Origin of the sequence: Paenibacillus sp. FSL R5-0490, assembly GCF_001956215.1 — a bacterium.
Classification (GTDB): domain Bacteria; phylum Bacillota; class Bacilli; order Bacillales; family Cytobacillaceae; genus Cytobacillus.
Genome location: NZ_MRTQ01000005.1, coordinates 115,343 through 173,013 on the forward strand (window position 1 = coordinate 115,343; position 57,671 = coordinate 173,013).

Below are 57,671 nucleotides of genomic sequence, written 5' to 3' on the forward strand. Positions count from 1 at the left end.
AGAAAAAGGGCGCCATCAGTTTAATAAAATGTGATCCGCTTGAGGAGCCATACATCACTTCCATTAATTGATCGGAAAGGACGTAGAGAACCACCACTGCAAGGCCCCCGGTAATAAATGCAAATCGAAGTGCCTGCTGAAGCCGGTATTCGATCAGACGCATATTATTTTGGGAATTTGCCTCGCTTATAGCTGGAACAAGAGAAGTTGACAAAGAATAAGTAATAAACGATGGCAGCATCAGAAGAGGCATGGCAAAGCCCGTAAGAGCCCCGTACTGCTTTGTAGCCGCCGCTGCCGCCACACCTGCAAGTGCCAGACTCTGCGCTACCACAATCGGTTCAAAAAACCACGCGACAGAACCGATCATTCTGCTTCCTGTCGTTGGAAGGGCAACGGTCATCAATTCATTAAATGTACTTTTCCCGGAAGACACATATTTAAAAAATTGCTTCCTGACTCTGAATTTCTTTTTAAGCTTAAATGTGGTCATTAAATAAAGCAGTGATGCAAGCTCCCCGATGACTGCAGCAAGCATGGCTCCCGCCGCCGCATACTCAATGCCATATGGAAGGAAAGCCTTAGTCATTAAAGCGATCAGACTGATTCGGACTACCTGCTCAATCATCTGGGAATAGGCAGCAGGCTTCATGTTCTGTCTGCCTTGGAAATAACCCCGAATGACAGAGGAAACGGCAATGATCGGCACAATTGGAGCGATTGCCATCAAAGGCAAATGGGTCCGGTTATCAGTAAAGAGTGTCTCTGATAATAATGGAGCGAGCAAAATTAAAGCGGGAGTGAAAACAATGGAAAGCGAGATGGTAGTTGCCAAGGACACAATTAATATTTTTTTAATTTTTGCTGTATCTCCTCTTGCCTCTGCCTCGGCCACATTTTTAGAAATAGCAACCGGCAGTCCAATCTGTGTGATGGTGACGACAAGAATCATGGTGGGAAAGGCCATCATATAAAGGCCAACACCTTCTTCTCCAATATATCGGGCAATGACAATTCTGTTAATAAAGCCAAGGACCCTGGTCACCAGGCCTGCAGCGAGCAGGATCATGGTACCTTTCAGAAATTTGGACATTCAACTCCCTGCCTTCTCAAAATGGGTAATATCATATACAATTATCTATATGCAAGATAGAGGACAAAGCATGACAAGCTATCATAATTTCCATGTTATTAATGGCGGGGAGGCGGCTGAATATGAAAATCGGCCATGAATATGATTATTTTCGCACTACGGTAAAGCCTGCATTGGAAAGCAAACTGGATGAATTTCAGCTTCTGGGATATAAAAAGGTGTCTGAACAGGAGCTCTGGGGATATCTCACAAAGAAAAAGTGGAAAAAACCAAAAGAAAATGTCAGGCTATTTGAAATTGTGGAAGAAATAATGGAAGTAAAGGTGAGTGAATACATTCATTATGCTACCATCGGGGCTTTTAAAGAAGCTGAATTTGATTTAGATAACGAAGAAGAAAGAAAAAAACTATTAAAATAGCCAGGTGTTTCCAATTTTTTCATGGTTTAACATGATATAAGAGAAATTGACAGGTTTTACAATCTGTTTCATAATGAAAAGCGGAGTAATCGGCCTTTTTCATGTAATAGGTTATACATAGAATGAAAGTTAAGGACGAGTAGTAACAGTTTCAAACAGTAGTCTTAATTAACGGGAAGGCTTATTAGATAGTAATGCAGCCTTCACGTGCAGGAATGTATGGTAAATAATGCATCACGCCGCTGATGCAGTGCCTGTTATATCAAGTAGCGGGCGATAGTTAAGGAGGATTTATTCAGAATGGTAAAGCGCAGCCGTATCGTTGCTTTTTTCCTGATTGTTTTATTATTGGGAAGTTTGGCTGGGGCAACGACAAACAACATCTTAAAAAATATTAAGCTTGGCCTTGATTTGCAGGGCGGATTCGAAGTGCTCTATGATGTGACACCAAAAGATGGGCAGAAGGTGACTAAAGAAGTCCTAGCAAGTACTGCCGAAGCACTGGACAGGCGAATCAATGTTCTTGGTGTAAGCGAGCCGAATATCCAAATTGAGGGTGATAAGCGGATCCGTGTTCAGCTTGCAGGTGTAACTGATCAGAATAAAGCAAGGGAAATTCTGTCTACCGAAGCAGATCTTTCATTCAGAGATGTTAATGATCAAATAATGATGGATGGTTCAGACCTTGCAGAAAATGGGGCGAAGCAGACATTTGATGAAAATGGAAAGCCAAGCGTTTCATTGAAACTGAAAAGTGCCGGAAAATTCAAAGATGTAACTGAAAAAATTGTCAACATGGGAGCGCCAAATAACCTGCTTGTCATCTGGCTTGATTTTGAAGAAGGCAAGGATTCTTTCAAGACTGAATCGGCTAAAGAAGATCCCAAATATCTATCTGCTCCTCAGGTAAGCCAGATCTTTAATCAGGATACTGTGTCTATTGTTGGGAACTTTACGGTTGAAGAAGCACAGACACTGTCAGATTTATTGAATGCAGGATCCCTTCCTGTACAGCTCGATGAAGCTTATTCAACATCAGTAGGTGCTAAATTTGGTGAGCAGGCAATGGAAACGACCATTCTTGCCGGAATAATAGGAGTATTGATTATCTTTATCTACATGATTGCGGTATATCGTTTCCCAGGATTTATTGCAACTCTTACTTTATCGTTTTATATTTATCTGATTTTACTTGTTTTTGACTGGATGAATGGCGTATTGACGCTGCCTGGTATTGCTGCGCTCATTCTGGGGGTTGGTATGGCGGTTGATGCGAATATCATTACCTATGAGAGAATCCGTGAAGAAATGAAAGTGGGCAGAACAATCAAATCAGCTTTCCAGGCTGGAGAGAAAAACTCACTTTCTACAATCTTTGATGCGAATATCACAACTATTCTGGCAGCAGCCGTTTTATTCATGTATGGGACAAGTTCTGTAAAGGGATTTGCTACCATGCTTATCATAAGCATTCTGGCCAGCTTTATTACTGCTGTATACGGTACAAGGCTGCTTATGTGGCTTTGGGTCCATAGTAAAGCACTTGATAAAAAACCAGGCTGGTTTGGAGTTAAGAAAAGTGAGATCAAAAATATTGCTGAAAACTATGATACCCTTGATTTGCCGACCAAATTTGACAAATTTGATTTTGTAGGGAACCGCAAGAAGTTTTTCATCCTTTCTGCTGTTTTAATTACTGCAGGAATAATTGTTCTTTCTATATTCCGTTTAAATCTTGGAATCGATTTTGTCAGCGGTACCCGGATCGAGCAGCAGGCAAGTGAATCCTTAACAAAAGAAAAATTCCAAGCTGAATTATCAGCTCTTGGAATCGAGACAGATGATATTGTCATCTCAGGTGATAATAAGGAAATTGGTGTTGCTAGATTTAAAGATGTTTTAACAAAAGACGAAATAGCAGAAGTTAAAACTCAATTTCATGAAAAATTCGGTCAAGATCCGAATGTCAGCACAGTTTCACCAACTGTAGGAAAAGAACTTGCTAAAAATGCACTGAAAGCTCTTGCGATAGCCTCTGTAGGCATTATCATCTATGTATCTATTCGCTTTGAGATAAAGATGGCCATCCCGGCAGTTCTTGCGCTCCTGCATGATGCCTTCTTTATAATCGCTGTATTTAGCTTTACGCGTGTTGAAGTGGATATTACCTTCATTGCCGCAGTCCTCACGGTAGTCGGTTATTCGATCAATGATACAATCGTAACTTTTGACCGGATGCGTGAGAATATGCAGAAAAAGAAAAAACTCAAGTCATTTGAAGATATTGCGGATGTTGTAAACAAGAGTCTTCGTCAAACGCTGGGCCGCTCTGTAAATACTGTTTTAACGGTTGTGTTTACAGTCGTTGCGCTGCTCGTGTTTGGAAGTGAATCAATCAGAAGCTTCTCGTTTGCACTTCTGATCGGTTTGATTGCAGGTACTTATTCTTCCATTTTCCTTGCTGCACAGATATGGGCAGTATGGAAAGGCAAGGAGCTGAAAGAAAAAGGCGTTATTCATACTGTTAAAGAAAAACGTAAAGCCAGTGACGAACCACAAGTGTAATAATTACAAAAAACTCAGGCGAGTGCCTGAGTTTTTTTATTAAATCAGGATGCTGTCTATTTTACAAATTTGGTTAATGATTCCGGGAAATAGGATAAACTAATAGCAAGATCAGGGAGGAAGGAAGTATCGCTTTGGAAAATAACGATCGTTTTAAGAAAGCTGAGTTTGCAGCTATAATTGGCATCGTGGGCAATATTATTCTTGCCGCCCTTAAATGGGGAATTGGCGTTTATTCAGGAAGTAAAGCGCTGGTGGCGGATGCGGTCCATTCAGCTTCAGATGTTGCCGGATCCTTTGCTGTTTATTTGGGTCTGAGGGCTGCGAAACAGCCGCCGGATGAAGATCATCCATACGGTCATGGCAAAGCTGAATTAATAGCGGCCATAATTGTTGCCGTCCTGCTGTTCCTGGTGGGAATTGAAATCGGCAAATCATCATTTGAATCATTCTTTTCACCAATTGAACCTCCAAAAGCCATTGCAATAGCTGCAGTAGTGGTTTCCATCATTGTGAAAGAAGCTATGTTTCGGTACAAGTATAATTTGGGAAAGAAACTAAACAGTAATGCATTAATTGTAAATGCTTATGAACACCGTTCAGATGTTTATTCATCAATTGCAGCTTTAATAGGTATTGGCTGTGCGATTATTGGCGGAAGAATGGGGATCGAATGGCTTGAGTATGCAGATCCTGTTGCTGGCCTCATTGTGTCCCTCATGATTCTCCAAATGGCTTGGCGGCTTGGGAAAGAATCCATTCACAGCACACTTGATCATGTGCTTCATGAAGAAGATACTCTTGAAATGCGTAAAACGGCTGAATCTGTCGATCATGTTAAAAGGATCGATGAATTGCATGCCAGGGAACACGGACACTATGTAATTGTTGATATTAAAGTGTCGGTGGATCCGAATATGACTGTTGAGGATGGCCACCGGGTCGGCAAAGAAGTAAAACGCAAGCTGCTCCAATTGGAAAATGTGCAAAATGTCTTTGTGCACATTAATCCTTACAGCAAAGAACATATAAATTAGAGAATATATCAGGGAGAGGATAGCATGAAATTTCAATGGACTTTATTATTTGGTTTTTTATTTGCGCTGATCGTGGCTGTATTTGCAGTGATCAATGTCGATAATGTAACGGTTAACTATGTGTTTGGGGAAAGTCAGTGGCCGCTGATTCTAGTGATTTTAGGATCTGTTCTTATGGGTGGGCTAATTGTAGGTTCTGTCGGCATTGTCCGCATTTACTCACTTCAAAGGCAAGTGAAATTACTAAAAAGGGAAAATGAAAAGCTTCAAGCAGGAAATTCTGTAAAAGATAATGCTGATAAGGAAGAACTTGAAAAAGAGCTGGATAGGGATATACATTGAATGAACAGGCTTGAGCTTTTGCTCAAGTTTTTTCTTTTGGTCTCAAGAAGTGACCTGCAGCATCTGCTTTTCTTTCCAGAATTGTATGGATTAACCCGATTTTAACTTATTGAAACGCACCTTCCCCTCTTGTATAATTAATAAGCTGAGGGGTGAACGTATGTTACATTCAAGAACGCGATGGATTGTTCGGCAAACAGAGGAGGATAAAGTACAGCGGCTTTCAAAGGAACTGAATATTTCTCCTCTTGCAGCATCGCTGTTAATTAATCGCGGAATGGATACCGTTGATTCAGCACGGTATTTTCTGATGGATAATGAGCAGGAATTTCATGATCCTTTTTTAATGACAGATATGGCAATTGCTGTTTCCAGAATAAAAGAAGCTATTGAAAAACAGGAACCTATTTTAATTTTTGGTGATTATGATGCGGATGGTGTGACCAGCACTTCTGTCATGATGATGGCGCTTAGAGATCTCGGTGCTGATGTCCAATTCTACATACCGAATCGTTTTACGGAAGGCTATGGGCCAAATATTCCGGCATTTGAACATGCAGCCGAAATTGGCATCCGTTTAATTATTACTGTAGATACTGGAATCTCTGCTGTAAATGAAGCAAAAGCTGCAAAAGAGCTTGGATTAGATTTGATCATTACAGATCACCATGAGCCCGGCCCTGAGCTTCCTGAAGCATTGGCCATTGTGCATCCTAAGCATCCGGAGAGCAGATACCCATTCCGGGAACTTGCCGGTGTTGGAGTAGCATTTAAGCTTGCACATGCGCTTTATGGTGAAATGCCTGAACACCTTTTGGAAATAGCTGCAATCGGAACAATTGCTGATCTTGTTTCTTTAACAGGAGAAAACAGACTTATTGCCAAGCGCGGGATTCAAAAGCTGAAATCAACTAAAAATACAGGCTTGAATGCTTTGTTTAAAGCCTCACGAATCGAGCTTCCATCCATTAGTGAGGAAACGATCGGCTTTACAATCGGCCCTCGCCTCAATGCAGCAGGCAGGCTTGAAAGCGCGGATCCTGCTGTGGATTTGCTTCTGACAAATGATCCTTATGAAGCACAAGCCATTGCCGAAGAAATTGAAATGCTGAATAAAGAGAGGCAATCTATTGTCAATGACATTGCAGAGCAAGCGGTTCAAGAGGTTGAAACAAATTTCCCAATCAGTGAGAATTCAGTTATTGTTGTCGGGAAAGAAGGCTGGAACGCCGGGGTAATCGGAATAGTAGCTTCGAAGCTTGTCGAAAAGTTTTACCGCCCGGCCATTGTCCTTAGTTATGACAGTGAAAAAGGGCTCGCGAAGGGCTCAGCAAGAAGTATAGAAGGTTTTGATCTGTTCAAGAATCTTTCTGAATGCCGGGATATCCTGCCTCACTTTGGAGGGCACCCCATGGCAGCGGGTATGACTTTATCCATTGATTCGGTTGATGATCTGAGAAGCAGACTGAATACTCTTGTAAATGAACAGCTGAGTGAGGAAGATTTTATTCCTGTAACCTCTATTGATGGGGTTTTCCATTTAAAAGATATCAATCTTTCTTCTATTGCAGAGATGCAGCTGCTTGCTCCATTCGGGATGGGGAATGCGAAACCGAAAGTAATGATAAAAGATGCTAATATTGCAGCTATGAGAAAGATCGGATCTGAACAGAACCATATTAAAGTCACAATCGAGAGTGATGGATCTTCACTTGATGGCATCGGTTTTGGGCTTGGGCATTTGCATGAGCATATTTCACCATACTCCAAGCTGTCCGTTATTGGTGAATTATCCATTAATGAATGGAATAATATTAAAAAACCGCAAATTTTCCTGCAGGATATGGCAGTAAACTCCTGGCAGCTCTTTGATATCCGGAGTTTAAAACGGCTTGAAAGGCTCCAAAGTGTCATTCCTGAGGCAAACACAACCTGGTTATTTTTTAATGAGGAACATATTTCAAAATATAAAACATTTGCAGGGGAAAACATGGTGAAAATAACATCTGCAGAAGACGCAGAAGCCATAAAAATAGAAGGCTCAAATGTTGTTCTGGCTGATTTGCCGCCTTCAAAGGAAATTCTTGCACATGTTTTCTCAGGGAAAAAACCTGCCAGAATATATGCTCATTTCTATAAAGAAGACAGTGACTTTTTCAGCACATTACCAACAAGAGACCATTTTAAATGGTACTTTGCCCTGATTGCTAAAAAAGGTTCTATTGATATCAGGCGTCACGGGAATGATATAGCGAAGCATAAAGGGTGGAGCAGAGAGACAGTAGATTTTATGTCTCAAGTGTTTTTTGAATTGGAATTTGTTAAAATAATAAATGGTGTCATTTCGTTAAACAATACATCCACTAAACGTGATTTAGCTGATTCACGAACTTATCAGCTTAAACAGGCACAATACACTCTTGAGAGCGATTTGCTCTATTCATCCTTTCAGCAGCTCAAAGACTGGTTTGATGAAGTTATGCAAGGGGCTGTAAAACTTGAGGAGGCAAAGGAAAAATAATGGACTTAAAACAGTATATAACAATTGTAGAAGATTGGCCGAAGCCAGGCATTAAATTTAAAGATATTACAACTCTTATGGACAATGGTGAAGCATATAAATATGCTACTGACCAAATTGTTGAATATGCCCGCGAAAAGAAGATTGACCTGGTTGTCGGCCCTGAAGCCCGCGGATTCATCATCGGCTGCCCTGTGGCTTATTCTTTAGGTGTAGGCTTTGCCCCAGTCCGAAAGGAAGGTAAACTTCCACGTGAAACAGTCAAGGTTAATTATGGCCTTGAATATGGCAAAGATGTTTTAACCATTCATAGGGATGCCATCAAACCGGGGCAAAGAGTCCTGATTACTGATGACCTCCTTGCAACAGGCGGAACAATCGATGCAACTATCCAGCTGGTTGAAGAACTTGGCGGAGTGGTGGCTGGAATTGCATTCCTTATCGAGTTAACATACCTTGACGGGCGTAAAAAGCTCGACGATTACGACATTCTGACATTAATGCAATATTAATTTCCTTATACAAAGAGAGCGCCAGTCGAAATGGTGCTCTTTTTAATTGATTTAAAAATAGTATTTAAAGGGTTTCCAAATCCATTTATGGAAAAACAATAAAGGAATTAGGACAAAAAACGACAAAATTTTTGTTATTCCCATAAAAATAACAGTCTATCCCTTTACATCTTCACTTTTTTTTTCGATAATAGTAGCAATATTAATTTTTTTAATAACTTGTTATTAATGATCAATTTAAAAATTATTCATTATGCAACTGCATAAAATTCAGGGAGATAAAGGTGATTCCATGGCGAACGATCAAGTTCTGACCGCCGAGCAAGTCATCAACAGGGCAAAGGAATATTTAAACGATGAGCATGCAGAGCTTGTTAAAAAGGCATACGAGTTTGCCAAGCATGCCCACCGTGAACAATATAGAAAATCCGGTGAACCATACATCATCCATCCGATCCAGGTAGCAGGCATCCTTGCTGATCTGGAGATGGATCCATCTACGGTTGCAGCCGGCTTTCTTCACGATGTGGTTGAAGACACCGAAGTCTCATTGGAGAATATCGAAGAAGCCTTCAATTCAGAAGTGGCCATGCTTGTCGATGGTGTAACGAAGCTGGGGAAAATTAAATATAAATCTCAGGAAGAGCAACAGGCTGAAAACCACCGGAAAATGTTTGTGGCTATGGCCCAGGACATCCGTGTAATCTTGATAAAGCTTGCTGACCGCCTTCATAATATGCGGACACTTAAGCATCTGCCGGCTGAAAAGCAGCGCCGCATTTCAAATGAAACACTTGAAATTTTTGCTCCTCTTGCCCATAGGCTTGGAATCTCCAAGATTAAGTGGGAGCTTGAAGATACAGCCTTGAGGTACCTAAATCCGCAGCAGTATTACCGGATTGTAAACCTGATGAAGAAAAAAAGGGCGGAGCGGGAAGAGTATTTAGATGATGTAATCAATGTTATGAGGAGCAGAATGTCAGAGGTCTCAATTAAATCAGAAATCTCGGGACGCCCTAAGCATATTTACAGCATCTACCGTAAAATGGCCCTTCAAAATAAGCAATTCAATGAGATATATGATTTGCTGGCTGTACGCATTGTTGTGAACAGCATTAAGGATTGCTATGCGGTTCTCGGGATTATTCATACTTGCTGGAAGCCAATGCCCGGCCGTTTCAAAGATTATATTGCCATGCCTAAACAAAATATGTACCAGTCGCTTCATACTACGGTTATCGGACCAAAGGGCGACCCTTTGGAAGTCCAGATCCGGACTATGGATATGCACAGAATTGCCGAGTTTGGTATTGCTGCACATTGGGCTTATAAAGAAGGAAAAAGAGTGAATGAAGGCTCTTCTTTCGAGGAGAAGCTGACATGGTTCCGTGAAATCCTGGAATTCCAGGATGATGCAGCCAATGCTGAAGAATTCATGGAATCATTGAAAATTGATTTGTTTTCCGATATGGTGTTTGTTTTTACTCCTAAAGGGGACGTCATCGAGCTTCCTTCCGGATCAGTCCCAATTGATTTTGCTTACCGGATACATTCTGAAATAGGAAACAAGACAATCGGCGCCAAAGTGAATGGAAAAATGGTAACCCTGGATTATAAGCTGAAAACCGGAGATATCATTGAAATTCTGACATCCAAGCATTCCTATGGGCCAAGTAAGGACTGGCTGAAGCTGGCTCAGACTTCACAGGCAAAAAATAGAATTCGGACGTTCTTCAAAAAGCAAAGAAAAGAAGAAAATGTGGAAAAAGGGAAAGATCTTGTTGAGCGGGAAATCCGCAATATGGATTTCGAGCTGAAGGAAATCCTGACACCTGATAATGTCAAAAGGATTGCAGAGAAATTCAACTTTGCTACTGAGGAAGATATGTATGCTGCTGTTGGCTATAATGGTGTAACAGCCCTTCAGGTTGCCAACAGGCTTACAGAAAAATGGCGCAAGAAGCGCGACCTTGAACAAACCTCCGATATTACAAATGCTGTTTCGGAACTAAAGACATTTACTTCAGCTAAAAAGCGCGAATCCGGTGTCCGGGTTTCCGGCATTGATAACCTGCTCATTCGCCTTTCCCGCTGCTGTAATCCTGTCCCTGGAGATGAAATCGTCGGGTTTATTACAAAGGGCAGAGGTGTCTCTGTACACCGTGATGATTGCCCTAATATCGAAACGGATGATGCAAAACAAAGACTCATCCCGGTAGAGTGGGAAACAGCATTAAATGACCGGAAAGAATATAATGTTGAAATAGAAATTACCGGTTATGACCGCAGAGGTTTATTGAACGAGGTTCTTCAGGCTGTTAATGAAACGAAAACCAACATTTCAGCCGTATCAGGCCGTTCAGACCGAAACAAATCAGCAACGATCAATATGTCCATTGCTATACACAATGTAAGCCACCTGCAAAGGGTTGTAGAGCGGATAAAGCAAATCCCTGATATTTACGCGGTAAGAAGGATTATGAACTAAAGGGAGCAGATAGAATGCGTGTTGTAGTGCAGCGAAGCAAAGAAGCCAGCGTAACGGTGGACGGAGAAACCGTTGGAAGCATCAAAAAGGGGTTTGTTTTGCTCGTTGGAGTCACCCACGAAGATAAAGAAGAGGACGCAGCTTTTCTGGCTGATAAGATTGCCAATCTTCGCGTCTTTGAAGATGATGCCGGCAAAATGAATCTATCACTGCTCGATCAGAAAGGTGAAATTCTTTCGGTTTCACAATTTACACTGTATGGAGATTGCCGAAAGGGCAGACGGCCCAATTTCATGGATGCGGCCAAGCCTGCGCATGCCGTGAAAATCTATGATGCTTTCAACCGGTTTCTGGAAGCTAAAGGCCTGAAAGTCGAAACAGGTGAATTCGGCGCCATGATGGATGTTCAGTTAACCAACGATGGACCTGTTACCTTAATCTTAGAAAGCAAATAAAAAACGCAAAAAGCCCTGGCATCTTAATTTGAGTGCCGGGGCTTTTTTGCTAATTCTTAAAATAACGGGCAAGTCCCTGATAAATTCCTGCTGCTGCTGATTGCTGATACTGTGCAGAAGCAATCAGGGCTTCTTCTGCCGGATTGCTTAGATATCCAAGTTCAATCAGAACGGCATTGCGCTTGTTCTCCCTGATTACATGATAATCTCCGACTCTATATCCCCGATCTCTCAGGTTTGTCATCGCTGTTACATTGGAGTGGATATTGGCAGCGATTTCCTTTTGGAAAGGATGATAGTAATAGGTAGTCGCTCCTCGAGCAGTCCGGTCCGGCGTGCTGTCATAATGAATGCTGATAAAAGCATCTGCATTATGATGATGTGAAATGCCTACTCTCGAAGGCAGCGGCAAATAGGTATCCCCGCTCCTGGTCAGAATGACATTAGCACCTGCAGCCCTTAATTTTTCGGCAAGCACTTGAGCAGTCCTGATAGTAATGTCCTTTTCACGTGTCCCTCGTGCTCCTGTTGTACCATTATCACGGCCTCCATGACCGGGATCGATGACAATAGTTTTATTATTCAGGTGCTTTTCTGCTCCCGGCTTTGTTACTGCAGGTGCAGATCCTTCAACTGAAACGATCCAGCCTGCTACAAAACCCTTTCCGCCGTTTGGCAGGCGAATTTCATACCAATCATTATTCAGGCTCCTTATTTCAAATCTGTCTCCTTTATTTGCCCTGTGGACGACAGCTGACTGGGTACTCGCTTTTTTTCTAATATTTGATCCGTTATGTAAGATAATTGCAGTACTTCCGCTTACATTTTGCTGAGATGAGCCGGAATTCTTTTCGGCTGTTATGTCTATGAACCAGCTTGCCGCCCATCCATAAGAACCAGACTGAAATTCAATCTTTACCCAATTATCAGCTTCTTCAAGAATGGTAAAAGCTTGGCCTTTGGCAACTGAACCAATTGGTTTTCCATTTAACGATGCTTTGTTTCTTACAGTTAAAGAGGTTGCTGTTACAGTGCCGGTTTTTCCGGATGGCGCCTGTTTTGGTTTGCTTTCTGATTGTGAGGATGGAACCGTAATATATTGGCTGCTGATCCATCCTGTATTTCCGGAGAAAGAGATTTCTGTCCAGCTGTTATTTTGAGAAAGAACCGCAACTGTCTCACCCGAATTAAGTTTGCCGATGATGTCACTTTGAAGAGAAGCCTTGTTTCTCACATTTAGAGAGTTTGCCGTGATTGTCCCGGTTTGGCTGCTGCCGGATGAACTTTTCTTTCGTGTGCTGCTGAATTTGACAAATTCACTTGCCACCCATCCATCTCCATATGGAGTTTGAATCTTAACCCAGCTTCCTTCTGTGCTCTTGATCTTATAGGCTGTTCCTTTTTGGATAGTCCCCAGAACGCCGTAACTTGTACCAGGACCTTTTCTCACCCTAAGGCCATCTGTTGTGATAACTGCCTGGGAATTTTCACCTGCTGTTTTTTCTCCTGTCTGATTTGAAGTCAAATTGGAAACAAGCCAGCTTGCGATATAGCCATTTTTTCCCTGGAAATTAATTTTAATCCATTCTCCTTCACGGGAAAGGATGTTAAATTGATCTCCATTTTGGGCTTGTCCCAGAATAGGGTAACTTAAACCTGGCCCTTGACGGACATTAAGATTGCTGGTGGTGATTGTTACAGAACTGTTTTCAGCTTTAACCTGTGTTTCCGTCTGTGTTATGCCGGCAAAAAGCATAAGGCATATCACGAGAATAAGTGGCTTTCTTTTCTTCAACAGGCCGCCTCCTTTCATAATTAAAATCCTTATTAAAAGAAAAACAGACAAGGTGCCGGCAGTCAAGAGAACTTTGGTCCTAAAATACTTCTCCATCTTGTGCAATTTCCCTTTTAATATCGGAATATAAGCCATCGTTTTTAGCTGGGAAATTAATTTGTCCCTTATGAAACATTTCAACTGAAAATGGCAAGAATAGAACAGACTACATAAAAAAGGGTGAGCACAATGAGATTTGGAGAAAAAGGAATGTCTGCACAATCTGGTGAAAATCAGCTGTTTGGGGTGGATTTTCATGATTTTATACAAAAAGAACAGAACTCGAACATGATTGAACTCGCGTCAGAGTTTGGACTATCTCTCAGGGATGTAAGAAAACTGAAAAAAAGGCTGGAAAGATCATAGCATGTTTTTAGTCTTGACATTGAAGGAAATGCTCCGTATTATAATATAAATAAAATGACAAAACAATTAAATGTCTAGCTGCAGCGCCGGACCAAGGCGTTACTGCTTTTCGATAATAAACCATTGATGGAGAAGAGTAGTTAAACCCCACATGAAAAGAGAGAGAATGCCGCCCGGCTGAAAGCATTCTCACATGATGATTTAACGAAAGAACACTTCGTAGGTTTCTCTCTGAAAAGGATTCATCTTTAGTAGGAGCTGAACGTTAACAGGCGTTAACTGTAAAAGAGGAAGTCTATTTATAGGCTTCAACTAGGGTGGCACCACGGGAAAAACCAGACTCTCGTCCCTTGTATTTAATATACAAGGAGGCGGGGGTTTTTTTATTTTTGCGATTGCAAATCTAAAATTTTTTACATACTTATCATTTTGCATTAGGGGGTAATTTTCATGTCAATTCGAATACCGAGGGGAACACAGGACATCCTGCCGGGCGAAGTTGAGAAATGGCAATTGATTGAAGAAAAGGCAAGGGAACTTTGTGAGAAGTTTCAATATCGTGAAATTAGAACACCAATATTCGAACATACAGAATTATTTCTTCGCAGTGTTGGAGATACAACGGATATTGTTCAAAAAGAGATGTACACATTTGAAGACCGCGGCGGCCGCAGTCTGACCCTTCGTCCTGAAGGAACAGCTTCAACTGTAAGATCATTTGTTGAGCATAAAATGCATGGCGATGCAAGCCAGCCTGTAAAGCTTTATTATATGGGGCCTATGTTCCGTTATGAACGGCCACAGGCAGGACGTTTCCGCCAGTTTGTCCAATTCGGCGTCGAAGCGATCGGCAGTGCTGATCCGGCAATTGATGCAGAAGTAATTGCACTGGCAATGTCACTTTATAAAAGCATGGGTCTGCAAAAGCTTAAGTTGATTGTGAACAGCCTTGGAGACAAAGAAAGCCGAACTGCACACAGAGAAGCCCTGGTCAACCACTTTAAGCCGCGGATCGGTGAGTTTTGTCAGGATTGCCAGAACCGTCTTGAGAAAAATCCAATGCGCATCCTGGACTGTAAACAAGACCGTGAACATGAACTTATGAAATCTGCTCCATCCATTTTAGATTATTTAAACGATTATTCAAAAGCCTATTTCGAGAAGGTTCAAAAGTACTTAAAGAACCTGGATATTGACTTTACAGTCGATCCAAATCTTGTTCGCGGCCTGGATTACTACAATCATACAGCCTTTGAAATTATGAGTGATTCCGAAGGTTTCGGAGCTATTACTACTCTTTGCGGCGGTGGACGATACAATGGCCTCACTGAGGAAATTGGCGGTCCTGAAGCGCCGGGAATTGGGTTTGCTTTAAGTATTGAGCGATTCATTGCTGCTCTTGAAGCGGAAAAGGTCGATCTGCCTCTTGCTAAGAGCATTGATTGCTACCTTGTATCCCTTGGAGAGGAAGCAAAGGATTATACAGTCGGCCTTCTTCAAAAACTCCGGATGGCAGGATATTCTGCTGAAAGAGATTATCTTGACAGAAAAATAAAAGCGCAGTTCAAAGCGGCAGACCGGTCAAATGCGAAATTTGTTGCTGTCCTGGGCGAAGATGAACTTAAAGCGAATAAAATTAATGTGAAATCGATGGAATCAGGGGAGCAGACAGAGGTTGAACTTGATTCGTTTATAGAGAAATTCACAGCACTTTATCAATCATAAACTTGTGTTTACAGGAGGAATTAGTATGTTTGGGCGAACGTATTTTTGCGGGGAAGTAACGGAAAAAGCTATAGGAGAAAAAGTAAGCTTAAAGGGCTGGGTGCAAAAGCGCCGGGATCTGGGCGGCCTGATCTTTGTGGATCTTCGTGACCGCACTGGCATTGTCCAGGTTGTATTTAATCCGGAAGTTTCGCCGGAAGCTCTTGCAGCGGCTGAAAAAATCCGCAATGAATTTGTACTTGATATAGAGGGAGAAGTAATTGCGCGCGAAGAAGGCACCATCAATGAGAACTTGAAAACGGGGCGGATTGAGATTAAAGCAGAGAAAGTGACGATTATCAATGAAGCAAAAACACCTCCTTTTGTCATTGATGATAAAACGGATGTTTCCGAAGATGTCCGCTTAAAATACCGTTATCTGGATTTGAGACGCCCAGTTATGTTTGATACCTTTAAAATGCGTCATCAAGTAACAAAAGCAATGAGAGATTTTCTTAACAGCGAAGGGTTTCTTGATGTAGAAACACCGATCTTAACGAAGAGCACCCCGGAAGGAGCCCGTGATTATTTAGTTCCAAGCCGTGTGCATCCGGGTGAATTCTATGCTCTTCCGCAATCGCCTCAAATCTTTAAGCAGTTATTAATGGTAGGCGGATTTGAACGCTATTACCAAATTGCACGCTGCTTCCGTGATGAAGACCTCCGGGCAGACCGCCAGCCTGAATTTACTCAGGTCGACATCGAAATGAGTTTTATGAGCCAGGAAGAAATCATCGGCCTGATGGAAAACATGATGGAAAAGATCATGAAAGAAGTAAAAGGCCTGGATGTCCAGCTTCCATTCCCGCGCATGACCTATCAGGAGGCAATGGACCGTTTTGGTTCTGATAAGCCGGATACACGCTTTGCGATGGAATTAACGGATCTGTCGGAAATAGTGAAAGAGTCAAGCTTCAAGGTGTTTGCCGGAGCAGTAGCTTCCGGGGGCCAGGTTAAGGCCATTAATGTGAAAAATGGCGCAGGAAAGTATTCTCGAAAAGATATTGATGCTCTAACAGAGTTTGCAGCTGTATATGGTGCAAAAGGGCTTGCGTGGTTAAAAGCTGAAGAGGACGGATTAAAAGGCCCGATTGCCAAGTTTGTGACTGAGGAAGAGCAAAAATCATTCTATTCCGCTTTATCGGTAGAATCAGGAGACTTGCTCCTGTTTGTTGCTGATAAGAAGAATGTTGTAGCTGATGCACTTGGCGCTCTGCGATTAAAGCTTGGAAAAGAGCTTGAGCTGATTGATCAAAGCAAATTTAATTTCCTTTGGGTTACAGACTGGCCGCTTCTGGAGTACGATGAAGAAGAAGGACGCTATTATGCAGCCCATCATCCATTTACAATGCCTGCCAGAGAAGATTTAGATCTTCTTGAAAAGGATCCTGCTGGGGTCCGTGCACAAGCATATGACCTTGTGTTAAATGGCTACGAGCTTGGCGGCGGTTCATTGCGTATTTTCGAAAGAGATGTTCAGGAGAAAATGTTCAGTGTGCTCGGATTCTCAAAAGAGGAAGCTGTAGAACAGTTTGGATTCCTGCTTGAAGCATTTGAATACGGCACTCCTCCGCATGGCGGTATTGCCCTGGGATTGGACAGACTCGTAATGCTATTGGCCGGCAGAACAAACCTGAGGGATACAATTGCATTCCCTAAAACAGCAAGTGCGAGCTGTGTGCTTACAGAAGCTCCCGGGGAAGTCAGCAAATCACAGCTTAATGATTTGCATTTAGCACTTAATTTGAAAAAAAGTGAGTAATTTCCTATTTAATGGTTAATTAGCTGAAAAAAATCATTTTTCAGAAAGTTAAACCGGGAAGTTACTCCCGACTTTTAGGGGAACTTTCTTATCTAAAGGAATAAAATGGATATATTTGTCCATATCACCTCCATTTCAGCAGCTTGAAAAAGACGAAATCGTATGATATGATCATATCAATAAATAAAGAGTCCTGATGTGTTCGTTGTAAAACCTGAAATTTTGACCAACATTATTCCTTCGGGAGTCCGGAGTTTTTCAGCAGCGTAAATGCCTCTGGATGAGGACTTACAAACGCAGGAAACAGGACACCCACCTGCTGAGTGCGGGTTCAAAACGAGGGCATCAACAGCGACGGCACGATTGGGACTCTTTAGTACATACGGATATTAAAATCCATGCCAGCTGGCATGGGTTTTTTTGTTTGTCCTCTTCAATATAGTCGCTGATAATAAGGTAGGGTTTAAATAAGATAACGCAGTGAACACTATCGAAGAGAAGTTTTGATTTAAGCTTAAATGTTAATATCATTAATCCCATAGAACTACTTGCTTTAATATTCAAGTATGATATATTCATTATCGGGTATAAGATAAAACATGCTTATTAAATAACATCTGATGGAGTTGATATATATGCTTCACCAATTTTCCAGAAATGAATTGGCTATTGGCAAAGAAGGCCTCGAAAAAATGAAAAATAGTACCGTTGCAGTACTGGGCATCGGAGGAGTTGGTTCCTTTGCAGCGGAAGCATTGGCGCGTTCCGGTGTTGGCCGGCTTGTACTGGTTGATAAAGACGATGTTGATATTACAAATGTGAACAGACAGGTCATCGCTTTATTATCCACTGTCGGGAAACCAAAGGTGGATTTAATGAAAGACAGAATCAAGGATATCAATCCTGACTGTGAAGTTATTGCTTTGAAAATGTTTTATACGGAAGAAACTTATGAGCAATTCTTTGATTATGGTCTGGACTTTGTAGTTGATGCTTCCGATACAATTGCCTATAAAATTCATCTAATAAAAGAATGCTTGAATAGAGGAATTCCAATGATCTCAAGCATGGGTGCTGCAAATAAGATGGATCCAACCAGGTTCCAGATTGCTGATATCTTTAAAACTCATACTGACCCGATTGCTAAGGTTATCCGCACGCGCCTGAGAAAAGAAGGAATCAGAAAAGGCGTTCCGGTAGTATTTTCCGATGAAAGTCCGATCGTTATCCGTGAAGATGTCCGAAAAACAGTTGGAAAAGATGATGCTGAAATCAGAAAGGCCAAAATGCCGCCATCTTCTAACGCATTTGTTCCTTCTGTTGCAGGTTTAATCATGGCCAGCTATGTAACTAGAGAACTTTTAAGCGATATAAAAATTGCACGTGTAAATGACTGAATAGAGACCGGCCTTCTGCAGGCCGGTCTTTGCGTATTTAAATGTTCTGAAATTCCTGCAGTTAATGAACTGCTCTTTTCTCTTCTATGCTGTCATGCTTCATCAGCTGGTCTGCTTCTTTCAGGATGCTTGCCATTTCCTCATATTGTAAAAGGTAATTTTTATAATCCGCTTCTTTTTTCTTCAGCTTTTTAATTAACTGCTCATTTTGAAGCTTTAAGTGAACTTGTTCTTCGTGCAGACGTTTATTTTCTTTCATTTGCTCTGGGTTAGGCTGTGTCTTTGCGTAGTTTTTTAAGAAGTGTATGACTTGAGACAAATTGGCTGGCGGAACAGCACCATAAGTTTCATGGGTTTGGGTGCCGGCAGAATTCCTTGTGTCTTCTTCGGATCCATGATCTTCCCTTTTGGTTATCACCATGTTCCAGCGATATTGGCAGGCTGAAACTGTACGTCCGAGCTTCGTACTTGCCTTCTTAAAGGCTGATGCTTTTGAATCGCCATTTGATGTATATTCAAGGACTGTCTCTTCGAGTAATTGATCCTCTTCCGGCTTCCATAAGTCTTTCCGTTCCTTCATTTCTTTGATCACCTCGAAAATACGATTGTTAGGTTTATCGTCACCTTAATAGATGAAAATATTCCATTCTCAGCTGGCGAAAGGTAAAATAACAAGGAGCAAATCTAATTTTGATCCCGGCCTTAAAAGATGTCTGCAAAACGGACAAAACATTATTAGCTGGGAGGAGGATGAAAACATGGATGTTCTTGTAGAAATACAGGAAGTGACAAAAGTGATAAAAGGAAAAACAATAATTGATTCTGTCAGCTTTGACGTGAAAAAAGGAGAGGTATTCGGTTTCCTTGGCCCAAACGGTGCTGGTAAAACCACCACTATTCGAATGCTGGTGGGTTTGATCGGCATTACTTCCGGTGACATAAAAATTCTTGGCAGCAGCATTAAAGCAGATTTTGAAAAGGCAGTTTCCCATATTGGAGCCATTGTAGAAAATCCTGAAATGTATAAGTTTTTATCAGGTTATCAAAATCTAATCCATTATGCACGAATGTCAAAAGGAGTGACGAAGGAGAAGATTGATGAGACTGTCGAGCTGGTAGGCCTGACTGATCGTATTCATGATAAAGTGAGGACATACTCGCTTGGAATGAGGCAGAGACTTGGTCTGGCGCAGTGTCTTTTGCATGATCCCAAAATCCTCGTTCTGGATGAGCCTACGAATGGGCTTGATCCGGCAGGCATCAGGGAGATTCGGGATCATCTGAGGATGCTTGCGAGAGACAAAGAAATGGCTGTTATTGTTTCCAGCCATTTATTATCGGAAATGGAAATGATGTGCGACAGAATCGGCATTATTCAAAACGGGAAATTGATTGATGTTCAGCACATCAGTGATTTTGTACAGGGTAAAGAAAAAGTTTATGAAGTGGAAGTGGATGACCCTGACAAAGCGCAAAGAATGTTAATGGATATATACCCTGAATTGCCTATACAGGTCACTGAAAACAGCGTGCTCCTTCCGCTCGTCCGTGAAGGCATACCTGAGATGGTAAAGGAGTTTGTCCGGGCAGATATTAAAATATTCTCTGTCCGAGAAGTAACCAAAACATTGGAAGATCGCTTCCTGGAAGTTACTGAGTACAAGGGAGGTACCGAACATGCTCGGGCTGATTCAAAATGAATGGATGAAGATTTTTAGGCGTCCGGGGACTTATGTCATGATTGGACTGCTTTTAATCATGACGACTGTTGCAGGTGCCTTTATAAAATATCAGGAAAGCGGGGGAACGGTGCCGGATAATACGGAATGGAAAAGGGGTTTGCAGACTCAAAACGAAAGCTATCAAAAACAGCTTGAAGAGATGGGAGAAACGGTTCCCAGAGATATGAAGGAACAGTATCAGAGGGAGATTGCCCTTAATGAATACCGAATTCAGCATGATATTTCACCGAATGAGGAATACTCTGTCTGGGGATTTGTATCCGATACCTCACAGCTGATTGAATTTGCCGGCCTGTTTACCATCATCATTGCCGGAGGGATTGTGGCAAGTGAGTTTAGCTGGGGAACCATCAAACTTCTTTTGATTAGGCCTATCAAAAGAGTGAAAATCCTCGGAGCAAAGTATATTACCGTGATTTTGTTCGGTCTGATGCTGCTGGCCGTCCTATTCGGATATTCAGCACTTCTGGGCGGTCTACTCTTTGGATTCCCTGAAAAAGCAATTCCTTATTTATATTATTACAATGGTACTGTGGAAGAGCAAAGCATGGGACTTCATCTGATAGCTTATTATGGCCTTAAATCCATTAACATGCTTATGCTTGCAACCATGGCTTTTATGATTTCCGCAGTTTTCAGGAATAGCTCTCTGGCAATCGGACTTTCGCTGTTTCTGATGTTTATGGGAGGCCAAGTCACAAGGCTGATTGCCATGAAGTATGATTGGGCAAAGTACAGCCTTTTTGCCAATACAGATCTTCTTCAATATTTCGAAGGAGTGCCAATGGTTCAGGGAATGACACTTGGATTTTCGATCATGATTATTCTTATCTACTTCCTGCTTTTCCAGGTGCTTGCATTTTATGTATTTAATAAAAGAGATGTTTCTGCTTAGAAGTAAATAAGAAAAGGTCTGGCATCGCTGCCAGACCTTTTGCTATTTAAGGAGTTTTTCATAAATCGATGCTAATGCCTGTTCAAATTTGCCTGTTTTCTTAGGCTGATAGTATACCTTGTTTTTTATTCTGTCCGGCAAGTACTGCTGTTTGACCCAGCCTGTTTCATAATCGTGAGGGTACAGATAGCCGATGCCTCTGCCAAGCTCTTTTGCTCCTTTGTAGTGGGCGTCCTTCAAATGATCGGGGACTTCACCGCTTTTGCCTGCACGAATGTCTGCAATTGCAGAATCCAAAGCTTTGTATGCAGAATTGGATTTTGGAGATAAGCAAAGCTCTATGACCGCATTTGCAAGCGGTATCCTTGCTTCAGGAAATCCAATTCTCTCGGCTGTTTCGACGGCTGCGAGAGTCCTGGCTCCGGCTTGGGGTGATGCCAGGCCGATATCTTCATAGGCAATAACCAGCAGTCTTCTGCTTATACTCTGCAGATCGCCTGCTTCAATTAATCTGCCCAAATAGTGAAGTGCAGCATTTACGTCGCTTCCGCGGATAGACTTTTGAAAACCTGATAATACATCGTAATGGGCGTCCCCGTCTTTATCGTGTGTAAAGCTTTTGCGCTGAATGCATTCCTCGGCAATGGACAAGTCAATCTTAATGATGCCTTCTTCATCCTCTTTTGTTGAAAGCACAGCCAGTTCCAAGGCATTAAGCGAGCTTCTGACATCGCCATTTGAAGCCGTGGCCAGATGAGTTAGAGCTTCATCGGTAACAGCGGTTTGTTTATTGCCGAGGCCCCGTTCCTTATCCTGCAAGGCTCTTGCCAGTGCTTTTTTAATTTCATCTGCAGACAGCGGCTTCAGTTCAAAAATTTGACACCGGCTTCTGATCGCAGGGTTTATTGCATGATATGGGTTGCTGGTTGTGGCGCCAATTAAAGTGATGCTGCCATTTTCCAGATAGGGGAGCAGAAAATCCTGTTTGCCTTTATCAAGCCTATGGACTTCATCCAGCAGCAGAATGACCTTACCCGACATTTTTGCCTCTGCCGCTACCACTTCCATATCTTTTTTATTATTAGTCACTGCATTTAAAGTGCGGAAAGCATATTGGGTGCTTCCAGCAATGGCACTTGCAATCGACGTCTTGCCTATACCTGGAGGCCCATACAGAATCATCGATGAGAGCTGCTTAGCCTGCACCATGCGATAAATAATTTTTCCTTCTGAAACAAGATGTTCCTGGCCGATGATTTCATCTATCGTTCTCGGCCTCATCCGGAATGCAAGAGGTTTAATGTTCAAAGTTATCACTCCAGCCTTTTGCCGGCAGTTTGCAGTCTGCCTATCAATTTTCAGCAAAGCTTCCGCTTTCTATTTAAGATACCATAACATTTCCTGCTGTGAAATCAATTAAACCGCCATTGCCAGCGTCCGGGAGTCAATCCCTCGCGCCCCTTTTCTCCCTAAAATATGCTATAATGTCAAAAGTCTATAATCTTACTAAGGATTAAAACTTAATATATTTTTGCAGGTCATGTGGGGAGCGTTGGGGACATGTTACTGAAAAATAAAGGGCAAATCGGTCCCAGGTTTTTGGTGTATCTAACAGGACTGCTTGTCATGAGCCTGGGTATTGTTTTGTTAATAGTAGCTGATATTGGGGCAACTCCCTGGGATGTTCTGCATGTTGGGCTGTACTACCAGCTTGGACTGACAATAGGCAGCTGGTCCATCATTGTCGGGATTTTCATATTAGCTGCTGCAGCACTGATTTCAAAGGAATTTCCACAGGCCGGTGCATTCTTGAATATGATACTGATTGGTCTGTTTATTGACGCATATTTGCTTTTGCCGTTTATGCAGACACCAAATGGGCTTGCGGGGAAAATAGCCATGTTTGGTTCTGGCATAGTTGTTTATTGCTATGGGATGGGGCTATATATTTCGGCTCAGCTCGGAGCCGGGCCGAGGGATAGCCTGATGATTGCATTGACAGCAAAAACCGGCTGGAAGATTAGAAATGTCAGAGCCTTAATGGAAATTGCTGTGCTGACAGTTGGATGGCAGCTGGGAGGACCTGTTTTTTGGGGAACCATTGTGCTCAGTTTGGCAGTCGGTCCAATTGTCGGAGCAGCTTTGCCGCAGTGCCAGGCTTTAACTGACCGATTTTTGGCAAAGCTTAAAGAAAAGGATATTTATGCGAATCAAATGCTTAAAGAAAAGGATAGAGGTGCAAGCTGATGAAAATATCTACTAAAGGCCGTTATGGTTTAACTATAATGATTGAATTAGCTAAAAAGCATGGAGAAGGTCCCACTTCGTTAAAATCGATTGCCCAGACGAATGATCTGTCCGAGCACTATCTGGAGCAGCTTATTGCTCCACTTCGAAACGCCGGTCTTGTTAAAAGCATCCGCGGTGCATACGGCGGATATATCTTAGGCAAAGAGCCGACAAAAATTACCGCTGGGGATATCATCAGAGTTCTGGAAGGACCGATTAGTCCAGTGGAAGGAATTGAAGACGAGGAGCCTGCAAAGAGAGAACTGTGGATGCGAATTCGTGATGCTGTGAAAGATGTGCTTGATAACACAACGCTTGAAGATCTTGCCAGCCATACAGATAACGGAGAATCGGATGCTTATATGTTTTATATTTAGGCCTTAATCAGAGAATAATTTTTGTGGAAAATACAAGCAGCAGGACGAAATAAAGTAGGTGAACTAATTTGGAAAGAATATACCTTGATCATGCAGCGACTTCACCAATGCATCCGGTAGTGATTGATCGGATGACTGAAGTCATGAAATCTGAATATGGAAATCCCTCAAGCATCCATTATTTCGGGAGGAGTGCACGTCATATTGTCGATGAAGCAAGATCTGCTTTAGCAAACAGTATTGGTGCAAAAGCCAATGATATTATTTTTACAGGCGGAGGAACAGAAGCTGATAATCATGCGATTTTTGGAACGGCTGAATCCTGCCGCCATAGGGGCAAACACATTATCACAACTCAAATTGAACATCATGCGGTTTTGCATGCATGTGAGGAGCTTGAAAGACAGGGTTTTGAGGTAACGTATTTGCCTGTTGATCCAAATGGGCGTGTTTCTGTAAAGGACGTAGAAGATGCTTTGCGGGAGGATACCATACTTGTAACGATCATGTACGGAAATAATGAAATAGGGACTCTTCAGCCGATTAAGGAAATAGGCGGGTTATTGGCAGAGCATCCTGCGAAATTCCATACCGATGCTGTTCAGGCTTATGGACTTGAAAAAATTGATGTGCAGGAATTGAGAGTGGATTTGCTATCCGTCTCCGCCCATAAAATCAATGGCCCAAAAGGGATCGGCTTTTTATATGCCCATCCTGATGTGAAGCTTTCTTCACGGCTATTTGGCGGTGAACAAGAAAGGAAGCGCCGGGCAGGAACGGAAAATGTTCCATCTATTGCAGGCTTCCAGGAGGCTGTCCGGATCACTCAGAAGGAGATGGAAGCTAAGCGGGAAGAACTGCATTCTTTTAAGATGCTGTTCATGGATAAACTGAAGCAGGAAGATGCTGTTTTTGAACTGAACGGATTGCTTGATTATTCCCTTCCTCATGTTTTAAACTTAAGCTTTCCCGGGACGAATGTTGAAGCCATGCTGGTTAATCTTGATTTGGCTGGTATAGCAGCATCAAGCGGGTCGGCCTGTACTGCAGGCTCCATCGATCCATCCCATGTACTTGTCAGCATGTTTGGAAAAGGATCAGAAAAACTGCAAAATTCCATCCGTTTCAGCTTCGGCCTTTTTAATACAAAAGAACAAGTCGAACAAGCAGCAGAACAAACAGCTAAAATCGTGAAACGGCTGGGTAAATAGATTAAGATATTGGAAACATGCAAGTCTAAGCGTGGTTTCTGAAGATTTGAGGTGAAATAGATGAATAAAGATCCAAAGGATACCCGGGTAGTGGTTGGTATGTCCGGAGGCGTTGATTCTTCTGTGGCGGCCCTGCTTTTGAAAGAACAGGGTTACGATGTAATCGGCATCTTCATGAAAAACTGGGATGATACAGACGAAAATGGTGTTTGTACCGCTACAGAGGACTACAATGATGTCATCCGAGTATGCAACCAAATCGGCATCCCATATTACGCAGTCAACTTCGAAAAGCAATATTGGGATAAAGTATTTACCTACTTTCTTGAAGAATACAAGGCAGGGCGGACGCCTAATCCTGATGTTATGTGCAATAAAGAAATTAAATTTAAGGCATTCCTTGAACATGCTATGAACCTTGGCGCCGACTATCTGGCGACAGGACACTATGCACGTGTGGAATTCAGAGATGGCGAATATAAAATGCTGAGAGGTCTTGATGATAATAAGGACCAAACCTATTTCCTGAACCAGTTGACACAGGATCAGCTTGAGAAAGTGATGTTCCCGATTGGCGATATTGAAAAATCAAAAGTTCGTGAACTGGCAAAGGAAGCCGGTCTGGCAACTGCAGCAAAGAAAGACAGTACAGGCATCTGCTTTATTGGTGAACGCAACTTCAAGGAGTTCCTTGGGAATTACCTTCCGGCGCAGCCCGGAAACATGGAAACCATGGACGGAAAAGTTGTCGGCAAGCACGATGGCCTCATGTATTATACCATTGGACAGAGGCATGGACTTGGCATTGGCGGAGCAGGTGAACCATGGTTTGCAATCGGCAAAGACCTGAAGAGGAATGTCTTGTATGTTGGACAAGGCTTCCACAATGAATTGCTCTATTCAGACTCCATCATTGCGGTCAATACCAGCTGGGTTACAAATTCAGAACAGCCGCAGGAATTTGAATGTACGGCTAAGTTTCGATATCGTCAGGCTGACAGCAGGGTAAAGGTTCAAATACTTGAAGATGGCAAGGTCAAAGTTGTTTTTGAGGAGCCAATTCGGGCTGTTACCCCTGGTCAGGCGGTTGTCTTTTATAATGGAGACGAGTGCCTTGGCGGAGGAACAATTGATGAAATATTCAAGGATGGCAAACAGCTGGATTATGTCGGTTAAGAAAAGACGGACCCCGATTCTTATCAAAGAATCGGGGTTTTATTACGGGAATAGAAGACAGCGGAAAAGGTGAATTCAATTATGCTATACTTTGATTTGAATGGAGTGATGAATTATGAATAAAAACCAAATGGGTATTCAATATATGCAAGAAGGAAAATGGGAAGAAGCAGCGAAGGTCTTTATGGAAGCAATTGAAGAGAATCCTTCAGATCCTGTTTCATATATTAACTTTGGAAATGTGCTATCTGCAGTTGGAGAAAATGAAAAAGCGCTGAAGTTATATGAGAAAGCAATAGGTCTTGATGAAAATGCCGGTGCTGCTTACTACAGTGCGGGAAATTTATATTATGAATTACAGCAGTTTGATGAGGCTAAAAAGATGTTTGAAACAGCATTGCAAAAAGGCCTGGATACCGCAGATAATTTCTTCATGCTTGGCATGTCCCTAATAGCCCTTGACCAGGGCAGACTGGCTTTGCCTTATTTGCAGCGAAGCGCGGAGTTAAATGAAAATGACGCCGAAGCACATTTCCAATATGGATTATGTCTGGCACAGCTGGATTACATTGATGAAGCGATCGGGCAAATGAAAAAGTGCATTGAAATTGAGCCGGAGCATGCAGATGCTTATTACAATCTTGGAGTAGCATATGGATTTAAGGAAGACGAAAATAAAGCACTTGCTTACTTTAATAAAGCACTGGAAATTCAGCCGGACCATATGCTTGCGGGCTATGGAAAAAAGCTGATTGAAAAGGGCGGCAGCGAATTGAATTAAGTTGTTTTTAGGGGAGGGAATAGAAATGGAAAAACAGGATTCCATGGATCTTTTTGCCGAACAGGGGAAGTTCATAAAGGGCAGACATCTGGTCACAATCTTTCATAATGAGCAAAACTTATATACGGTTGTGCGCATTAGGGTTGATGAAACGAATGACTCTTATGATGAAAAAGAAGCGGTCATTACTGGCTATCTGCCAAAGATGCATGAGCATGAAACCTATATTTTTTATGGTGAATTCAAAGACCATCCTAAGTTCGGCATCCAATTCCATGCCAGCCATTACAGGAAAGATCTTCCCCAGACGAAACAAGGAGTAGCCAATTATTTATCAAGTGAATTATTTAAAGGGATTGGCAAGAAAACAGCCGAGCAAATCGTGGAGACACTTGGAGAAGATGCGATTACTCGTATTCTAAATCAGCCGTCCCTGCTCGATAGTGTTCCCAAACTATCACCTGAAAAAGCTAAATTGCTTTACGATACGCTGATGGAACACCAGGGCCTTGAGCAAGCCATGATTGCTCTTAATCAATATGGTTTTGGCCCGCAGCTTTCCATGAGAATTTATCAGGTGTATAAAGAAATGACAATTGAAGTCGTTCAAAATAACCCTTATAAGCTTGTTGAGGATATAGAAGGGGTCGGATTTGGCCGTGCTGACGAGCTGGGGTATCAAATTGGCATATCAGGCAATCATCCTGACCGTATAAAAGCTGCCTGCCTCTACATATTGGAAACGGAGAGTATGCAGGCAGGACATGTTTATATTGAAGCAAAGCCTCTTTTGCAAAGTGTGAAGAAGCTGCTGGAAGAAAATAAGCGTGATTTGATTGAATACAAGGATATATCCAATGAACTAATTAAGCTTGAAGAGGAAGGGAAGATCATGGCTGAAGGCCAGAAAATTTTCCTTCCATCTCTTTATTTTTCCGAAAAGGGACTAGTTACCAATATTAAGCGGATCCTAAAGCAAACCCAGTATGATGAACAGTTTCCGGAGTCAGAATTTCTTTTGGCCCTTGGAAATTTGGAGGAGCGCCTGGGTGTCCAATATGCCCCAACTCAAAAGGAAGCCATTCAAACAGCTCTTATGTCGCCTATGCTGATATTGACCGGCGGGCCGGGGACAGGAAAAACAACCGTTATTAAGGGGATTGTTGAGTTATATGCAGAGCTGCATGGCTGCTCCCTGGAACCGAAAGATTATAAAAAGGAAGAGCCCTTTCCCTTCCTGCTGGCAGCCCCTACAGGAAGGGCTGCAAAACGGATGGCAGAATCAACAGGGCTGCCCGCTGTAACGATTCACCGTCTTCTTGGCTGGAATGGGTCTGAAGGATTTGACCGGCACGAGGAGAGTCCGTTAGAAGGCAGGATTTTAATTGTAGATGAGACATCAATGGTTGATGTTTGGCTTGCAAATCAGCTTTTCAAGGCTCTTCCTGAAAATATGCAAGTGATACTGGTTGGTGATGAAGACCAGCTGCCTTCAGTGGGTCCCGGCCAGGTTTTGAAGGATCTTTTGCGCTCAGAACGCATTCCAACTGTCCGTTTAATAGATATATACAGGCAGGCTGAAGGGTCTTCAATTATTGAACTGGCACATGAAATGAAAAAAGGCAAGCTTCCTGCGAACATCACTGCGCAGCAATCGGACCGTTCATTTATCAAATGCCAGCCGGGCCAAATTGCTGATGTTGTTGAAAAGGTTGTCCTTAATGCCAAAAAGAAAGGTTATTCATCAAAAGATATTCAGGTGCTTGCCCCAATGTACCGCGGACCTGCAGGCATCGACAGACTAAACGAAATACTGCAGGAAATACTGAATCCAAATCCCGATGGATCGAGGAAAGAGCTGTCCTTTGGTGATGTGAAATACAGAATTGGCGATAAGGTCCTTCAACTTGTCAACCAGCCTGAGAACAATGTTTTTAACGGTGATATGGGTGAAATTGTATCTATTTTTTACGCAAAGGAAAATACGGAAAAACAGGATATGATTGTCGTATCCTTCGATGGTGCGGAAGCTACATATACAAGACAGGATTTGAACCAGATCACTCATGCCTACTGCTGCTCTGTCCATAAATCGCAGGGAAGTGAATTTCCGATTGTCATTATGCCTGTTGTTAAAAGCTATTACAGGATGCTGAGAAGAAATCTCCTTTATACCGCCATTACCCGCAGCAGACAATTTTTGATATTGTGCGGCGAAGAAGATGCATTAAAAATAGGTGTGGAACGTGCGGATGAACAGGCCCGCCTGACCACTCTTTCTGAAAAGCTGAGAGATGCAATCCTATTTAATGATGAAACAGGGCTTGAGGATACAGCTGAGTCTTCACTTACGGAAACACTTTCTCTCGAAGAAAGGCTTCTCCAAGCCGATCCAATGATTGGAATGGGAAATATAACACCGTATGATTTTTTGGAAAAGGAATATAGCTAAGAAGAGCAGTCTACAATAAAAGACTGTTCTTTTTGTATATCTAAACAGTAGACATGCAATTTGGCGGTTTAATCTAAATATATAAAGGAGAGATAAGTGTGGAAAAGAAAAGCAGAACTTCTCTTCTCAATCTCCATGGAGTAAAACGCCGCAAACAGCCGCGGCAGGACTATGAGTTTTCAGAGGAACTGTCAGACGGCGGGGAGCGCAGCGAGCGTTTTAATAAGCCAAGGTACAGCAGAAAGTAGGCTTATGCAGGCTTTCTAATCCGTTCTTAACAATACTTTTTGGCTCCCATGGCAATGGTTTTCCGTTATGTTTTTTTCGGGACAGTGAAAACTATAAATGTTCGGGAAGGCGGGATTCTCTTTGCGGACATTTTCTTTATTAAAAGGCCTGCCGGTGTTTGAGTTGAAAACCGGCAATAAAGCAGGCGATATCTGTGATTTATCCATTTCAGGAACCGGAAAAGTTCAGGGATTACTGCTGCGAAAGGGCGCATTTCTGAAAAAAAACTATATCATCAATATTGAAGACGTGGCATCTTTCGGGTGGGATGGAGTGATGATTGAAGATACCTCTGTTCTGCAGGCAATTCCTAAACATGAGGATTATACATGTGAGACCCATAATCGGTTAACCGGCAAAATGATTATGAGCCGGGAAGGAGAACGGCTGGGTTTGCTTGAGGATGTATACTTTAAGGAAGAATTGGGCACGATTGTAGGGTACGAACTGTCGGATGGCTTCTTTTCAGATGTGCTGGAAGGAAAACGTGTCATAAAAACCGATGACCCGCCTGCAATTGGAAAAGACGCCATAATTGTAAATGTAAAATAGTGAGGTGTCTTTTTCGTGCTGAAATGTCCAAATTGCCAGAGCAAAGATATTGGTAAAATCGGGATTAACCAATATTATTGCTGGAATTGCTTTATTGAACTTTCCTTGTCCAAAGGGATCATTAACACCCATCAAGTAGAGGAAGATGGTACGCTCAGTTCCCTTGATGATTTATTTGAAGAAGAAGAGCGCCGGTTTCTTTCGTAAGAATTAACGGAAGAGGTGAGCCAGTTTTGAACAAAATATTAACCTCTGCAATGATGCTTGGGGCAGGCATGGCTGCTTATAATTATGCCCAAAAGAATAATATGATATCAGGCCGAAAAATGAAACGCATCCAGAAAAGAATAACCAAATCTTTATTTTAAATGATCAAGGCTGGTTCTTAAAAAAGGGCCAGCTTTTTTTCGCACCTCCATGCTATTCATAATGAGTAAGATGCATAATTCCCATGGAAGCTATCACAATAAATACAAGGAGGGGGCCATATTGAATATTCATATGAAATGGTACTACCGGCTTGGATTTCTGCTTCTCTTGTTTATTGTGATTTTAGTTTTCCTAAAGCTCCAGGCATTATGGATGCCCGTTCTGGAAATTGTATTTGTCGTATTCATTCCTTTTGTCATTGGGGCATTTATTACTTATCTTCTTCACCCGATCGTGGAAAAATTGCATGAAACGGGCCTTCACAGGGGGCTTGCCGTTTTTATTATATATTTTTTGTTCTTCGGGGGAATTGGCCTTATCTTTTATAAAGGGATTCCGGCTTTTATTCATCAATTGCGTGATCTGGCGGAAAATGCACCTCATTTTGCAAATCAGTACCGCGGGTGGATCGATACGATTCAGAGTAAAACATCAACATGGCCAGATGGCCTGCAGACCAGGATTGATGAGGTTATTGCAGCTATAGAGCAGCGGTTAAATAATCTTTTATCAAAAGTAATCACATTTTTTCTGAATGTACTGAACTATGCTTTGATTATCGCAGTTATTCCCTTCATCTCTTTTTATCTTCTTAAAGATTTTTCGATTATGAAAAGAGCTGCCTGGTACTTGACTCCAAGAAAATGGAGGAAGGAAGGCGTGTTATTCTTAAGAGATGTAGACAAGTCACTCGGAAGCTATATCAGGGGGCAGCTTCTGGTATGTGCAGCCATTGGGGCCATTTCTTCTCTGCTATTTTGGGTTTTTGATATGCGTTATCCTCTTTTGCTGGGTACTATAATAGGTGTTACCAATGTAATTCCTTATTTTGGTCCAATTATCGGAGCGATTCCGGCTGTCATCATTGCTTCAGCTTTATCGGTTAAAATGGTCGTAATAACAATTGGGATTATTATTGTTCTTCAATTCCTTGAGGGGAATATCCTATCACCCCTGATTGTTGGAAAAAGTCTTCATATGCACCCTCTTCTCATTATGCTCGCACTGCTGGCCGGCGGAGAAGCTGGAGGGATATTGGGCTTGATTATTGCAGTTCCGATTTTAGCTGTCATTAAAGTAAGTATCATACATGCAAAAAAACACTTTTCAAAAAATAAACAGCCAAAAATCAGCGGAACCTCATCATGATGTTGACAACAATAAAGGAAAATCGCTATAATTCGTCTATAAAGTATATATTAAACATTTTGACGGAATGAGTATGTTATAGACCATCTGCGTGAATGCATTGCTGCATTCATAAAAGAGAGGGAGTTCCATGGCTGAAAGAACTTCCAGATGAAGGATAACAGAAAGCTAATCCTGAGTGCAGCTAATCCCTGCCGTATTTCCGCGTTAAGGATCTGAGAGATGGGAGATTGCCTATTAACCGGCATTATTCATTTAACTTCCATAATCAGGGTGGTACCGCGAGTAAGCTCTCGTCCCTGTCCAGGGATGAGGGCTTTTTTTGTTGTTTTTAAAAGTTTTTACATATTTTAGGAGGTTGGTTAGAATGAAACAATTATCAGGTGCTGAAATACGCCGAATGTTCCTGGATTTCTTTAAAGAGAAAGGACACGCTGTAGAACCGAGCGCATCCCTCGTTCCTCACGAGGATCCTTCCCTGCTCTGGATTAACAGTGGTGTCGCCACTCTGAAAAAATATTTTGACGGCCGTGTCATCCCAGAGAACCCAAGGATTACAAATGCCCAAAAATCCATCCGCACCAACGATATCGAAAATGTCGGCAAAACAGCAAGACACCATACTTTTTTTGAGATGCTGGGCAATTTCTCAATTGGTGATTACTTTAAAGAAGAAGCCATCGTCTGGGCTTGGGAGTTTTTGACTGATAAAAAATGGATTGGCTTTGCTGAAGAAAAGCTTTCTGTTACGATTCATCCTGAAGATGATGAAGCTTTTAACATCTGGCGGGAAAAAGTAGGAGTGCCGGAAGAGAGGATTATCCGCCTGGAAGGAAACTTCTGGGACATCGGAGAAGGCCCAAGTGGTCCAAATACAGAGATCTTCTATGACCGCGGTCCTGAATATGGAAATGACCCAGAAGATCCTGAACTATATCCCGGCGGTGAAAACGATCGCTATTTAGAAGTCTGGAACCTTGTGTTTTCTGAATTCAACCATAATCCTGATGGCACTTATACGCCGCTGCCTAAGAAAAATATTGATACCGGGATGGGGCTTGAGCGGATGGCGTCTGTCGTTCAAAATGTTCCTACCAACTTTGATACAGACTTATTTATGCCAATTATCCGGGGAACAGAAGAAATTTCAGGCCGGAAATATGGAGCATCAAAGGAAACGGATGTTGCATTTAAAGTTATTGCAGACCATATCCGCACAGTGGCATTTGCAGTGGGTGACGGTGCGCTGCCTTCTAATGAAGGACGGGGCTATGTATTAAGAAGATTGCTTCGCCGTGCTGTCAGATATGCTAAACAAATTAATATAAACGAGCCATTCATGTATGAATTGGTGCCAGTGGCAGGAGAAATTATGCATGACTTCTACCCGGAAGTAAAAGAAAAAACTGAATTTATCCAAAAGGTCATCAAGAACGAAGAAGAACGTTTCCATGAAACACTTCATGAAGGTCTTGCCATTCTTTCATCTGTTATTAAGAAAGAAAAGGAAAAAGACAGCGATACGATTCAGGGTGAAGACGTTTTCCGTCTTTATGATACATACGGATTCCCGGTTGAGTTAACAGAGGAATATGCTGAAGAAGAAGGTATGAAAGTGGATCATGCCGGATTTGAAAAGGAAATGGAAGGACAGCGTGAGCGTGCACGTTCTGCACGTCAGGATGTAGATTCCATGCAGGTCCAGGGCGGAGTATTAGGAGAGCTGAAAACCGATAGCAAATTTGTCGGTTATGATAAGCTTCAGACAGAAGCCAGAATCGCTGCAATTGTGAAGGATGGGCAATTAATTGAAGAAGCTCATGCTGGAGAGGAGATTCAGCTGATCCTGAATGAAACACCATTTTACGCAGAGAGCGGCGGACAGATTGCTGACCAGGGAACTCTGGAAGCAGAAGGATTAAAGGTTTCAATTAAGGATGTTCAAAAAGCTCCGAATGGACAAAACCTTCATAGAGCTGTCGTTGAAAAAGGAACGCTGAAGGCTGAAGCGTCTGTACTGGCGGCGGTAAATGAGCAAATCCGTTCAAAGGTAATCAAAAATCATACTGCAACTCACTTGCTTCATCAGGCTTTAAAGGATGTTTTGGGAGGCCATGTTAATCAGGCTGGTTCTTTAGTAGGGCCGGATCGCCTGCGTTTTGACTTCTCTCATTTTGGGCAAATTACTTCTGAAGAGCTTGAGAAAATTGAAGCGATTGTCAACGAACAAATTTGGCAAAGTCTTGAAGTTGAGATCAATTACAAGGACATTGATGAGGCAAAGGCAATGGGTGCTATGGCTCTATTTGGTGAGAAATATGGAAAGATTGTCCGTGTTGTTCAGGTTGGGGATTACAGTCTCGAGCTTTGCGGCGGATGCCATGTTTCGAATACTGCTTCCATCGGATTGTTCAAGATCCAATCGGAAAGCGGTATTGGTGCTGGAACTCGCAGAATAGAAGCCGTAACTGGCGAATCTGCATACAAGCTAATGAATGACCAGATTACTGTATTAAAAGAAGCTTCAGGCAAATTAAAGACCAATCCAAAAGATTTGTCCGCAAGAATTGATGTACTGCTTGGAGAAATGAAGCAGCTGCAGCGTGAAAACGAATCTTTAGCAGCAAAATTGGGCAATATTGAAGCAGGGAGCCTGGTATCAAAGGCAAAAGAAGTCAATGGCATTACCGTTCTTGCTGAGAAGGTCCAGGCATCAGACATGAATAACCTGCGCAATATGGCTGACGATTTAAAACAAAAACTCGGATCTGCAGTTGTTGTATTAGGCAGTGTAAACGAGGGAAAAGTGAATATTATTGCCGGGGTGACAGATGATCTGATCAAAAAAGGCTTCCATGCGGGCAAAGCGGTAAAAGAAGTTGCTGCAAAATGCGGCGGCGGAGGCGGAGGCCGTCCGGACATGGCTCAGGCTGGCGGAAAAGACCCGGAAAAACTTGAAAGTGCTCTGCAATTTGTAGAAGAATGGGTTAAATCCGTTTGATATCCCAGTAAAGTAGTGTAAAATGGAGGTAACCAAGAGAGATTGTTCATCATCAGGAAGAAACAGCTTGTTCTTCACCATGTTTTCCTGTCAGGAACAAGATCATTTATTGATCGCTCTGTTTATTCAGGCGGCAGGCCAAACAGTTATGAAGAGGGGGACAAGCTGGTAATGATCCGGATATAATCCGGCAAATATAAGCTATCCTATCCTTCATACAGAAAAGCGAGGTGTAAGATATGAGCTCATTTGACAAAACAATGAGGTTTAACTTTCCTGAAGAACCAATCGAACAGGATGTGAATGAAGTTCTGTTTCAAGTTTATGGTGCCCTCCAGGAAAAAGGGTATAATCCTATAAATCAAATTGTCGGTTATCTGCTGTCCGGGGATCCGGCTTACATTCCCCGCCATAAGGATGCCCGCAATATCATCCGTAAACTTGAACGGGATGAGATCATCGAAGAATTGGTTAAATCATACTTAAAACAGCAGCGTGAGGGGTAAACATGCGGACTATGGGACTGGATGTCGGCTCTAAGACAGTCGGCGTCGCTCTAAGCGATGCGTTCGGATGGACAGCGCAGGGCTTGGAAACCATCAAAATCAACGAGGAAGAAAAAGAGTTTGGTTTTGAAAGAATTGGTGAAATAATAAAAGAGCATGAAGTCAGTAAGATTGTTGTCGGCTTGCCTAAAAATATGAATGGAACCATTGGCCCACGCGGTGAAGCCAGCCAGTTCTTTGCTTCAGAGCTGGAGAAGCTATTTGGCCTTCCGGTCGTATTATGGGACGAGCGTCTCTCAACAATGGCAGCTGAAAGAGTTTTGCTTGAAGCAGATGTCAGCCGCAAGAAACGGAAAAAAGTCATTGATAAAATGGCAGCCGTCATGATTTTACAAGGCTTTTTAAATAGCCAAATTTAATGAGGTGAACAGAAATGAATCATGGAGATAACAACATTACTGTAATTGACGAGGAAGGCAACGAGCAGCTTTGCGAAGTATTGTTCACGTTTGATTCGGAAGAATTCGGCAAGTCATATGTCCTTTATTACCCAATTGGGGCAGATGAAAATGATGATGAAGAAATTGAAATTCACGCTTCAGCATTCAGCCCAAGCGAAGACAGCAAGGATGGCGAACTGCAGCCGATCGAGACAGAAGAGGAATGGGATCTAATTGAAGAAATGCTAAACACATTCCTTGAAGAGCAGGAAGATTAATAAAACTGGCCCCCGGGCCAGTTTTTTATTTGCTTCTTTTTTCGGCTGGAGCGGAATAAACCGAAAGTGCAATATGTGGAAAAAAATGGCGAATCTTATTGGTTTTTGTAATATCCTGCGACTTACAAAAGAAAATATAGTATAATAAGCCCGTGATGTCTCAGAAACAAAAAGAAAATACGATTTCTTAGGCTAGTTGGCAAGAAAACATGCTAGTTCATTTCCAAAGAAGCCAACGTCTTTTTAACGGGGGGATATGTGATGTCGGCAGACGATCAAAAAGGGAAAAAAGAAATAATGCGCGAAAAGATGATTGAGCGGCAAGGCGAAGCAAAAGTAGTCCGTAAAATTGTACTGATAGTTGCAATCATATTATTAATCTCAGCTGCTGCAGTGCTCGGCGGGGGATATTTTTATATTAATTCAGCTTTAAAGCCTGTTGATCCCGATAATAATAAGCCGAGAAAAGTAGAGATACCAATCGGGTCATCTGTGACGGGAATCGGCACTGTTCTTGAAGAAAATGGAATTATCAGGGATGCACGTGTTTTTAAATATTATGTGAAATTTAAAAATGAAGCTGGATTTATGGCAGGAGAATATCAGTTGAAGCCTTCCATGAATATGGAGGAGATTCTGGATAGCTTGAAAACAGGTAAGGTAATGGAAGAAGTTGCATTCAAGATCACCATTCCAGAGGGAAAACAGCTTGAGCAGATTGCAGGGATCATTGCAGAAAAAACTGATAAAAAACCAGAAGATGTGTTGAAACAACTTAATGAAAAAGCTTTTATTAAATCTTTAATGGCAGAATATCCTGAATTGCTGACAAATGAAATCCTGGCTGAGAATATTAAATATCCTCTTGAGGGTTACTTATTCCCGGCAACCTATCCTTTTTACAAAGAAGATCAGACTATAGAGGAAATTGTTAAAGTTATGCTTGATAAAACGGCTTCAGTTATTAAAAAGTATAGCGGTGATATGGAGAAGCAGGAATACACTCCGCACAAATTATTGACAATGGCATCGCTCATAGAGGAAGAAGCAACGGCGAAAGTAGACCGTGATCAGATTGCGAGTGTTTTCTACAACCGGATTGACACAGGAATGCCTTTGCAGACAGATCCAACTGTCCTGTATGCACATGGTGAACATAAATCAAGGGTCCTATATAAAGACTTAGAGATCGACTCACCATACAACACATATAAGTACCCTGGACTGACGCCCGGACCTATTGCAAATGCCGGGGTGTCCTCAATTGAAGCAGCATTGGTGCCTGCAGAAACAGATTACCTATACTTCCTGGCCACATCAACAGGAGAAGTGCTTTTCTCAAAGACACTGGATGAGCATAATCAAAAAAAAGCACAGCATATATCGAATAATTAAATTAGTAAAAGGGGAATGTGCAGATATAGCATTCCCCTTTTACTTATGGTAAAATAGATCAGGTGTTTTATATAAGCTTCGCGATAGCGTAAATCACGGACAAGCATGGATATTGGCTCACGTAAGCCGGAATGCCGCATAGCGCATTTCCACATCCTATCTGTGAACGCTATTTTTTCATGTCTAAATAGCAAAGCTGAGGCGATTGCTTTTCAGGGACGCAGACTAAGCTATGGCAGTGTCTACATGACTGCGAGAGCATCTGAAGCCGCAGCTTGACAATAAAATTCCATCTGATCGAGGTGATGCCAGCTTGATGAACGATAAGCTGCATGCATATATAGAGGAAATAATACCTGAAAGACCCCAGTTACTGGACAAAATGGAGCAGTACGCCAAGGAGCACAATGTTCCAATTATGGAGCTGGCAGGAATCGAAGCGATGCTTCAGCTTTTGCGCATTCAAAAACCGAAAATGATACTTGAAGTAGGCACGGCAATCGGCTATTCAGCACTCAGAATGGCGTTCGCAGTTCCTGAATCGGAAATTGTTACGATTGAACGCGATGCTGAACGTTACCAGCTTGCCGAAAAGTATATAGAAGAAGCCGGGAAAAAGGAGCAAATCATCATCATTAAGGGAGATGCCCTGGAAGTCGAGGAAGACGTTGAAAAGCACGGACCCTATGATGCTATATTTATTGATGCAGCAAAAGGCCAATATCAGCGGTTCTTTGAAATCTATTCACGATTTCTCTCAGATGGCGGCGTGATTATTACAGACAATGTCCTTTTCAAAGGCCTTGTGTGTGAAGCAGATATTGAAAATAAACGTATCCGGAATATGGTAAGAAAAATTGATGTGTTTAATAAATGGTTAATGAGTCATCCTGAATATCATACAGTTATTTTGCCTGTTGGGGATGGCGTGGCAATTAGTAAAAAGAGGTGATTATAATGAAAAAACCTGAACTGTTGGTAACGCCAACAAGTGTTGAAGATATCGGGCCCCTTGTATCTGCAGGTGCAGATGCCTTTGTTGTAGGAGAACAGCGATATGGACTGAGACTTGCGGGGGAATTCACGAGGGAAGATGTGAAAGAAGCGGTTGAACTTGCACACAGGCATGGAAAGAAAGTGTATGTGGCGATGAACGCTTTATTTCATAATGATAAAGTGCCTGAGCTTGAAGGCTATATCAGTTTTTTAAAAGAAATAAATGCTGATGCAGTCATTTTTGGGGATCCGGCTGTGTTAATGGCCGCCCGTTCGGCTGCCCCGGACATGAAGCTCCATTGGAATACAGAAACTACTGCAACAAACTGGTATACATGCAACTACTGGGGCAGAAAAGGCGCTAAACGCGCAGTCCTGGCAAGAGAGATTAATATGGATGCCATCATTGAAATGAAAGAAAACGCCGAAGTGGAAATTGAAGTGCAGGTTCATGGCATGACTGCCATGTTCCAATCAAAGCGCTCCCTGCTGGGCAATTATTATGAATACCAGGGGAAAGCTCTGGAAGTTGAAAACCGCAAACAGGAAAAAAATATGTTCCTTCACGATAAGGAACGGGAAAATAAATACCCGATTTTCGAAGATGACAATGGCACTCATATCATGAGTCCTAATGACATCTGCATTATAGATGAACTGCAGGAAATGATTGAAGCGGGCATTGATTCATTTAAAATTGACGGGATATTAAAAACTCCTGAGTATATTATTGAAGTGACTAAGCTCTACAGAAAAGCTATTGATCTATGTGTCGAAGACCCGGAACAATACGATGACATAAAAGACGGCCTTCTCACTGAAGTTGAAGAAATTCAGCCGGCGAATCGTCCGATTGATACTGGATTCTTCTTCAAAGAAACTGTCTACTGATTTGACTATATTAAAAAAGAAAGAGGAGGAAGCTCTATGACAGCGGTAAAAGAAAAAATTTCCGAAATTGTCAACGGCAAACGGGTTATTGTAAAAAAGCCTGAATTGCTTGCTCCGGCTGGAAACCTTGAAAAGCTGAAGATTGCCGTTCACTATGGTGCCGACGCTGTGTTTATCGGCGGTCAGGAATACGGCCTTCGTTCAAACGCAGGCAACTTCACTTTTGAAGAGATGAAAGAAGGCGTCGAATTCGCCAAAAAATACGGAGCGAAGATTTATGTTACAACCAATATTTTTGCTCATAACGAAAATATTGAGGGTCTTGAGGATTATTTGCTGGGACTTAAAGAAGCAGGAGTTGCAGGAATCATTGTGGCAGATCCGCTGATCATTGAAACCTGCCGCCGTGTTGCACCAGAGATAGAAGTGCATTTAAGCACACAGCAATCCCTCTCCAACTGGAAGGCAGTCGAGTTCTGGAAGGAAGAAGGATTGGAGCGTGTCGTCCTTGCGCGTGAAACAAGTGCGGAAGAAATCAAAGAAATGAAGGAGAAGGTTGATATTGAAATTGAAACCTTCATTCATGGGGCGATGTGTATAGCATACTCCGGGCGCTGCACACTCAGCAACCATATGACTGCACGTGATTCCAACAGGGGTGGCTGCTGCCAGTCCTGCCGCTGGGATTATGATTTATATCAGCTTGAAGGAGAAAATGAAGTTCCTTTATACACCGAAGGAGATGCTCCATTTGCGATGAGTCCTAAAGATCTTAAGCTGATTGAATCCATTCCGCGTATGATTGAATTGGGAATTGACAGTTTAAAAATTGAAGGACGCATGAAATCCATCCATTACATTGCAACAGTAGTAAGCGTGTACCGCAAAGTGATTGATGCCTATTGTGCAGATCCGGACAACTTCCAGATTAAGCAGGAATGGCTTGAAGAGCTTGATAAATGTGCAAACCGCGAAACAGCGACCGCTTTCTTTGAAGGGGTTCCTGGGTATAAAGAGCAAATGTTTGGAAATCATAGCAAAAAGACGAATATCGATTTCGTCGGGCTTGTGCTGGATTACAATCCGGAAACACAAATTGTTACCCTTCAGCAGAGAAACAAATTTATGCCTGGAGAGGAAGTAGAATTCTTCGGCCCTGAAATTGAAAACTTTACACAAGTCATCGATAAAATATGGGATGAAAAAGGCAATGAGCTGGATGCAGCGCGCCATCCGCTTCAAATTGTTCAATTTAAAGTTGATAAGCCGGTATACCCTGACAACATGATGCGAAAGGAGCTCTAATCAATGAAACGCAAACCCGTTGTAATTGGGGTGGCCGGCGGTTCCGGCTCAGGAAAAACGAGCGTAACTAAAGCGATTTATGACCGATTCAAAGGGCACTCAATCCTTATGATCGAACAGGATTATTATTATAAGGATCAGACTCATCTGCCCTTCGAGGAAAGACTGAAGACAAATTATGACCATCCGCTTGCATTTGACAACGACCTGCTTATTGAACATATTGAAAGCCTGCTGAAATATGAGCCGATAAGAAAGCCTGTATATGATTATGCCATGCATACAAGGTCTGAAGAAGTAATTGAAGTCGAACCAAAGGATGTCATCATCTTAGAGGGCATTCTGATTCTTGAGGATGAGAGGCTCCGTAATCTGATGGACATGAAATTGTATGTAGATACAGATGCAGACCTGCGGATTATCCGCCGCTTATTCAGGGATATAAAAGAGCGGGGACGCACCATGGATTCAGTCATTGAACAATATGTAAATGTTGTACGGCCAATGCATAATCAATTTATTGAGCCGACGAAAAGATATGCTGACATCATTATTCCCGAAGGCGGGCATAATTACGTTGCCATCGATTTAATGGTCACAAAAATTCAAACAATTCTTGAACAAAAGTCATTTTTATGAAACAATAGCATTGAAAATGTTCTATAGGACTTATCCTTTTACCGAGTGGCTTTTTAAGATCTATTGCTTGTCGCGGTTCAATATAACCGTCACCTAAATCTTCCAAAGCCGGTCAATATAAAAAGATGATCTGCGCGCCCTTTAACAAAGGACGCGCTCCTGTTCATTTTCTTGAAAATATGATAAAAAGAAGTACATACATTATAGAACACATCCTTTTAGAGGATGTGTAATTCGAAGGAGTGAAGGTTTTGGCTACAGAAAAGGTTTTCCCAATGACACAGGCAGGTAAAGAAAAACTTGAGCAGGAACTTGAATACTTAAAATCGGTTAAACGCAAAGAAGTGGTTGAACGTATAAAAATCGCAAGAAGCTTCGGAGATCTTTCCGAGAACTCGGAATATGATTCAGCAAAAGAAGAACAGGCATTTGTTGAGGGCCGGATTACCACTCTTGAAAATATGATCCGCAATGCAAAAATCATTCAAGAAGAAGAAATGGCCGGAGATATTGTGGGTCTTGGCCGTTCCGTTACGTTCGTAGAGCTTCCGGATGGTGACGAGGAAACTTACACTATCGTAGGAAGTGCAGAGGCGGATCCTTTTGAAGGAAAAATCTCTAATGATTCTCCAATTGCCAAGAGCCTGATGGGCCGCACAGTTGGAGACGAAGTTACTGTTCAGACTCCTGGAGGAGAAATGAACGTACGCATTGTTTCCATTAAATAAGAATAGCTGGTTTGAAATCAGAAAACCTCGTCAAGACTTTTGACGAGGTGTTTTTTATGTGGAGAAGAAGAGCAGTTGGCTGGCTAATCGTTAGTTTCATAGTCCTTTGCTTTCTTATGGGAAGGCTGATACAGCTGCAGCTTGTTTCAACAGAGCATTTTACAGGCAGGGAAATCAATCTTTTGGAAGCGAGTGTCCGTCAGCGCTCCCAGGAAATGATTATCGATGCCGGGAGAGGGGATTTTCTTGACCGCAGCGGTAATCCCATGACATTTGAAAATAAATCTGTTCTTATATTATTCCCTTTCCTCGCAAGAATGGATTGGGATATAAAAAAGATATCTGAAATTACGGGTGCTTCGGAGTATTCTCTGCGGCATTCTGTTGAGAATGCAAAAGAACCTTTTGCATTTGGGAGCCCGGAGCCCATTCAGCTGTCTTACGATCAAATGGAGAAAATCAATGACTTGAAAATTCCGGGTGTCTTTGCTGTTGAGAAGAAATACAGCCGTTCCGAGAAACCTGCATCCCAGCTAATCGGAATTACCGGTCAGAATCAGGCCGTCCTTAAAGAAAGGTACCCGGACAAAGATCTGTCTTCCGACACAATGATCGGCATTACCGGCATGGAAAAGAGCTTTGATGAATTTCTGCTTCCTGAAGGGGCTTCAAAACTTGTTTATCATGTGGATGGAACTGGAGGACCCCTTTTTGGCATTGATGTAAAATATGTTGAGCCGGCAAATCCCTTTTATCCGGTCAATATTAGGACAACTTTGGACTATGATTTACAGATGATGGCTGAAAAATTGGCGGATCAGCATGGGATTCAAAAAGGCGGTATTGTCCTGCTTGATATAGAGACTAATTCAATTTTGGCAATGGTGTCGCGTCCATCCCTTAATAAACATAATCCATTTGATGAAGAAAGCAGAGGGACGATTAATCATATGATTAAACAGCAGATCATGGGATCGGTTTTTAAAACGGTAGTGGCAGCAGCCGCAATTGACCATGGTCTGGACGACCCTAAGAGGCAATTTGACTGCAGCAGGAAAATAAACGGGGAACCGGATCTTAAATATCAGCATGGCATGCTGAATTTTGACGAGAGCTTTGCCAGGAGCTGTAATAATACATTTGCATCCATTGCTAAGGAGTTAAAAGATATTAACCCGGATCTCCTTGAGGAGTATGCAGACAAACTGTCATTAATAGGTCCTGTAAGCTGGGAGGGAGATATTTATCACTTCAGCGATTTTAAACAGCTTCAGGACGAAGAAAAAGGACGGGTGTTTCTGTCTGAAGATGCTAAAAAAGACAGTAATTTTGCAGGTCTGACAGGAATTGGACAGCATGAAGTGAGAGCTACTCCAATAGCTGTTGCTAACATGATGGCAACTATAGCCAGAGGAGGAGAGAAAGAAATGGTCCGGGTTGCTTCAGAAATAGAATATAAAAACAGTACATCCCTAATAGAATTCGAGAAACAGAAGCTGCAGGGAGAAATAATTGCCCCGTTTACCGCTATGAAGCTTCAAAGGCTGCTAAGGGAAGTGGTAATCAATGAAGAAGGGACCGGCCGCTGGTTTAAAGAACTTCCTTACGAAGTTGCAGGGAAATCCGGCACTGCCGAAACGGGTATAATGGCAGATGGAAAGCAGCTTCACAATAAATGGTTCGCGGGTTATTTTCCATATAAAAATCCAAAATATGCCCTTGTAACTGTAAATCTGGAGGTTACTGAAGACACTGGAGGCGTGAATCCGCTCTTTGCTGATATCGTCAAAGAAGTCTATAACTATAATCATAAACAAAAAACTCCTCCATTGGGCTCTGCAGACCAGTAAACAAATATGGTATAGTGTAACTTTCCATATGCTGCTGTCGTCCATTTAATTGCCGGTAGTACATGTGACAATAGGTTATTTCTTTTAAGATAACCTGATTCCATGTTAGAATGTTGACAGCCGCTGTTTGGGATATAGCCCGCGGGCAGACGGCTGGGGTAATAATTTCTACTCATTTTTTATTATGCCTATAAGTCTGATAACAGATTGGGGAGGAGAAAGTCTTGAAAGGGAATAACAGAGAATCCCGTTTTGGAAAACGGGAAAAAAGAAAAAAAACCAATATTATCTTAAATAGCCTTATTGCACTTGTCATCATCCTTATTATTGTTGTATCAGCCAAAATATTCTTTGGCGGTAATAATAATGACCAGGCACTTCCTGCCGATGAACAGACGGCATCGGAATCGAAGCAAAATGAGAAAAACAAGGAAGATAAGGGCAATGATATAGAGCAAAACAAGGATAAAGACGTAGAGAAAGCAGATAAAGAGTCTGAAGAAGAAGAAAAAGAAACAGAAGAGAAGGCTGAAAAGGAACCTGAAGAAGATAAAGAACAAGTCGTAACAGAAGGCGGAAGCGGGCCTGACGTTGAAAAAACGATTGAAAATCCAGCATGGAAACCAGTGGGAACCTCTCAAACCGGAGAGCATACTGCTGTCTACGATCAAAATCATGCAGATTGGCAGGAAATGCTCAGTGCCATTTCTTATGCTACAGGTGTTGATCAGGGGAATATGACTGTTTGGTTCCTTGGAAATAATGGGCCCAACAGCTCTGTTGGGACAATTTCCACAAAAGATCAAAGTGAAAAGTACCGTGTCTATATAGACTGGGTTGACGGAGAAGGATGGAAGCCATCCAGGGTAGAGGTCTTAAATGAAATAAATTAGTTAATAAGGACGCCGAGGCGTCCTTATTTTTTTGCTTTATAGTGGACCGCTGCCGAGAAGTAAGTCTTTCCATTCTCATCAAGATGCATTTGATGCGATACGTGGTGGACAGATAAAAGGATGGCTTTATTATGCTCAATCTGTAAATTTATCTTCTTTTCAAGCTCCTTTAAAGTAGGAGCCTCATAAAACTCAACCTTATCTTCTATCAAATCAAACTGGAAATTCATCATAATTCCCCCTTTCCTTCGATACTATCTTTTATTTTATGGGGTGAGTTTTAGTCTGGCAACTTTCAAAACCTGAGAGGTTAATGCTTGAATTATTTACGAAAATGGCAAACATCCCGTCTATGATGGTAGAATAGAGTTTGCATAAATCATATGGGCATGCTAATACCATGAATGTAATCAAAGCATAGAAAAATCAGAAAGAGGTTTTAAAATGAAAATAGCTATTATTGGAGCAATGGAAGAGGAAGTTACTTTACTTAGAGATAAAATAGAAGATAAGCAACAGGATACCATTGCCGGATGCGAGTTTACAGCAGGAAAAATGAATGGTGCGGATGTTGTGCTGCTCCGTTCTGGAATAGGCAAAGTGAATGCAGCCATGTCGACTGCCATTCTTTTGGAGCGGTACAAGCCGGATTATGTCATTAACACCGGTTCAGCTGGAGGATTTAATCCTGAACTGAATGTGGGAGATACGGTAATTTCGACTGAGGTTAGACATCATGATGTAGACGTTACCGCTTTTGGCTACGAATATGGCCAGGTACCTCAATTGCCGGCAGCATTCGAAGCCGATCACAGCCTCGTGCAGGTTGCTGAAGCATGCGCCAGGGAAATCGGGGATATCCAGGTTGTAAGAGGGTTAATTGCAACAGGTGACTCCTTTATGAGTGATCCTGCAAGAGTGGATTATATCCGTGATAAATTTACAGACCTTCAGGCAGTAGAAATGGAAGCTGCAGCGGTAGCTCAGGTTGCTCATCAGTTTGAGACTCCTTTTGTTGTCATCCGTGCCCTGTCAGACATTGCAGGAAAAGAATCCGATGTTACATTTGAACAATTTTTGGAGAAGGCAGCACTTCATTCTGCTACACTCGTAATGAAGATAGTAGATGCCCTTAAGAATAACAAATAACTTTAAAAAGGGATAATCTTTTCCCTTTTTTTCCTATCTTACATTATTTACATCACCTTCAAACTTGCTAAGTATGTTAAAGTAGAAATATAGTCTTTCTTAGAAGGTGATAATACATGATGAACGAAGCAAAGCACTTATATCAAAAAATGGTTGATTTCAAGCGGTTTGCAATTTCATTGCTCGCTGTCGGATCGTTTTTTTACATTGGTTTAATTATCCCTGACACTGCCAATACAGTTTCTGATTTATATATAATGGCTGGATCTTCTTCAGCTTTCCTTATAGGCTCAATCCTTTTCTTTATCCTTTCCAAACGATGCAGAACGAAATTGAATGAAAAAGATGAAGGCCAGGAATACCTCATGAGAAAATAAGTAAAATCAACGCCCGGATTTCCGGGCGTTTTTTTCATAAATTAAAATTTTTAATAAAAGTGAATAAAAAAGGTTTACAAACTGCATAATCGTGGATATAATTACCAGTGTAAGTGAAAATTCTAAAAAGGAGGTCGAATGAAATGATGTTAACTGCAATTGTATTAGAAACACAGCTAAATAAATATTGTACAAATTCGACCTACATGGAATGGATCGCTTAGATTTGCTTTATTGACATTACATATCCATGCCGCAGGGAGAATTGTGCCCTGCGGTTTTTTATGCCTAAATGGCAGGCCGCTGGGAGTATATCTCTTTGCGGCTTTTTTATGCCTTTTGGCAGGATATGAAAGAGGAGGTGGAATATCTAATGACATTAAATATCTTATTTTTGACAGTCACGATTAAAAAACGTCACGTATCAGCAGAAGATGTTGTTCGTGAACAAATGGCTAAAAAAATTATTGAACAAAACCGTGATCGTCAATTCTCAATTTACCGTCCATTTTAATTTCAGTGACAAAAAAACAAGAAAGGTGGTTTGTTAAATGATTTACATTTTACAAGGACGTCAGGCAATTTTCTGGGTGGAGAAAGATTCCACCTAACAAAGCTGTAACCGGTTAGGAGGTAAGGAGCATGTCTTTGCATATTTTAATTTTAACTTTGAAATTCCGAAAGAAAAGGAACTGATCCACTTGATGCGGATTAACAGAATGTTCACATTCCTCCCATATTCTGAAGCAGAAACCATGTTACATTAAAGAAAATAAGGAATTAAAAAAGGGGTGTGGAAGATGTTCTGGATCGTAATGGGATTAGTTGTGTGCGGTACTGTCGGCTGCATCATTTCTGCTGAGGTAAGCGTAATAGAGTAATATGAAATATAAAAAATAGGACTGACTTCCGAATTGAGAAGTCAGTCCTTTTTGTTAGGATAAATCCAGAGAAATAGGACAATTCCAGAAACTGCGAGCAATATCAGCAAGGTCTTTAAAGAAAAACCTTCAAAAATAAACTTTGCAAGGCTGTCAAGAAAAACAATAAAAAATACGAGGGCTAAAATTATTCTCTGACCATTCAAATTATCAAGACCTCTTTCTTCCTGATTATTTATATAACTTGAAACGAAGCTATGTATACCGCATGAAGGCGATAAAAATTATTCCATGAATAATTATATCCTATCATCATTGTCAAAAGCTTTAATGAAGGTCTATTGGCTGAAAAAATGAGGAAGGAAATTTTTCTGAGGAAATTATCTGAATTGGACAGACAAAAACAACTCCATCCATACATAGGAATTAGTTATAGGCATTTTTGAACGCATTATAAGCGGGGGTGGAAAGATGTCCGGTATTTTAACAGCACTCGGGTTTTTGGTTAAGGAGATAGTGTTTCTTGTATCTTATGTAAAAAATAATGCATTTCCCCAACCGCTGTCTCCTGCAGATGAAAAGAAATACCTGCGTTTGATGGCTGCAGGCGATTCGCATGCCCGTAATATGCTTATTGAACATAATCTAAGGCTGGTTGCCCATATTGTAAAGAAATTTGAAAATACAGGAGAGGATTCTGAGGATCTGATTTCAATAGGGACAATCGGACTGATAAAGGCCATCGAGAGCTATTCGGAAGGGAAAGGAACAAAGCTTGCCACCTATGCAGCCCGCTGTATCGAAAATGAGATACTGATGCATTTGCGGGCACTGAAGAAGACTAAAAAAGATGTATCCCTTCATGATCCTATCGGGCAGGACAAAGAAGGCAATGAAATATCTCTTATTGATGTTCTTAAGTCGGAATCTGAGGATGTTATTAATACGATTCAGCTAAATATGGAGCTGGAAAAAGTGAAGGAGTACATTGATGTTTTAGATGACAGAGAAAAAGAAGTCATTGTCGGCAGGTTCGGACTTGATCTGCAAAAAGAAAAAACACAAAGAGAAATTGCCAAAGAACTTGGCATATCAAGAAGTTATGTCTCCAGAATTGAAAAGAGAGCATTAATGAAAATGTTTCATGAGTTTTATCGGGCAGAAAAAGAAAAAAGGAAAAATAACAGCTAAAGGGACAGTTTGACTGTCCCTTTAGTTATTTAATTCTGCCGTTTTTCAATAAGAGCTTCCAGTTCTCACCGCTGTCTGCAGATTCATATACATCTTTGAGATAAGTTGAAACAGCAAGCTTTCCGTCAGATTTTTGATTGGCAGCAATGTATGTAATAGGGTTGTCATAGCTGAGAAAAGGGATTTTAACCTGTGAGTTTTCCTTCGTTTTAAGATCGATTTTGCTCATTCGAACCTTTTCCTGATCTGCATAGGCATAATACAAGCTGTTTTCCGTAAAGGCGAGGGCTGTAGCCATAATTGGCTCAGATACTAACTTTACAGTTTCCCCTTTATCCTCTGAGTAAAAGATACCGCTTCTTGTTGACATGGCCATGATTTCAGGATTAGTTGGATGTGCTGCAATCATACCAAGTGTGTCGGCCTCGAGTCCTTTTAAGCTGACTGGATCCCATGTTTTTCCGGCGTCCTGAGAGCGGTATACACCTGCCTTGAGTTCATCGTTATTTTCCTGATTGATCATATAGATTAGATTGGTATCATAGCCTGCAGCTAGAAAAGGAAAGGAGCTTGTTCCGATAAAAGCCAGTTTCTTGAAAGAGGCTCCTTTATCTGTACTTTTCACAATTCCAAGAGGGTTTTTTATAACGGAATTCTTATCAGGATGGCCGCTGACAATAAATCCATCTTTGACTGCCTGAAATCCCATATAGTCATGGTTAAGAGAAGTTGTCTCGTGCCAAATGCCATCTTTGAAAAATTTTAAGCCTTCGCTGGATGAAAGGTAAAGGCTGGTATCATTCCCGGGATATCCAATTCCTTGAATATGCTCGATTTGCTGAGCTGAGGCCTCAATAATAGTATAATCAGTTGCTTCTGAAGTTTTATTTGAAGGTTCATCAGCAGTTTTCTTACTTTGCTCATCCTCCACAGAACAGCCGGCTGCAAGCAATAAAAGGAGAACTGTCAAAATCATTCTGCCTTGTTTCATTCGTTTCACTCCAATCCATAACATTTCAATGGTTATAATTATCGATGTCATTATATAGTATTTCAGCAAAAAATAAAAAACCCTTGCCTGTGGAAGGGTTCAGATTAATGGCTCCCTGCTATGAGTGAAGAAAAAACTTATTCCTCTCCTGATACTTGATATCGGAAAGGTGTTTTATCATTTTGCCTGATCCCTTACAGGCAGGGCAGTTTTTTTTTATGAATTTACAAGCTGTTATGCTGCCTGTGCCCCTGCATTTCTTGCAGATTGAGATAATCTTCATTTAACACTCCTCCCGTAAAACTCCTTCTAGTATATTCTATGAATTATTCTAATAGAGGTGCCAAGAAAACACCGGTTTTTAACCGTGAATTAGAACAAAAGCCTAAGCGATTGTCCATTTAATACATATGTTAGTAATAGAAGGTGAAGGGAGGTAATTGGTTATGCCTTATGGTTATGGCGGTTATCCTGTTCCCCCTCCTTATCCATGCGGTTATTATGGAGGAGGCGGTTTCTGGCTGGCCCTCGCAGTTGTCCTGCTGATCCTGCTGCTTGTTTTTGGGGGATTTGCTTATTATGGCGGCTATTCCAGGTAGCGATAACTTAGCAATTGGCTCATATCTTAGGATATGGGCTCTTTAATATGCTATTTTATAGAAATTTCGGAAAAATCAAGGTATAATATTTCTGCAGCCGAAACTTTTTTATGGGGGGATATTATGACTGCAACAGCATATTCGTCAGTGTGGGATTTAGATGTTTTTTTTAAGGGTGGAAGCGACTCAGCTGAATTTAAACAGCATTTACAGGAAACAAGAAAACATATTGATTCATTTTCTAATCTAATACATAATTGGGAGCCTTCTAACTCAAGCGAAGATGCCGCTGAAATAAGTAAGATTATTGAGCTGTTTCAGCAGACGGCAAGAAAAGTGCGCCAGGCCGGAGCTTTTGTCAGCTGTCTTCAGGCACAAAATACCGAAGACAAAAAAGCGAAAGACCTTAGAGGCGCAACTACGGAATTGAGTGCAGGTTTTCAAAACGCTTTAACTGTATTTGATCAGAAGCTGGCAAGTTTAGATTCCGGTGCATGGGAGCAAATAATAAATGATCAGACTTTAAATGAACTCTCATTTGTATTAAGCGAACGCCGCGAAAAAGCCTCAGAAAAGCTTTCGCAGGAGGAAGAAACTGTCATAAATGCTCTGGCTGTTGATGGTTACCACGGATGGGGTCAGATGTACGACGTAATAGTAGGAAACATAAAGATTCCCTGCACTGAAAATGGGGAGATAAAACAGCTGTCAGTTGGGCAGGCTGCCAATAAGTTTTCAAGTCCTGACAGAAAGCTGCGCAAGGAAATTTTTGATAATTGGGAAAAGTCATGGAACAGCCAGTCCGACTATTTATCCAAGACTCTAAATCACTTAGCCGGTTTTAGATTAAATGTATATAAGTTAAGAGGCTGGGATGACTATCTTAAGGAACCTCTGGATTTAAACCGGATGAAAAAAGAAACCCTGGAAACAATGTGGGGGGTAATCTCCCGTAATAAAGCACCTCTTGTTAAATATTTAGAGAGAAAGGCAAAGCTTTTAGGCTTAGAAAAATTAAGCTGGTATGACCTGGATGCGCCGCTCTCCGAGTCAGAAACGAAATTATCCTATCAGGAGGGCGCAGAATTTATCCTTGAGCAGTTTGCCCACTTCGGAGAAGAGATGACCTTATTCTCTAAAAAAGCCTTTGAAGAAAAGTGGATTGAAGCAGAGGATCGTCCAGGAAAGGCGCCAGGCGGTTTTCATACTTACTTCCCTGAAGACAGCCAATCAAGAATCTTTATGACATACTCAGGGACGCCATCCAATGTCTCTACTCTGGCACATGAACTCGGGCATGGTTTTCATACATATGCAATGAGAGATCTTCATTTGCTGAATCGAAACTATGCCATGAATGTTGCGGAGACAGCTTCTACTTTTGCAGAAATGATAGTCTCTGATGCAGCAGTGAAAAATGCAGGGTCAGATGAAGAGAAACTTGCACTTTTAGAAGATAAAGTACAAAGGTCTGTTGCACTGCTAATGAATATCCATGCGCGATTCCTGTTTGAAACCAGATTCTATGAAGAAAGAAAACAGGGAAATGTGAGTGCCGAACGTCTGAATGACATCATGGCCGCAGCACAAAAAGAGGCTTATGGCGACGCGCTTGATGAGTATCATCCGTCCTTCTGGGCTTCAAAACTGCACTTCTTTATTACTGGAGTGCCATTCTATAATTTCCCATATACTTTTGGGTATTTATTCTCGCTCGGAATCTATGCACAGGCACTAAAAGAAGGGAAAGGATATGAAGAAAAATATATAGCATTATTAAAGGATACTGCATCAATGACAGTTGAAGATTTAGCGATGAAGCATTTAAATGCTGATTTAACCAAGCCTGAGTTCTGGGAAAGTGCCGTACAATTATGCATGGATGATGTGGAAGAGTTCCTGGCATTAACAGAAGACAAATAAAATATAGAAGCCGCGCTTATTTTGAGCACGGCTTTTTTACATTTTTTTCAGCCTGAAAGGGCTTATCATTAAAATTGAAAGTATCAGCATGATGAAAAGGAATATAGGTGAAGGCCAATACGGGACCGCAAGATAGCATAAAGTGGCGAGGCATCCGGAAGCTGTTATTGGCAGACCGGTAAAATAGCCGTTATTCTCGCTAATGTTAAAACGGGCTAGCCGCAAAGCTCCACATCCTATATATAGAGCAGTCAGGAAGGCGCCGGGTGCCCCGAATTCATAAAGTACTCCCGTGTATAGGAGCAGTGCAGGTGCAACTCCAAACGAAATAATGTCACTCATCGAATCCAGCTGCTTTCCTAATTCCGATTCAATATTCATTTTCCTTGCTGCCATCCCATCAAATCGGTCAGCAAGAGCTGCGATAAAAATCAGCAGCACACTCAATTTCAAATTGTCATTAATAGAAAATAAAATAGCAAAGCACCCTAAGAATAAATTAGACAGGGTTAAGATATTGGCTGTCTGTGCCTTTAGCTTCTTAATGGTTAAATCAAGAACATCCTGAAAAAACATATCGAACACTCCTTGCAACGGGGAATCACAGCTTGCAGACTTTAGGAAGTTTTTCTAACAGCTATGTGTTAATGTCTTCCGGCAAATGGGAACTATCGGGAAGGGTAGAAATAGAAGTAATCCGCAAATTTACTGAAGCCAATAATAAAAAAAGCGCCAAATCCGGGGATGTCTATGGCAAACTTAGTTTTATATGTTATATAATAATATTTTATTCTATGCTTTTTATGCCTGTTCGTAAAGAACATATTTAGTTAGGGGGCATTTCCTTTGTTAAAACCTGTATATCGACTGCTGATTGAATTGACAAATGGAAGATGGACATCCGGTATACTTCAGAAATTTGCACAATCAAATCTAAGCAGGAGGGTCATTCCTTCATTTTCAAGAATTTATAATATTAACGAAAGTGAAATGGAAAAAAACCTGCATGAATATCCAACACTTCATGAGTTTTTCATTAGAAGGCTGAAAGAAGGTGCACGAGTAACGGATGAGAGCCCTGAATCAGCAGTGAGTCCTGTAGATGCTGTAATCGAAGATATTGGGGATATCCGGGAGGATCGGATAATTACAGTAAAAGGGAAGAACTATTCCATCTCTGAGATGCTTGGTGCAAATAAAGCAGGGAAATATGCAGGCGGCACTTACATGATCTTTTATTTAAGTCCGAGCCACTATCACAGGATACACAGCCCGGTCACTGGAAAAGTAACAGATCAATGGATTTTGGGGTTAAAATCTTTTCCGGTTAACAAATGGGGTTTGAAATATGGAAGAGAAACGCTTTCTAAAAATTTCCGGAGCATAACTGAAGTAAAGCATGGTGATTCAGTAATCGCAATTGTGAAGGTGGGTGCTATGTTTGTAAATTCCATCGAACTTACCCATGAAGGGGACCAGCTTGAAAAAGGAAAGGAAATGGCCTATTTTACATTTGGCTCTACTGTCATTCTTCTATTTGAGAAGGGGAAATTCCAGCTCGAAAGGTCAATTAAGACTCCTGCTCACATTAAAGTAGGGGAGCGGATTGGAACCCTGTGTGAATGAAAAGACCAGTTATTTCGGGTTTTAAATCTGAGAATAAAAAAAGCCCTATTAAGGGCTTGTCCATTTTTATGATGTGACTTTTATTCTGTTTGATAGTGAACGACGGTGGATTTCTGTTTCAATTAAACGGATGAAGTCTTTGCTAAGCTGCAGTTCTTTTGCTTTATAATAGGATTCGATTAATAATTCATCTGACAGTTTACGCATTCCTGTCCCACCTCCAGGTACTTGATATTTCAGTTCTAAAAGAATTATTTTATACATATAATGTAAGATTTTATGTTGTACCCCTACTTTAGCAAATTAAAACGATTAGAACAACTGTTCTCTTATCCACAGGAAACCGTGGATAACCTGTGATTATTTTGTTTATAAAAAGGGAAAAAGTATTAAAATCATATTGGGTTATGTGTATAAAGTTATCCACAGGTCTGAGGGGCATTTGGTTTTTGTCGAAAAATTTTTATTTTAAGGTTAATTAACAACTATTCTGTGGAAATTTAGTGAGTTTTGAGTGTCTTTCCCCATTTTGTGGAATCGTATAAAATAGAACGGCCTGATTGAAATCCCCCATTCTTTATTTTGAAAGAGCGGACGAAATTGGGTATGATGAAATCGGTGTTTTAGCTAGTGAATGGCTGCAGACGCTAATTAACATTTAAGACCGGTATTAATTTGAGGGCATTAGATACAGTATTGCCGGACAATATGAATAAATGATTGAGGTGTAAATATAGTGTTAAAGCATTTTTTGCCTAATCAGCATGTTAAAAGTATTTTTGAAATAACTCCACACAGTTTACAGGAAAAGGGAGTTAAAGGGATAATCACGGACCTGGATAATACACTTGTCGAATGGGACAGGCCAAATGCAACACCGAAGCTGATTAGCTGGTTTGAAGAAATGAAGCAAAGCAACATCAAGGTTACGATTGTGTCTAATAATAAAGAAAACCGCGTTAAGGCTTTTTCGCACCCCCTTGATATTCCATTTATTTATCAGGCTAGAAAGCCAATGGGCAGGGCCTTCCGGAGAGCCCTATCTGAGATGGGGCTGAAGAAAGAAGAAACAGTGGTGATTGGAGACCAATTGCTGACTGATGTATTGGGAGGAAACAGAAACGGTTTCCATACTATTTTGGTCGTGCCTGTAGCTCAAACTGACGGGTTTATTACGAAATTTAACCGGCTGGTGGAGAGACGGATTTTAAATTGGTTCAGGAAAAAAGGCATGATTCAGTGGGAGGATTAAAAAGTGAGTGAAGAACAATTTGTTTGCGTAGGCTGTGGAGTGAAAGTTCAGGCAGAGAATCCTGATGAATTAGGTTATGCTCCTCAATCAGCTTTGCAGAAGGAAACAATTATTTGCCAGCGCTGTTTCAGGCTGAAGCACTATAATGAAGTTCAGGATGTAAGCTTGACTGATGATGATTTTCTGAAGATCCTGAATGAAATTGGACAAAGTGATGCACTTATTGTGAAGATTGTGGACATTTTTGATTTTAACGGCAGCTGGCTTCCAGGTCTTCACCGTTTTGTGGGCAGCAATAAAATCCTGCTTGTTGGAAACAAAGTCGACCTGCTTCCAAAGTCCGTGAAGACAAACAAGCTGATTAACTGGATGAAGCAGGAATCAAAACAGCTGGGGCTGAAACCGGAAGAGGTTTATCTGGCCAGTGCTGCAAAAGGGTACTCCATTAATGAAATTGCAGCAGCCATCGATCATTATCGGGAAGGAAAAGACGTTTATGTAGTAGGATGTACTAATGTAGGTAAATCCACTTTCATCAATCGAATATTAAAAGAAGTAACAGGTGAGGGCGATGTCATCACTACTTCCCACTTCCCAGGGACGACTCTTGATATTATCGAGATCCCTCTATCTGACGGAAAGGCTTTAGTGGATACTCCAGGTATAATTAACCATCATCAGATGGCTCATTATGTAGATAAAAGAGATTTAAAGGTGATAACACCTAAAAGAGAGATTAAACCTAAGGTTTACCAGCTGAATGAAGAGCAGACTCTGTTTTTTGGCGGACTGGCCAGGTTTGATTACATTGCTGGCGGCCGGCGGTCATTTGTTTGCCATTTCTCCAATGAATTAAATATTCACCGCACCAAAACAGAAAAGGCGGATGAGCTATATGAGAATCATGCGGGAGAGATGCTTACACCGCCAAGAATAGAGCAGATGGAAACCTTCCCGGAGCTTGTGAAACATGAATTTACAATTAAAGAACCGAAAACAGATATAGTATTTTCAGGACTTGGCTGGATAACGGTAAATGAGGGCGGGGCCAAAGTAGCTGCATATGTTCCTAAAGGTGTCCATGCCATGATAAGGAAGTCATTAATTTAGGCTGTTACTTGCATTTGCTTACGCTTTTCAAAAGGGGTGAGGATTTTTGAAGAAGCTGTTTGGAGTGATTGGGGATCCAATTTCTCATTCAATGTCCCCTGCTATGCACAATGAATTATTTAAGATTTACAGTATTGATGCACATTATCAGCCATTTCATATATCCAGGAGAAATCTGAATGACGCTATTAAAGGGTTCAGGGCAATCGGCATTGCGGGATTTAATGTTACAGTACCCCATAAGGAGGCTATCATTCCTCTTTTAGATGAACTGGATCCTCTGGCTGAGGCAATTGGGGCAGTAAATACAGTGGTCAATCAGGATGGTAAGCTAATAGGCTATAACACGGATGGAAGCGGATTTGTAAAAGGCCTGCTGAATCAAAACCAATCAATTAATGACAAAAAGGTGCTGATAGTGGGGGCAGGCGGAGCTGCGAGAGCCATTTATTTTACAATTGCTAAAGAAGGCCCGGAGCTTCTGGACATTTGCAATCGGACTCCAGAAAGGGCAGAGCAGATTTTGAATGATTGCCCTTTTGAGGTTCCTGCTCGGGTGCTGAACCGGCAGGAAGCAGAAGAGAGCCTGGAAACATACGATTTAATTGTTCAGACTACTTCAATTGGAATGCTTCCGGAAATTGGCCAAAGTCCGCTTTCGGTACATAAGCTTAAGCCTGGAGCCTTTGTCAGTGATATCATTTATAATCCGCTGCAAACCAGGCTTTTAAAGGAAGCAGACGTAAAGGGCGCCCAAATTCAGAATGGTATTGATATGTTCGTATATCAGGGGGCTCTTGCTTTTGAAATGTGGACTGGCATTGGGCCCGACATTGAAAGAATGAGAGAAAAGGTTTTAAATCAGCTGGGAGGATTATTATGCTAACAGGAAAGCAAAAGCGTTTATTGCGATCAAAAGCGCACCATTTAAACCCTATTTTCCAAGTGGGAAAGGGCGGGGTTAATGAAAATATGATTAAACAAGTAGGAGAAGCACTGGAAGCCCGTGAGTTATTAAAGGTTTCCGTCCTTCAAAACTGTGAAGAAGACAGAGATACGGTGGCACAGCAGCTGTCAGAAGGCGCGAAGGCTGATGTTGTCCAAATCATCGGGAATATTATTGTTTTATACAAAGAATCAAAAGAAAACAAACAAATCAACCTGCCGTAAGCTACGGGGAAATTAAACTGAATGAATGGAGGAGTGTAAATGGAAAAGGTAGGCATACTTGGAGGGACCTTTAATCCGCCTCATTTAGGCCATCTCATTATTGCAAATGAGGTAATGTCTTCCCATGGTTTGGATGAAGTATGGTTTATGCCGAACCATGAGCCTCCCCATAAAAAGAGGTCAGATAATGTCAGCAGCAGTGATCGAATAGAAATGCTGAAACTCGCATTGCAGAATCATCCTGGTTTTAAATTGGAGTTGATTGAGCTGGAGCGGGAAGGTCCTTCATTTACCTACGATACGATCAGGATTTTGAAGGAACACTATCCTCAAAAGCAATTTTATTTTATTATTGGAGCTGACATGGTTGAATATTTGTCCAAGTGGCATAACATTGACAAACTTCTTGAATTGATTACCTTTATAGGAGTAAGGCGGCCATCTTACAATTTGCAGACTCCGTATCCGATTCTTTATGCTGACGTTCCTGAAATGGGGATCTCCTCCAGTATGATCAGAAGCCGTGTAAAGGAAGGTGGTACTATACGATATCTGGTACCGGATTCTATAAGGAGTTTTATAAA

Annotated in this window: 58 protein-coding genes, 1 other RNA gene and 1 other annotated feature (2 of these 60 running past the window's edge); of the genes, 51 read left to right on the forward strand and 8 right to left on the reverse strand. The window is 41.6% G+C overall.

The window, feature by feature from the left end:
• A protein-coding gene (gene spoVB, locus BK139_RS05610; RefSeq protein ID WP_076257384.1) for a stage V sporulation protein B crosses the window boundary here: on the reverse strand, window positions 1-1,093 show its 5' portion. It extends 473 nt beyond the left edge of the window; the window shows 1,093 of its 1,566 coding nt (coding positions 1-1,093); the start codon lies at window positions 1,091-1,093; the stop codon falls past the left edge of the window.
• 122 nt (window positions 1,094-1,215) lie between these two features.
• Here spoVB and BK139_RS05615 point away from each other — a divergent pair, with 122 nt between their 5' ends.
• From BK139_RS05615 to dtd, 8 genes are all read left to right on the forward strand, one after another.
• Entirely contained in the window at window positions 1,216-1,512 is a 297-nt protein-coding gene (locus BK139_RS05615) for a post-transcriptional regulator (RefSeq protein WP_076257385.1), read from the forward strand.
• 300 nt (window positions 1,513-1,812) lie between these two features.
• Window positions 1,813-4,077 (forward strand): protein translocase subunit SecDF, encoded by a 2,265-nt coding sequence (gene secDF, locus BK139_RS05620; RefSeq protein ID WP_076257386.1) that lies wholly within the window; start codon window positions 1,813-1,815, stop codon window positions 4,075-4,077.
• 134 nt (window positions 4,078-4,211) lie between these two features.
• A complete protein-coding gene (locus BK139_RS05625) occupies window positions 4,212-5,114 on the forward strand; it encodes a cation diffusion facilitator family transporter (protein ID WP_076257387.1) in 903 nt (300 codons plus the stop codon).
• Between the two features lie 24 nt (window positions 5,115-5,138).
• Entirely contained in the window at window positions 5,139-5,456 is a 318-nt protein-coding gene (locus BK139_RS05630) for a LapA family protein (RefSeq protein WP_076257388.1), read from the forward strand.
• A gap of 160 nt (window positions 5,457-5,616) precedes the next feature.
• A complete protein-coding gene (gene recJ / locus BK139_RS05635) occupies window positions 5,617-7,977 on the forward strand; it encodes a single-stranded-DNA-specific exonuclease RecJ (RefSeq protein WP_076257389.1) in 2,361 nt (786 codons plus the stop codon).
• Window positions 7,977-8,489 carry an adenine phosphoribosyltransferase gene (locus tag BK139_RS05640; RefSeq protein WP_076257390.1) on the forward strand — a complete coding sequence of 171 codons (513 nt, stop codon included), beginning with the start codon at window positions 7,977-7,979 and terminating at the stop codon, window positions 8,487-8,489. The genes recJ and BK139_RS05640 overlap by 1 nt, the downstream gene beginning before the upstream one ends.
• A 292-nt stretch (window positions 8,490-8,781) precedes the next feature.
• Window positions 8,782-10,977, forward strand: coding sequence for a RelA/SpoT family protein (locus BK139_RS05645; RefSeq protein WP_076257391.1), 2,196 nt, complete (start codon window positions 8,782-8,784; stop codon window positions 10,975-10,977).
• A gap of 14 nt (window positions 10,978-10,991) precedes the next feature.
• Window positions 10,992-11,432, forward strand: a complete 441-nt coding sequence (gene dtd / locus BK139_RS05650) for a D-aminoacyl-tRNA deacylase (protein ID WP_076257392.1) — start codon at window positions 10,992-10,994, stop codon at window positions 11,430-11,432.
• 49 nt (window positions 11,433-11,481) lie between these two features.
• Here dtd and BK139_RS05655 read toward each other — a convergent pair whose 3' ends face one another.
• Window positions 11,482-13,227, reverse strand: a complete 1,746-nt coding sequence (locus BK139_RS05655) for an N-acetylmuramoyl-L-alanine amidase family protein (protein ID WP_286148008.1) — start codon at window positions 13,225-13,227, stop codon at window positions 11,482-11,484.
• Between the two features lie 228 nt (window positions 13,228-13,455).
• Here BK139_RS05655 and BK139_RS23845 point away from each other — a divergent pair, with 228 nt between their 5' ends.
• The 5 genes from BK139_RS23845 to BK139_RS05675 all read left to right on the forward strand — a co-directional run bounded on the left by BK139_RS23845 (window position 13,456) and on the right by BK139_RS05675 (window position 18,555).
• The gene (locus BK139_RS23845; protein ID WP_048010351.1) at window positions 13,456-13,632 is read left to right on the forward strand and encodes a hypothetical protein; all 177 of its coding nucleotides are present in this window, start codon (window positions 13,456-13,458) and stop codon (window positions 13,630-13,632) included.
• Window positions 13,633-13,746: 114 nt separating this feature from the next.
• Window positions 13,747-13,986: a binding site (T-box leader), on the forward strand.
• Window positions 13,987-14,082: 96 nt separating this feature from the next.
• Window positions 14,083-15,357, forward strand: a complete 1,275-nt coding sequence (gene hisS, locus BK139_RS05660) for a histidine--tRNA ligase (protein ID WP_076257393.1) — start codon at window positions 14,083-14,085, stop codon at window positions 15,355-15,357.
• 25 nt (window positions 15,358-15,382) lie between these two features.
• The gene (aspS, locus tag BK139_RS05665; RefSeq protein WP_076257394.1) at window positions 15,383-17,158 is read left to right on the forward strand and encodes an aspartate--tRNA ligase; all 1,776 of its coding nucleotides are present in this window, start codon (window positions 15,383-15,385) and stop codon (window positions 17,156-17,158) included.
• A 187-nt stretch (window positions 17,159-17,345) separates the two neighbouring features.
• Window positions 17,346-17,532, forward strand: a non-coding RNA gene (gene ssrS, locus BK139_RS05670) — 6S RNA.
• Between the two features lie 261 nt (window positions 17,533-17,793).
• A complete protein-coding gene (locus BK139_RS05675; protein WP_076257395.1) occupies window positions 17,794-18,555 on the forward strand; it encodes a tRNA threonylcarbamoyladenosine dehydratase in 762 nt (253 codons plus the stop codon).
• 61 nt (window positions 18,556-18,616) lie between these two features.
• On the opposite strand, the gene BK139_RS05680 is transcribed toward BK139_RS05675, so the two are convergent.
• Window positions 18,617-19,135, reverse strand: a complete 519-nt coding sequence (locus BK139_RS05680; protein WP_076257396.1) for a hypothetical protein — start codon at window positions 19,133-19,135, stop codon at window positions 18,617-18,619.
• Between the two features lie 178 nt (window positions 19,136-19,313).
• Between BK139_RS05680 and BK139_RS05685 the strand changes: the two genes are divergently transcribed.
• Window positions 19,314-20,255 carry an ABC transporter ATP-binding protein gene (locus BK139_RS05685; protein WP_076257397.1) on the forward strand — a complete coding sequence of 314 codons (942 nt, stop codon included), beginning with the start codon at window positions 19,314-19,316 and terminating at the stop codon, window positions 20,253-20,255.
• On the forward strand, window positions 20,233-21,192 hold the full coding sequence (locus BK139_RS05690) for an ABC transporter permease (protein WP_076257398.1): 960 nt from the start codon (window positions 20,233-20,235) through the stop codon (window positions 21,190-21,192). Before BK139_RS05685 ends, BK139_RS05690 begins: the two co-directional genes overlap by 23 nt.
• A 42-nt stretch (window positions 21,193-21,234) precedes the next feature.
• On the opposite strand, the gene BK139_RS05695 is transcribed toward BK139_RS05690, so the two are convergent.
• Window positions 21,235-22,500 (reverse strand): replication-associated recombination protein A, encoded by a 1,266-nt coding sequence (locus BK139_RS05695; RefSeq protein ID WP_139325600.1) that lies wholly within the window; start codon window positions 22,498-22,500, stop codon window positions 21,235-21,237.
• A gap of 252 nt (window positions 22,501-22,752) precedes the next feature.
• On the opposite strand from BK139_RS05695, the gene BK139_RS05700 reads away from it, so the two are divergent.
• From BK139_RS05700 to BK139_RS05805, 24 genes are all read left to right on the forward strand, one after another.
• A complete protein-coding gene (locus tag BK139_RS05700) occupies window positions 22,753-23,439 on the forward strand; it encodes a YczE/YyaS/YitT family protein (protein WP_076257399.1) in 687 nt (228 codons plus the stop codon).
• Window positions 23,439-23,858 carry a cysteine metabolism transcriptional regulator CymR gene (cymR, locus tag BK139_RS05705; RefSeq protein ID WP_076257400.1) on the forward strand — a complete coding sequence of 140 codons (420 nt, stop codon included), beginning with the start codon at window positions 23,439-23,441 and terminating at the stop codon, window positions 23,856-23,858. Before BK139_RS05700 ends, cymR begins: the two co-directional genes overlap by 1 nt.
• A 68-nt stretch (window positions 23,859-23,926) precedes the next feature.
• The gene (locus tag BK139_RS05710; protein ID WP_076257401.1) at window positions 23,927-25,069 is read left to right on the forward strand and encodes a cysteine desulfurase family protein; all 1,143 of its coding nucleotides are present in this window, start codon (window positions 23,927-23,929) and stop codon (window positions 25,067-25,069) included.
• A 60-nt stretch (window positions 25,070-25,129) separates the two neighbouring features.
• The gene (gene mnmA / locus BK139_RS05715; protein ID WP_076257402.1) at window positions 25,130-26,245 is read left to right on the forward strand and encodes a tRNA 2-thiouridine(34) synthase MnmA; all 1,116 of its coding nucleotides are present in this window, start codon (window positions 25,130-25,132) and stop codon (window positions 26,243-26,245) included.
• Window positions 26,246-26,360: 115 nt separating this feature from the next.
• A complete protein-coding gene (locus tag BK139_RS05720) occupies window positions 26,361-27,026 on the forward strand; it encodes a tetratricopeptide repeat protein (RefSeq protein ID WP_076257403.1) in 666 nt (221 codons plus the stop codon).
• A gap of 25 nt (window positions 27,027-27,051) precedes the next feature.
• The gene (gene recD2, locus BK139_RS05725; RefSeq protein WP_076257404.1) at window positions 27,052-29,478 is read left to right on the forward strand and encodes an SF1B family DNA helicase RecD2; all 2,427 of its coding nucleotides are present in this window, start codon (window positions 27,052-27,054) and stop codon (window positions 29,476-29,478) included.
• A 98-nt stretch (window positions 29,479-29,576) separates the two neighbouring features.
• Window positions 29,577-29,726, forward strand: a complete 150-nt coding sequence (locus BK139_RS23850) for a hypothetical protein (protein ID WP_175609063.1) — start codon at window positions 29,577-29,579, stop codon at window positions 29,724-29,726.
• 121 nt (window positions 29,727-29,847) lie between these two features.
• Complete coding sequence (locus BK139_RS05730) at window positions 29,848-30,318, forward strand: PRC-barrel domain-containing protein (protein ID WP_076257405.1); 471 nt, start codon at window positions 29,848-29,850, stop codon at window positions 30,316-30,318.
• A gap of 15 nt (window positions 30,319-30,333) precedes the next feature.
• Window positions 30,334-30,525, forward strand: a complete 192-nt coding sequence (locus tag BK139_RS05735; RefSeq protein WP_035331236.1) for a hypothetical protein — start codon at window positions 30,334-30,336, stop codon at window positions 30,523-30,525.
• Window positions 30,526-30,551: 26 nt separating this feature from the next.
• Window positions 30,552-30,686, forward strand: a complete 135-nt coding sequence (locus BK139_RS05740; protein ID WP_076257406.1) for a YrzQ family protein — start codon at window positions 30,552-30,554, stop codon at window positions 30,684-30,686.
• 121 nt (window positions 30,687-30,807) lie between these two features.
• A complete protein-coding gene (locus BK139_RS05745; RefSeq protein WP_076257407.1) occupies window positions 30,808-31,896 on the forward strand; it encodes an AI-2E family transporter in 1,089 nt (362 codons plus the stop codon).
• Between the two features lie 367 nt (window positions 31,897-32,263).
• The gene (gene alaS, locus BK139_RS05750; protein WP_076257408.1) at window positions 32,264-34,897 is read left to right on the forward strand and encodes an alanine--tRNA ligase; all 2,634 of its coding nucleotides are present in this window, start codon (window positions 32,264-32,266) and stop codon (window positions 34,895-34,897) included.
• Between the two features lie 42 nt (window positions 34,898-34,939).
• The gene (locus BK139_RS23855; RefSeq protein ID WP_175609064.1) at window positions 34,940-35,083 is read left to right on the forward strand and encodes a hypothetical protein; all 144 of its coding nucleotides are present in this window, start codon (window positions 34,940-34,942) and stop codon (window positions 35,081-35,083) included.
• Window positions 35,084-35,136: 53 nt separating this feature from the next.
• Window positions 35,137-35,403: an IreB family regulatory phosphoprotein gene (locus BK139_RS05755; RefSeq protein WP_009333061.1), complete on the forward strand. Its 267-nt coding sequence runs from the start codon at window positions 35,137-35,139 to the stop codon at window positions 35,401-35,403.
• 2 nt (window positions 35,404-35,405) lie between these two features.
• Window positions 35,406-35,822: a Holliday junction resolvase RuvX gene (gene ruvX, locus BK139_RS05760; protein ID WP_048010335.1), complete on the forward strand. Its 417-nt coding sequence runs from the start codon at window positions 35,406-35,408 to the stop codon at window positions 35,820-35,822.
• 14 nt (window positions 35,823-35,836) lie between these two features.
• Entirely contained in the window at window positions 35,837-36,121 is a 285-nt protein-coding gene (locus tag BK139_RS05765; RefSeq protein ID WP_076257409.1) for a DUF1292 domain-containing protein, read from the forward strand.
• A gap of 261 nt (window positions 36,122-36,382) precedes the next feature.
• Window positions 36,383-37,516 carry an endolytic transglycosylase MltG gene (mltG, locus tag BK139_RS05770; RefSeq protein ID WP_076257410.1) on the forward strand — a complete coding sequence of 378 codons (1,134 nt, stop codon included), beginning with the start codon at window positions 36,383-36,385 and terminating at the stop codon, window positions 37,514-37,516.
• 316 nt (window positions 37,517-37,832) lie between these two features.
• Window positions 37,833-38,468, forward strand: coding sequence for an O-methyltransferase (locus BK139_RS05775; protein WP_076257466.1), 636 nt, complete (start codon window positions 37,833-37,835; stop codon window positions 38,466-38,468).
• A 5-nt stretch (window positions 38,469-38,473) separates the two neighbouring features.
• Window positions 38,474-39,403: a peptidase U32 family protein gene (locus BK139_RS05780; RefSeq protein ID WP_076257411.1), complete on the forward strand. Its 930-nt coding sequence runs from the start codon at window positions 38,474-38,476 to the stop codon at window positions 39,401-39,403.
• 36 nt (window positions 39,404-39,439) lie between these two features.
• Window positions 39,440-40,708 carry a peptidase U32 family protein gene (locus BK139_RS05785; RefSeq protein WP_076257412.1) on the forward strand — a complete coding sequence of 423 codons (1,269 nt, stop codon included), beginning with the start codon at window positions 39,440-39,442 and terminating at the stop codon, window positions 40,706-40,708.
• A 3-nt stretch (window positions 40,709-40,711) separates the two neighbouring features.
• Window positions 40,712-41,347 carry a uridine kinase gene (udk, locus tag BK139_RS05790; protein WP_076257413.1) on the forward strand — a complete coding sequence of 212 codons (636 nt, stop codon included), beginning with the start codon at window positions 40,712-40,714 and terminating at the stop codon, window positions 41,345-41,347.
• Between the two features lie 251 nt (window positions 41,348-41,598).
• Window positions 41,599-42,075, forward strand: a complete 477-nt coding sequence (greA, locus tag BK139_RS05795; RefSeq protein ID WP_076257414.1) for a transcription elongation factor GreA — start codon at window positions 41,599-41,601, stop codon at window positions 42,073-42,075.
• Between the two features lie 56 nt (window positions 42,076-42,131).
• Window positions 42,132-43,925 (forward strand): peptidoglycan D,D-transpeptidase FtsI family protein, encoded by a 1,794-nt coding sequence (locus BK139_RS05800; protein WP_076257415.1) that lies wholly within the window; start codon window positions 42,132-42,134, stop codon window positions 43,923-43,925.
• A 224-nt stretch (window positions 43,926-44,149) separates the two neighbouring features.
• Entirely contained in the window at window positions 44,150-44,818 is a 669-nt protein-coding gene (locus BK139_RS05805; RefSeq protein ID WP_076257416.1) for a YrrS family protein, read from the forward strand.
• Between the two features lie 23 nt (window positions 44,819-44,841).
• On the opposite strand, the gene BK139_RS05810 is transcribed toward BK139_RS05805, so the two are convergent.
• Window positions 44,842-45,048 carry a DUF2536 family protein gene (locus BK139_RS05810; protein WP_076257417.1) on the reverse strand — a complete coding sequence of 69 codons (207 nt, stop codon included), beginning with the start codon at window positions 45,046-45,048 and terminating at the stop codon, window positions 44,842-44,844.
• Between the two features lie 214 nt (window positions 45,049-45,262).
• Between BK139_RS05810 and mtnN the strand changes: the two genes are divergently transcribed.
• From mtnN to sigK, 4 genes are all read left to right on the forward strand, one after another.
• Window positions 45,263-45,967, forward strand: a complete 705-nt coding sequence (gene mtnN / locus BK139_RS05815; protein ID WP_076257418.1) for a 5'-methylthioadenosine/S-adenosylhomocysteine nucleosidase — start codon at window positions 45,263-45,265, stop codon at window positions 45,965-45,967.
• Between the two features lie 116 nt (window positions 45,968-46,083).
• Entirely contained in the window at window positions 46,084-46,344 is a 261-nt protein-coding gene (locus BK139_RS05820; RefSeq protein ID WP_076257419.1) for a YrhC family protein, read from the forward strand.
• A 319-nt stretch (window positions 46,345-46,663) separates the two neighbouring features.
• Window positions 46,664-46,858: a YrzI family small protein gene (locus tag BK139_RS05825; RefSeq protein ID WP_286148028.1), complete on the forward strand. Its 195-nt coding sequence runs from the start codon at window positions 46,664-46,666 to the stop codon at window positions 46,856-46,858.
• 838 nt (window positions 46,859-47,696) lie between these two features.
• Window positions 47,697-48,416 carry an RNA polymerase sporulation sigma factor SigK gene (gene sigK, locus BK139_RS05830; protein WP_035331221.1) on the forward strand — a complete coding sequence of 240 codons (720 nt, stop codon included), beginning with the start codon at window positions 47,697-47,699 and terminating at the stop codon, window positions 48,414-48,416.
• A gap of 25 nt (window positions 48,417-48,441) precedes the next feature.
• Here sigK and BK139_RS05835 read toward each other — a convergent pair whose 3' ends face one another.
• The gene (locus BK139_RS05835) at window positions 48,442-49,407 is read right to left on the reverse strand and encodes a F510_1955 family glycosylhydrolase (RefSeq protein ID WP_076257420.1); all 966 of its coding nucleotides are present in this window, start codon (window positions 49,405-49,407) and stop codon (window positions 48,442-48,444) included.
• A 446-nt stretch (window positions 49,408-49,853) separates the two neighbouring features.
• Between BK139_RS05835 and BK139_RS23860 the strand changes: the two genes are divergently transcribed.
• Both BK139_RS23860 and BK139_RS05840 read left to right on the forward strand, forming a co-directional pair.
• A complete protein-coding gene (locus BK139_RS23860; protein WP_175609066.1) occupies window positions 49,854-50,006 on the forward strand; it encodes a hypothetical protein in 153 nt (50 codons plus the stop codon).
• A gap of 123 nt (window positions 50,007-50,129) precedes the next feature.
• The gene (locus BK139_RS05840; RefSeq protein WP_076257468.1) at window positions 50,130-51,929 is read left to right on the forward strand and encodes a M3 family oligoendopeptidase; all 1,800 of its coding nucleotides are present in this window, start codon (window positions 50,130-50,132) and stop codon (window positions 51,927-51,929) included.
• Between the two features lie 36 nt (window positions 51,930-51,965).
• Here BK139_RS05840 and pssA read toward each other — a convergent pair whose 3' ends face one another.
• The gene (gene pssA, locus BK139_RS05845) at window positions 51,966-52,505 is read right to left on the reverse strand and encodes a CDP-diacylglycerol--serine O-phosphatidyltransferase (RefSeq protein WP_076257421.1); all 540 of its coding nucleotides are present in this window, start codon (window positions 52,503-52,505) and stop codon (window positions 51,966-51,968) included.
• Window positions 52,506-52,775: 270 nt separating this feature from the next.
• On the opposite strand from pssA, the gene BK139_RS05855 reads away from it, so the two are divergent.
• On the forward strand, window positions 52,776-53,555 hold the full coding sequence (locus tag BK139_RS05855; RefSeq protein ID WP_076257423.1) for a phosphatidylserine decarboxylase: 780 nt from the start codon (window positions 52,776-52,778) through the stop codon (window positions 53,553-53,555).
• A 66-nt stretch (window positions 53,556-53,621) separates the two neighbouring features.
• Here BK139_RS05855 and BK139_RS05860 read toward each other — a convergent pair whose 3' ends face one another.
• Window positions 53,622-53,762, reverse strand: a complete 141-nt coding sequence (locus BK139_RS05860; protein ID WP_035331211.1) for a sporulation histidine kinase inhibitor Sda — start codon at window positions 53,760-53,762, stop codon at window positions 53,622-53,624.
• A gap of 529 nt (window positions 53,763-54,291) precedes the next feature.
• On the opposite strand from BK139_RS05860, the gene BK139_RS05865 reads away from it, so the two are divergent.
• The 5 genes in view from BK139_RS05865 to BK139_RS05885 are tightly spaced (at most 46 nt apart) and all read left to right on the forward strand, a layout consistent with a single transcriptional unit that may run on beyond the window.
• On the forward strand, window positions 54,292-54,807 hold the full coding sequence (locus BK139_RS05865) for a YqeG family HAD IIIA-type phosphatase (RefSeq protein ID WP_076257424.1): 516 nt from the start codon (window positions 54,292-54,294) through the stop codon (window positions 54,805-54,807).
• A 3-nt stretch (window positions 54,808-54,810) separates the two neighbouring features.
• Entirely contained in the window at window positions 54,811-55,917 is a 1,107-nt protein-coding gene (gene yqeH, locus BK139_RS05870) for a ribosome biogenesis GTPase YqeH (RefSeq protein ID WP_076257425.1), read from the forward strand.
• Between the two features lie 46 nt (window positions 55,918-55,963).
• Window positions 55,964-56,803 (forward strand): shikimate dehydrogenase, encoded by an 840-nt coding sequence (gene aroE / locus BK139_RS05875; RefSeq protein ID WP_076257426.1) that lies wholly within the window; start codon window positions 55,964-55,966, stop codon window positions 56,801-56,803.
• Complete coding sequence (yhbY, locus tag BK139_RS05880; protein ID WP_061791109.1) at window positions 56,797-57,087, forward strand: ribosome assembly RNA-binding protein YhbY; 291 nt, start codon at window positions 56,797-56,799, stop codon at window positions 57,085-57,087. Before aroE ends, yhbY begins: the two co-directional genes overlap by 7 nt.
• 39 nt (window positions 57,088-57,126) lie before the next feature.
• Window positions 57,127-57,671 carry the 5' portion of a nicotinate-nucleotide adenylyltransferase gene (locus BK139_RS05885; RefSeq protein WP_076257427.1) on the forward strand. It continues 25 nt past the right edge of the window, so the window shows 545 of its 570 coding nt (coding positions 1-545); it begins with the start codon at window positions 57,127-57,129; the stop codon falls past the right edge of the window.

Bases quoted from the DNA above. Each gene is read 5' to 3' on its own strand.
- BK139_RS05615 (WP_076257385.1), top strand. From the start codon at position 1,216: ATGAAAATCGGCCATGAATATGATTATTTTCGCACTACGGTAAAGCCT.
- secDF (WP_076257386.1), top strand. From the start codon at position 1,813: ATGGTAAAGCGCAGCCGTATCGTTGCTTTTTTCCTGATTGTTTTATTA.
- BK139_RS05630 (WP_076257388.1), top strand. From the start codon at position 5,139: ATGAAATTTCAATGGACTTTATTATTTGGTTTTTTATTTGCGCTGATC.
- recJ (WP_076257389.1), top strand. From the start codon at position 5,617: ATGTTACATTCAAGAACGCGATGGATTGTTCGGCAAACAGAGGAGGAT.
- BK139_RS05640 (WP_076257390.1), top strand. From the start codon at position 7,977: ATGGACTTAAAACAGTATATAACAATTGTAGAAGATTGGCCGAAGCCA.
- BK139_RS05645 (WP_076257391.1), top strand. From the start codon at position 8,782: ATGGCGAACGATCAAGTTCTGACCGCCGAGCAAGTCATCAACAGGGCA.
- dtd (WP_076257392.1), top strand. From the start codon at position 10,992: ATGCGTGTTGTAGTGCAGCGAAGCAAAGAAGCCAGCGTAACGGTGGAC.
- BK139_RS23845 (WP_048010351.1), top strand. From the start codon at position 13,456: ATGAGATTTGGAGAAAAAGGAATGTCTGCACAATCTGGTGAAAATCAG.
- hisS (WP_076257393.1), top strand. From the start codon at position 14,083: ATGTCAATTCGAATACCGAGGGGAACACAGGACATCCTGCCGGGCGAA.
- aspS (WP_076257394.1), top strand. From the start codon at position 15,383: ATGTTTGGGCGAACGTATTTTTGCGGGGAAGTAACGGAAAAAGCTATA.
- BK139_RS05675 (WP_076257395.1), top strand. From the start codon at position 17,794: ATGCTTCACCAATTTTCCAGAAATGAATTGGCTATTGGCAAAGAAGGC.
- BK139_RS05680 (WP_076257396.1), bottom strand. From the start codon at position 19,135: ATGAAGGAACGGAAAGACTTATGGAAGCCGGAAGAGGATCAATTACTC.
- BK139_RS05685 (WP_076257397.1), top strand. From the start codon at position 19,314: ATGGATGTTCTTGTAGAAATACAGGAAGTGACAAAAGTGATAAAAGGA.
- BK139_RS05690 (WP_076257398.1), top strand. From the start codon at position 20,233: ATGCTCGGGCTGATTCAAAATGAATGGATGAAGATTTTTAGGCGTCCG.
- BK139_RS05700 (WP_076257399.1), top strand. From the start codon at position 22,753: ATGTTACTGAAAAATAAAGGGCAAATCGGTCCCAGGTTTTTGGTGTAT.
- cymR (WP_076257400.1), top strand. From the start codon at position 23,439: ATGAAAATATCTACTAAAGGCCGTTATGGTTTAACTATAATGATTGAA.
- mnmA (WP_076257402.1), top strand. From the start codon at position 25,130: ATGAATAAAGATCCAAAGGATACCCGGGTAGTGGTTGGTATGTCCGGA.
- BK139_RS05720 (WP_076257403.1), top strand. From the start codon at position 26,361: ATGAATAAAAACCAAATGGGTATTCAATATATGCAAGAAGGAAAATGG.
- recD2 (WP_076257404.1), top strand. From the start codon at position 27,052: ATGGAAAAACAGGATTCCATGGATCTTTTTGCCGAACAGGGGAAGTTC.
- alaS (WP_076257408.1), top strand. From the start codon at position 32,264: ATGAAACAATTATCAGGTGCTGAAATACGCCGAATGTTCCTGGATTTC.
- BK139_RS05755 (WP_009333061.1), top strand. From the start codon at position 35,137: ATGAGCTCATTTGACAAAACAATGAGGTTTAACTTTCCTGAAGAACCA.
- ruvX (WP_048010335.1), top strand. From the start codon at position 35,406: ATGCGGACTATGGGACTGGATGTCGGCTCTAAGACAGTCGGCGTCGCT.
- BK139_RS05765 (WP_076257409.1), top strand. From the start codon at position 35,837: ATGAATCATGGAGATAACAACATTACTGTAATTGACGAGGAAGGCAAC.
- mltG (WP_076257410.1), top strand. From the start codon at position 36,383: ATGTCGGCAGACGATCAAAAAGGGAAAAAAGAAATAATGCGCGAAAAG.
- BK139_RS05775 (WP_076257466.1), top strand. From the start codon at position 37,833: ATGAACGATAAGCTGCATGCATATATAGAGGAAATAATACCTGAAAGA.
- BK139_RS05780 (WP_076257411.1), top strand. From the start codon at position 38,474: ATGAAAAAACCTGAACTGTTGGTAACGCCAACAAGTGTTGAAGATATC.
- BK139_RS05785 (WP_076257412.1), top strand. From the start codon at position 39,440: ATGACAGCGGTAAAAGAAAAAATTTCCGAAATTGTCAACGGCAAACGG.
- udk (WP_076257413.1), top strand. From the start codon at position 40,712: ATGAAACGCAAACCCGTTGTAATTGGGGTGGCCGGCGGTTCCGGCTCA.
- BK139_RS05800 (WP_076257415.1), top strand. From the start codon at position 42,132: ATGTGGAGAAGAAGAGCAGTTGGCTGGCTAATCGTTAGTTTCATAGTC.
- BK139_RS05810 (WP_076257417.1), bottom strand. From the start codon at position 45,048: ATGAATTTCCAGTTTGATTTGATAGAAGATAAGGTTGAGTTTTATGAG.
- mtnN (WP_076257418.1), top strand. From the start codon at position 45,263: ATGAAAATAGCTATTATTGGAGCAATGGAAGAGGAAGTTACTTTACTT.
- BK139_RS05820 (WP_076257419.1), top strand. From the start codon at position 46,084: ATGATGAACGAAGCAAAGCACTTATATCAAAAAATGGTTGATTTCAAG.
- sigK (WP_035331221.1), top strand. From the start codon at position 47,697: ATGTCCGGTATTTTAACAGCACTCGGGTTTTTGGTTAAGGAGATAGTG.
- BK139_RS05835 (WP_076257420.1), bottom strand. From the start codon at position 49,407: ATGAAACAAGGCAGAATGATTTTGACAGTTCTCCTTTTATTGCTTGCA.
- BK139_RS23860 (WP_175609066.1), top strand. From the start codon at position 49,854: ATGCCTTATGGTTATGGCGGTTATCCTGTTCCCCCTCCTTATCCATGC.
- BK139_RS05840 (WP_076257468.1), top strand. From the start codon at position 50,130: ATGACTGCAACAGCATATTCGTCAGTGTGGGATTTAGATGTTTTTTTT.
- pssA (WP_076257421.1), bottom strand. From the start codon at position 52,505: ATGTTTTTTCAGGATGTTCTTGATTTAACCATTAAGAAGCTAAAGGCA.
- BK139_RS05860 (WP_035331211.1), bottom strand. From the start codon at position 53,762: ATGCGTAAACTGTCAGATGAATTATTAATCGAATCCTATTATAAAGCA.
- yhbY (WP_061791109.1), top strand. From the start codon at position 56,797: ATGCTAACAGGAAAGCAAAAGCGTTTATTGCGATCAAAAGCGCACCAT.